Source organism: Pseudarthrobacter linnaei (genome assembly GCF_055412825.1).
Map to the genome: position 1 here is coordinate 1 of NZ_JBVAYX010000004.1, position 57,671 is coordinate 57,671.

General features: G+C 64.1%; 44 protein-coding genes (1 of these 44 running past the window's edge). 28 read left to right on the top strand and 16 right to left on the bottom strand.

Translation table 11 applies throughout. The features are described 5' to 3' along the window. Window positions 1-392: 392 nt before the first annotated feature. The 4 genes from ACZYZ3_RS05185 to ACZYZ3_RS05200 form a co-directional block, all read right to left on the bottom strand. Window positions 393-2,066, bottom strand: coding sequence for a heparinase II/III domain-containing protein (locus ACZYZ3_RS05185; protein WP_463962773.1), 1,674 nt, complete (start codon window positions 2,064-2,066; stop codon window positions 393-395). A gap of 57 nt (window positions 2,067-2,123) precedes the next feature. Then, window positions 2,124-4,151 carry a DUF6270 domain-containing protein gene (locus ACZYZ3_RS05190; protein WP_463962774.1) on the bottom strand — a complete coding sequence of 676 codons (2,028 nt, stop codon included), beginning with the start codon at window positions 4,149-4,151 and terminating at the stop codon, window positions 2,124-2,126. A gap of 67 nt (window positions 4,152-4,218) precedes the next feature. After that, entirely contained in the window at window positions 4,219-4,773 is a 555-nt protein-coding gene (locus tag ACZYZ3_RS05195) for a DUF1697 domain-containing protein (protein ID WP_463962775.1), read from the bottom strand. A 17-nt stretch (window positions 4,774-4,790) separates the two neighbouring features. Then, entirely contained in the window at window positions 4,791-5,510 is a 720-nt protein-coding gene (locus ACZYZ3_RS05200; protein WP_463962776.1) for an IclR family transcriptional regulator, read from the bottom strand. A gap of 124 nt (window positions 5,511-5,634) precedes the next feature. Here ACZYZ3_RS05200 and leuC point away from each other — a divergent pair, with 124 nt between their 5' ends. From leuC to ACZYZ3_RS05230, 6 genes are all read left to right on the top strand, one after another. Next, window positions 5,635-7,089: a 3-isopropylmalate dehydratase large subunit gene (leuC, locus tag ACZYZ3_RS05205; protein WP_463962777.1), complete on the top strand. Its 1,455-nt coding sequence runs from the start codon at window positions 5,635-5,637 to the stop codon at window positions 7,087-7,089. Window positions 7,090-7,098: 9 nt separating this feature from the next. Further along, window positions 7,099-7,701, top strand: coding sequence for a 3-isopropylmalate dehydratase small subunit (leuD, locus tag ACZYZ3_RS05210; RefSeq protein WP_463962778.1), 603 nt, complete (start codon window positions 7,099-7,101; stop codon window positions 7,699-7,701). 229 nt (window positions 7,702-7,930) lie between these two features. Next, window positions 7,931-9,256, top strand: a complete 1,326-nt coding sequence (gene murA / locus ACZYZ3_RS05215) for a UDP-N-acetylglucosamine 1-carboxyvinyltransferase (protein ID WP_463962779.1) — start codon at window positions 7,931-7,933, stop codon at window positions 9,254-9,256. A gap of 10 nt (window positions 9,257-9,266) precedes the next feature. Beyond that, a complete protein-coding gene (locus ACZYZ3_RS05220) occupies window positions 9,267-10,061 on the top strand; it encodes a lysophospholipid acyltransferase family protein (protein WP_463962780.1) in 795 nt (264 codons plus the stop codon). After that, window positions 10,058-11,110 carry an NAD(P)H-dependent glycerol-3-phosphate dehydrogenase gene (locus ACZYZ3_RS05225; RefSeq protein ID WP_463962781.1) on the top strand — a complete coding sequence of 351 codons (1,053 nt, stop codon included), beginning with the start codon at window positions 10,058-10,060 and terminating at the stop codon, window positions 11,108-11,110. Before ACZYZ3_RS05220 ends, ACZYZ3_RS05225 begins: the two co-directional genes overlap by 4 nt. A gap of 2 nt (window positions 11,111-11,112) precedes the next feature. Then, window positions 11,113-12,258 (top strand): D-alanine--D-alanine ligase family protein, encoded by a 1,146-nt coding sequence (locus ACZYZ3_RS05230; RefSeq protein ID WP_463962782.1) that lies wholly within the window; start codon window positions 11,113-11,115, stop codon window positions 12,256-12,258. 61 nt (window positions 12,259-12,319) lie between these two features. Here the strand turns inward: ACZYZ3_RS05230 and ACZYZ3_RS05235 are convergent, their stop codons facing one another. Beyond that, entirely contained in the window at window positions 12,320-12,823 is a 504-nt protein-coding gene (locus ACZYZ3_RS05235; RefSeq protein WP_463962783.1) for a DUF3515 family protein, read from the bottom strand. Between the two features lie 800 nt (window positions 12,824-13,623). Next, window positions 13,624-13,755, bottom strand: coding sequence for a hypothetical protein (locus ACZYZ3_RS05240; RefSeq protein WP_463962784.1), 132 nt, complete (start codon window positions 13,753-13,755; stop codon window positions 13,624-13,626). A 30-nt stretch (window positions 13,756-13,785) separates the two neighbouring features. Between ACZYZ3_RS05240 and ACZYZ3_RS05245 the strand changes: the two genes are divergently transcribed. The 8 genes from ACZYZ3_RS05245 (at window position 13,786) to ACZYZ3_RS05280 (ending at window position 28,630) form a co-directional block, all read left to right on the top strand. Further along, window positions 13,786-14,976, top strand: a complete 1,191-nt coding sequence (locus ACZYZ3_RS05245; protein ID WP_463962785.1) for a glycosyltransferase family 4 protein — start codon at window positions 13,786-13,788, stop codon at window positions 14,974-14,976. Further along, window positions 14,976-16,721 carry a glycosyltransferase family 4 protein gene (locus tag ACZYZ3_RS05250; protein WP_463962786.1) on the top strand — a complete coding sequence of 582 codons (1,746 nt, stop codon included), beginning with the start codon at window positions 14,976-14,978 and terminating at the stop codon, window positions 16,719-16,721. Before ACZYZ3_RS05245 ends, ACZYZ3_RS05250 begins: the two co-directional genes overlap by 1 nt. A 44-nt stretch (window positions 16,722-16,765) precedes the next feature. After that, window positions 16,766-17,614, top strand: a complete 849-nt coding sequence (locus ACZYZ3_RS05255) for an ABC transporter permease (RefSeq protein WP_463962787.1) — start codon at window positions 16,766-16,768, stop codon at window positions 17,612-17,614. Further along, window positions 17,598-18,488, top strand: a complete 891-nt coding sequence (locus ACZYZ3_RS05260; RefSeq protein ID WP_463962788.1) for an ABC transporter ATP-binding protein — start codon at window positions 17,598-17,600, stop codon at window positions 18,486-18,488. The genes ACZYZ3_RS05255 and ACZYZ3_RS05260 overlap by 17 nt, the downstream gene beginning before the upstream one ends. A gap of 233 nt (window positions 18,489-18,721) precedes the next feature. Next, the gene (locus ACZYZ3_RS05265) at window positions 18,722-20,401 is read left to right on the top strand and encodes a CgeB family protein (RefSeq protein WP_463962789.1); all 1,680 of its coding nucleotides are present in this window, start codon (window positions 18,722-18,724) and stop codon (window positions 20,399-20,401) included. A 13-nt stretch (window positions 20,402-20,414) separates the two neighbouring features. Next, window positions 20,415-21,662 (top strand): UDP-N-acetyl-D-mannosamine dehydrogenase, encoded by a 1,248-nt coding sequence (gene wecC, locus ACZYZ3_RS05270; protein WP_463962993.1) that lies wholly within the window; start codon window positions 20,415-20,417, stop codon window positions 21,660-21,662. Between the two features lie 34 nt (window positions 21,663-21,696). Continuing rightward, entirely contained in the window at window positions 21,697-26,118 is a 4,422-nt protein-coding gene (locus tag ACZYZ3_RS05275; protein WP_463962790.1) for a glycosyltransferase, read from the top strand. 214 nt (window positions 26,119-26,332) lie between these two features. Then, entirely contained in the window at window positions 26,333-28,630 is a 2,298-nt protein-coding gene (locus tag ACZYZ3_RS05280; protein WP_463962791.1) for a heparinase II/III domain-containing protein, read from the top strand. 18 nt (window positions 28,631-28,648) lie between these two features. Here the strand turns inward: ACZYZ3_RS05280 and ACZYZ3_RS05285 are convergent, their stop codons facing one another. The 4 genes from ACZYZ3_RS05285 to ACZYZ3_RS05300 form a co-directional block, all read right to left on the bottom strand. Continuing rightward, window positions 28,649-31,300, bottom strand: coding sequence for a heparinase II/III domain-containing protein (locus tag ACZYZ3_RS05285; protein WP_463962792.1), 2,652 nt, complete (start codon window positions 31,298-31,300; stop codon window positions 28,649-28,651). Window positions 31,301-31,394: 94 nt separating this feature from the next. Then, complete coding sequence (gene wecB / locus ACZYZ3_RS05290) at window positions 31,395-32,537, bottom strand: non-hydrolyzing UDP-N-acetylglucosamine 2-epimerase (protein ID WP_463962793.1); 1,143 nt, start codon at window positions 32,535-32,537, stop codon at window positions 31,395-31,397. 136 nt (window positions 32,538-32,673) lie between these two features. Next, window positions 32,674-32,949 (bottom strand): hypothetical protein, encoded by a 276-nt coding sequence (locus ACZYZ3_RS05295; RefSeq protein WP_463962794.1) that lies wholly within the window; start codon window positions 32,947-32,949, stop codon window positions 32,674-32,676. Window positions 32,950-33,041: 92 nt separating this feature from the next. After that, on the bottom strand, window positions 33,042-33,632 hold the full coding sequence (locus tag ACZYZ3_RS05300) for a YdcF family protein (RefSeq protein ID WP_463962795.1): 591 nt from the start codon (window positions 33,630-33,632) through the stop codon (window positions 33,042-33,044). Window positions 33,633-33,832: 200 nt separating this feature from the next. Between ACZYZ3_RS05300 and thiL the strand changes: the two genes are divergently transcribed. Genes thiL through rsmD form a run of 4 tightly spaced genes read left to right on the top strand, consistent with a single transcriptional unit; the run spans window position 33,833 to window position 38,835 of the window. After that, window positions 33,833-34,858 carry a thiamine-phosphate kinase gene (thiL, locus tag ACZYZ3_RS05305; RefSeq protein WP_463962994.1) on the top strand — a complete coding sequence of 342 codons (1,026 nt, stop codon included), beginning with the start codon at window positions 33,833-33,835 and terminating at the stop codon, window positions 34,856-34,858. A 22-nt stretch (window positions 34,859-34,880) separates the two neighbouring features. Beyond that, complete coding sequence (locus ACZYZ3_RS05310) at window positions 34,881-35,942, top strand: DAK2 domain-containing protein (RefSeq protein ID WP_463962995.1); 1,062 nt, start codon at window positions 34,881-34,883, stop codon at window positions 35,940-35,942. Continuing rightward, window positions 35,932-38,187 carry an ATP-dependent DNA helicase RecG gene (locus tag ACZYZ3_RS05315; RefSeq protein ID WP_463962796.1) on the top strand — a complete coding sequence of 752 codons (2,256 nt, stop codon included), beginning with the start codon at window positions 35,932-35,934 and terminating at the stop codon, window positions 38,185-38,187. The genes ACZYZ3_RS05310 and ACZYZ3_RS05315 overlap by 11 nt, the downstream gene beginning before the upstream one ends. 30 nt (window positions 38,188-38,217) lie before the next feature. After that, complete coding sequence (gene rsmD / locus ACZYZ3_RS05320) at window positions 38,218-38,835, top strand: 16S rRNA (guanine(966)-N(2))-methyltransferase RsmD (RefSeq protein WP_463962797.1); 618 nt, start codon at window positions 38,218-38,220, stop codon at window positions 38,833-38,835. Here the strand turns inward: rsmD and ACZYZ3_RS05325 are convergent. From ACZYZ3_RS05325 to ACZYZ3_RS05335, 3 genes are read right to left on the bottom strand one after another with little or no spacing between them, the layout of a single operon-like run. Beyond that, complete coding sequence (locus tag ACZYZ3_RS05325; RefSeq protein WP_463962798.1) at window positions 38,832-39,614, bottom strand: spermidine synthase; 783 nt, start codon at window positions 39,612-39,614, stop codon at window positions 38,832-38,834. The genes rsmD and ACZYZ3_RS05325 overlap by 4 nt on opposite strands. Continuing rightward, window positions 39,614-40,822: an aminotransferase class I/II-fold pyridoxal phosphate-dependent enzyme gene (locus ACZYZ3_RS05330; RefSeq protein WP_463962799.1), complete on the bottom strand. Its 1,209-nt coding sequence runs from the start codon at window positions 40,820-40,822 to the stop codon at window positions 39,614-39,616. The genes ACZYZ3_RS05325 and ACZYZ3_RS05330 overlap by 1 nt, the downstream gene beginning before the upstream one ends. Continuing rightward, window positions 40,819-41,676: an SDR family NAD(P)-dependent oxidoreductase gene (locus ACZYZ3_RS05335; protein ID WP_463962800.1), complete on the bottom strand. Its 858-nt coding sequence runs from the start codon at window positions 41,674-41,676 to the stop codon at window positions 40,819-40,821. The genes ACZYZ3_RS05330 and ACZYZ3_RS05335 overlap by 4 nt, the downstream gene beginning before the upstream one ends. Before the next feature lie 48 nt (window positions 41,677-41,724). Here ACZYZ3_RS05335 and coaD point away from each other — a divergent pair, with 48 nt between their 5' ends. The 7 genes from coaD to ftsY all read left to right on the top strand — a co-directional run bounded on the left by coaD (window position 41,725) and on the right by ftsY (window position 49,925). After that, entirely contained in the window at window positions 41,725-42,225 is a 501-nt protein-coding gene (coaD, locus tag ACZYZ3_RS05340) for a pantetheine-phosphate adenylyltransferase (protein ID WP_463962801.1), read from the top strand. 175 nt (window positions 42,226-42,400) lie between these two features. Beyond that, window positions 42,401-42,925, top strand: coding sequence for a YceD family protein (locus ACZYZ3_RS05345; protein WP_463962802.1), 525 nt, complete (start codon window positions 42,401-42,403; stop codon window positions 42,923-42,925). A gap of 36 nt (window positions 42,926-42,961) precedes the next feature. Then, complete coding sequence (gene rpmF, locus ACZYZ3_RS05350) at window positions 42,962-43,165, top strand: 50S ribosomal protein L32 (RefSeq protein WP_009356569.1); 204 nt, start codon at window positions 42,962-42,964, stop codon at window positions 43,163-43,165. Window positions 43,166-43,186: 21 nt separating this feature from the next. Continuing rightward, window positions 43,187-43,948: a ribonuclease III gene (gene rnc / locus ACZYZ3_RS05355; protein WP_463962803.1), complete on the top strand. Its 762-nt coding sequence runs from the start codon at window positions 43,187-43,189 to the stop codon at window positions 43,946-43,948. 9 nt (window positions 43,949-43,957) lie between these two features. After that, window positions 43,958-44,941, top strand: a complete 984-nt coding sequence (mutM, locus tag ACZYZ3_RS05360) for a bifunctional DNA-formamidopyrimidine glycosylase/DNA-(apurinic or apyrimidinic site) lyase (protein WP_463962804.1) — start codon at window positions 43,958-43,960, stop codon at window positions 44,939-44,941. Between the two features lie 100 nt (window positions 44,942-45,041). Continuing rightward, window positions 45,042-48,647 (top strand): chromosome segregation protein SMC, encoded by a 3,606-nt coding sequence (gene smc / locus ACZYZ3_RS05365; RefSeq protein ID WP_463962805.1) that lies wholly within the window; start codon window positions 45,042-45,044, stop codon window positions 48,645-48,647. Between the two features lie 63 nt (window positions 48,648-48,710). Beyond that, on the top strand, window positions 48,711-49,925 hold the full coding sequence (ftsY, locus tag ACZYZ3_RS05370) for a signal recognition particle-docking protein FtsY (RefSeq protein WP_463962806.1): 1,215 nt from the start codon (window positions 48,711-48,713) through the stop codon (window positions 49,923-49,925). 92 nt (window positions 49,926-50,017) lie between these two features. On the opposite strand, the gene ACZYZ3_RS05375 is transcribed toward ftsY, so the two are convergent. Next, complete coding sequence (locus ACZYZ3_RS05375) at window positions 50,018-51,709, bottom strand: hypothetical protein (protein WP_463962807.1); 1,692 nt, start codon at window positions 51,707-51,709, stop codon at window positions 50,018-50,020. Between the two features lie 77 nt (window positions 51,710-51,786). Continuing rightward, the gene (locus ACZYZ3_RS05380) at window positions 51,787-53,034 is read right to left on the bottom strand and encodes an MFS transporter (RefSeq protein ID WP_463962808.1); all 1,248 of its coding nucleotides are present in this window, start codon (window positions 53,032-53,034) and stop codon (window positions 51,787-51,789) included. 245 nt (window positions 53,035-53,279) lie between these two features. Here ACZYZ3_RS05380 and ACZYZ3_RS05385 point away from each other — a divergent pair, with 245 nt between their 5' ends. Next, window positions 53,280-54,653: an ammonium transporter gene (locus ACZYZ3_RS05385; protein WP_463962809.1), complete on the top strand. Its 1,374-nt coding sequence runs from the start codon at window positions 53,280-53,282 to the stop codon at window positions 54,651-54,653. Then, window positions 54,650-54,988: a P-II family nitrogen regulator gene (locus ACZYZ3_RS05390; protein ID WP_024366371.1), complete on the top strand. Its 339-nt coding sequence runs from the start codon at window positions 54,650-54,652 to the stop codon at window positions 54,986-54,988. The genes ACZYZ3_RS05385 and ACZYZ3_RS05390 overlap by 4 nt, the downstream gene beginning before the upstream one ends. Window positions 54,989-55,082: 94 nt before the next feature. Here the strand turns inward: ACZYZ3_RS05390 and ACZYZ3_RS05395 are convergent, their stop codons facing one another. Next, the gene (locus ACZYZ3_RS05395; RefSeq protein WP_463962810.1) at window positions 55,083-56,471 is read right to left on the bottom strand and encodes a glucose-6-phosphate dehydrogenase; all 1,389 of its coding nucleotides are present in this window, start codon (window positions 56,469-56,471) and stop codon (window positions 55,083-55,085) included. Between the two features lie 152 nt (window positions 56,472-56,623). Between ACZYZ3_RS05395 and ffh the strand changes: the two genes are divergently transcribed. Continuing rightward, window positions 56,624-57,671: the 5' portion of a signal recognition particle protein gene (ffh, locus tag ACZYZ3_RS05400; protein ID WP_463962811.1), read on the top strand. Its footprint extends 539 nt past the window's final position; the window shows 1,048 of its 1,587 coding nt (coding positions 1-1,048); it begins with the start codon at window positions 56,624-56,626; its stop codon lies off the right edge, out of view.

Here is a 57,671-nt window from a genome sequence, read left to right on the forward strand (position 1 = left end):
CTACAAATCAGTTATTCTCTTGAGAAGTGCCGCCCGGACGGCGGCATGACACTCATCCGGGAATCCATTTCCCCACGAACCTTGAAGAGCCCGTAAACGACGACCACCCACCTCAACAGGGCGTACTTAAGAGGTACTAGCCCGATAATCGGGCAGATTGAAGATGGCGGTGGCAGCGTCAGGGCACCGGCCCGGTCAAGGCTCATGTCTAAAGACACGAACCCGAATTCACCGCGAACCACGGAGAGCCGGCTAAATCGTCCCGAGCCTAGTTGGGGACCCGCCAAGGATTCAACGTCATTACCCCAGATGAATTGATGTATGAGCCTCCTTGGGATGACAGCCCGGAACGCATCAGCGAAATGAATTGCCCAGAGGCCGCAATGAGATCCCTAGGAAGATACTACCTGAAGCCCGGATATCGCGTCGAGAGAAATCAGATATGTGGAAGTTCCTGTGTGGGTGAAACGCCAACTCGAGCCTTGATCGGTGGCCTTAACGTCGACATTCGGGTTGGCTGAGATGAGCGTAACGAAGTCCGTGCCTTTTCCATGTGAAATGAAGTTAGCGACTGATGTTGGCTTTCGTGTGCCCTGACTGGTGGCAACCCATCCGGACAATGGATTCTTCAGCCCGCGCTGGGTCTGAACTGAATCAACAGGAAGCAGTTGAGTGATGCTGAGAGTGACGTCATGGAGCTTAGCCGAAAGCCGTTGTGGGGCCTCCTGTAGTACCTCCATATCACGTGCCAGATGCCATCGCTGGCGAAACTGCGTGACGTTCGCTGCCCAAAGACGGTCACGAACAACTAGAGCATCCAGTTCCTTAAGGAAAACGACAGTGCGTTCCCTTTTTATGCCGACATAAGGCCAACCGACAAGTTGGTGTCTGGCCCATTGAGGGGCCGTCGTATGAGACGTCAGAAGCGTTGGCCGGTCGGTTAGATATGAACCATAGCCCTCAACGGCCACTGTGTTGTGGGCTACGTCCGACCTTTCATAGTGATAGAACTCAAGATCACCGTATCCACCGAACCCTGCTTCAGTGATTAGCGGTTGGCGTTGCGAGAAAAAGGTAAGCGAGGTTCCATCAGCATGACCATGTACAGAAGCTCCTGGACCGAACCGGAGAGAGTAGAAACTCTCATCCTCAAAATCTCTCTGCGTTCCCCAACCACTTCGACCAAAGATCCAGCCATTGTCAAACATCCGTACGTCGTCTTGAGGTAGCGAACCGCTACGTCCCTGTGTGGAGGGGTACTCAGCATCAGTGCCAGCGAGCTCATAGGCTTTGCAAGTTGGGGTGTCCCCCAACACAACATATTCGCCGTTGGGTTGAGTTGCGTGCGCGAGAAACGTTGGAACCGCTTTACGGTTGAGAATAGAGGTTGGAATCGCGTGCCCACAAAGCACCAAGGCGTCGGAGATCTTTCCCAGCAGGGCGTACACGTAGTAGGTGTAGCCCACAGCTTGTTCGCTGGAGACACCTTGACTGTCTACCATCGCTGAGGCACTTTGTCCGGAACGGACTTTGGCTAGCTCGATCCATTCATCCACCCCGAGGACTCCGCCTATGGCCAGAAGGCCAAGGTCTTGGTCTAGCCCATGGTTGTGTCGCGCCTCATAGCGGTCTGCACGGGCCAATTCCTCGCCATGTCGAACCATCATGTCGACGTACCAATCGTCGGAGCAAAGTGGGTGCAGGTAGGCGATCACCTGGGCGCGGAGAGCCGTGGTGTGCCCTTTCCAGTTGTAGGTACTGTGCCCGTTTTCTGTTTCGACTCGCCACCAATCTTGCAGCAGCTTGACGCTTAGTTGCTGGAAGGAGGGGTCATTCTTGAGCTCGCCTACATGTACTGCGTCATAAAGAAATTGGAAGCTATGGAGTGCCCATTTCCACGTATTATCAAATGGATTTGCCTCCCAATCAACAGGAAACTCATATGGGACAGGGTCGTATCTGTAGAGCTTGAAAGATCCGCCCTGCAAGGCAAAAGCTATGTCGGTGTTAGCATGCCTGGCCGGCCGCTGACCATGAGGTCCCGGTTTCTTTATATTATCTGCCACAAGCGGTGCCTTGTCTATAAGTTGTAAGAATTTGTTGGTATCAATTAATTGAATTCTTCATGGCAACGTATTGAGAGCCACTAGGGTTTTTTGGTAGAAGCTATCCACAAAATGAAAAGGAGACAGTCCCCACTTATGCCCAGATTTTGCTCGTATGTCGCCTTTGTCATAGTCAATATAGCGAATACGTGAATCTTTCAGTACATAAGAATACAACCTGGTCAGAATTTCATTATTTTTATTAGCCAACGCTATATCACCGATATCCTGCTGCGACTCGTCTGAAGTCGCCCAGAAGACTTTATTCAGAATAATCTTCTCCGCGGGAACCACGGTGAGCAGCTTTTTCCATCCGGCTTCAAACGACGAAAAGTATTCTTCGGATCCGCTCGGTACAAGTTCATGAACCTTCGCATCAAAACCCGCACGACTCAATTCAGGGGAGTAGGTATCGTACCCTTTTGATGATCTAATGAGTTGGAGTCTTTCGTCGATGAAATCGACTAGAAGGTAATCAAAATATGTAGTCAATAATAATTCACCAAGATCTTTAGCCAAGTCGCTGGCCACCATCCGGCGCTGGAATGCACTGGGGTTCTGCGCTAAGTCGATTTCCGTCACGAGTCCAGTATCGGCGCCGAATGCACTACCGAGCCCGCTTCTGGCCCGATAGTCCGCGAGACAGGGTGCCCCTGGCGCTTCGAAGGCGTCCCGCGAGACGCAGCTTCCGTAGATGAAAATCCTAACGGGCTCATTGGTCGCGCTTTTTGCTCCAGTGTCATCCGCGGAGACTCCCGACGGGCTTGCATCGAATACAAGCCCGCTCGATTTCGATTTGTCATCGCATGTAATGGGCGCGGATACGGTGCCTAGCCGGTTTCCAAAGCCGTCCGCAAACTCCGCTTCTGCCCTAGTGACATCACTTTGGGAAACACTCAGATGGGGATCGCGGAGTGGCCCCGACTGTTGTATCCGGATAGACGTATTGTAAGTGCGGAGTGTCGCTGTGACGCCGCCAGTCCCTGGTCTGTAGCGTTTCCAATCAATGGATAGTTTGACTTCTCCGGTTGACTCCGAAATCTTTATACCAAACATGGGCTCCATGGAATTGGACCACTCTTCGCGCATGTCGCGGGGAAGAGCGTAGTAATTCTTTGGCAGTTTTCCTTCGGTGATCAGTTCATTGTATATTGACCGTGTGCTGCGGCCCGGCTTCAACATACTTCGAATGACGGTGTGAATTACTTCGGTGGGAGGCGCGGCATGTCCTTCTCCATACTCAGATATAACTACAGCATGATTTTTGGCATTAGAATAAAAACCATTTCCCCGAAGAATATAGTCATTATCAGACATATAAGGTAAGAGATGTTTAGTGACATGCCAGTCCGTTGCGTTCTGGAGATAAAATACACGGCCGGCCTTTGACTGGTGAAGTTTTTGTTCAATGAAACCTTGACTCAAGGCAGTATTAGCTTCTTGCTTCCAAAGTGCCTGTGAGTCAACTAATCCGTGATTCGGTATTGCCGTGTCCAGATACTTCATCACTGCGGTCGGCTCATAGTCGAGGATGGAAGTTTGGGGGTTCCAAACAAATGCCGAGGCCCGGGCGCCTACTCTGTCGGCGAACATCAACGATGCGAACCCTCCGCCCGAGCCGCCAATAAGGAGAAGGGGCCGCCCGCTGGTCTCGGAGAAACGTTCCAAAATCTCGGTAATTGAGTCCTGGAGTTGATCCTCTTGACTTCCCGCGTACCACCCTAGGGGCAAGCCTCCATTAAGGTTGAGGGCAGGGTCTGAGAAGGCAACGAAAGGAATGTCCAGAGCCTGTGCCACTCGGGCTCCCGAAAAGTACGGCCCAAGTTTTCCTGCGCGGTTCGTCAGCGCTCCTGAGAAGAACACGGCAGCGCAATCTTTTGTGCTGCGAGTCAGCGGATCGGATTGCAACAAGACATCTAAGTGGTTTCCGTTGGAAAGTCCTATGATATGGATGCCGTCTTCCCATCCGCCCTGTTCACAGAACATCCCGACACTTTCCCAGTTGTGAACCGGCTGCTTCCAGGCAGGATAGTTGGTGGCCTCCAAGCCGTGTCCCTTCATAGTGATTTGTTCAACGTCGTCTTGTCGACTTTAGGTCACCGCGCGGCGTTCGCTAAACCAAGGGGTTAGTCCGACTGAGTTTTGCGGCGCCGCGGACTTTGATCATGGTGCGCAGGTTCCTCGTCGTGGTCGACGCCTTGTACCGGGGCTTCGAGGCAAGTTTGCTGAACGGGCTGTCCAGCGTGCCCCCGGCGGGCGCCAGCCAGGCCAGAGCCTCGGGCCCCAACCTCGTCAGGTCCGTCCCGGCCTGGGCACTCCCGGCTTCGAAGAGCTGCGTGAGCGCGTCAGGGTTCGACGCGAGGGTGAGATAGGTGTGGGTGGCGGCGTCGTCTGCCGGGTAGGGGCACGCGGAGACCAGTTCTGAAACGCGGTCAGCCGTCAAAACCACCACCCACGCGTCATAGCCGAAGGACTCCCGGAGGCAGGCCTCGAATTCCTTCTTTACGCCGGAGGGGGACAGCTCGCTGGTCAGCACAACATTTCCACTGGCGAGGAGCGTCTTCACGTCGGAAAACGGACGGGACTTCAGGGCTGCTTTGAGATCGGTCATCCTGATCGTGATGCCGGCAACGTTAACCCCGCGCAGAAAGACCGCATAGCTGTTCATGCGGACAGCATATGCCGCTAGTCGCTGGTCTTGCGCAGCGCCTCGGTCAGCACCCGGGCAGCGTTGCAGACCACCTCGGCGTGCAGCCGGCCGGGCTGGCGGGTCAGGCGTTCAATCGGCCCGGAGATCGACACCGCGGCGATGACACGGCCGGACGGACCGCGCACCGGCGCCGACACGGAGGCGACCCCCGGCTCGCGTTCGCCCAGGCTCTGGCCCCAGCCCCGGCGCCGGACCCCGGCGAGGACTGTGGGGGTGAAGCGGGCGGCCTGCAGGCCTTCCAGGAGCCGGTCGTGGTCCTCCCAGGCGAGCAGCACCTGCGCGGCGGAGCCGGCCTTCATGGACAACTGGGTGCCGACCGGAATGGTGTCGCGCAGCCCGATGGGCCGCTCGGCGGAGGCCACACAGACGCGCCAGTCACCCTGCCGGCGGAAGATCTGGGCGCTTTCGCCCGTGGCGTCCCGCAGCTGCATCAGGACCGGCCCGGCCGAGGCGATCAGGCGGTCCTCGCCGGCCGCGGAGGCGAGTTCCACGAGGCGGCTGCCCAGGACAAAGCGGCCCTGGATGTCGCGGCTGACCAGCCGGTGGTGGACCAGCGCCAGCGCCAGCCGGTGCACGGTCGGCCTCGCCAGTCCGGTGGCCGCGACAAGCTGCGCCAGGGTGGTAGGGCCAGCCTCAAGTGCGTCAAGCACATGGGCCGCTTTATCGATGACACCGACTCCACTAGAATTGTCCATGTAATGATATTGCCGTCTCATTATCTGAGATGCAAGTCAACTCGCTGGCGCATTGCGCGGGAGTGCTGATTCAGTGGAGAGAACAAGCCGGCATGTACGGACACCGCAGTGAAGGGAGCAGGCCGTGGCAAAGACACTGGCCGAGAAAGTCTGGGACGCGCACGTGGTGCGCAAAGGCGACGGCGAAGGAGCCAACGCCCAGCCCGACCTTCTTTTCATCGACCTCCACCTCGTGCACGAGGTGACCTCGCCGCAGGCCTTTGAGGGCCTCCGGTTGGCCGGGCGCCCGCTGCGCCGGCCGGACCTCACTATTGCCACCGAGGACCACAACACTCCCACATTGGACATCGACAAGCCTATTGCCGATCTCACCAGCCGCACGCAGATCCAGACCCTGCGCAACAACTGCCAGGAATTCGGCGTCCGCCTGCATTCGCTCGGCGACGCCGAGCAGGGGATCGTCCACGTCGTGGGCCCGCAGCTGGGCCTCACCCAGCCCGGCATGACCGTGGTCTGCGGCGACTCGCACACCTCCACCCACGGCGCGTTCGGCGCCCTGGCGATGGGAATCGGCACCTCCGAGGTGGAGCACGTCATGGCCACCCAGACGCTGTCCCTGAAGCCCTTCAAGACCATGGCCATCAACGTCGAGGGCACCCTGCGCCCCGGCGTTTCCGCCAAGGACATCATCCTGGCCGTGATCGCCAAGATCGGCACCGGCGGAGGCCAGGGCTACGTGCTGGAGTACCGCGGCTCCGCGATCCGGGCGCTGTCCATGGAAGCCCGGATGACCATCTGCAACATGTCCATCGAAGCCGGCGCCCGCGCCGGACTCGTCGCCCCGGACCAGACCACCTACGACTACATGTTCGGCCGCCCGCACGCGCCGCAGGGCGCCGACTGGGACGCCGCCGTCGAGCACTGGAACACCCTGCGCACCGAGGACGACGCGACGTTCGACGTCCAGGTGGACCTCGACGCCGACACCCTGGAACCTTTCGTGACCTGGGGGACCAACCCCGGCCAGGGTGTGTCCCTGTCCGCCAGGGTGCCCTCACCCGAGGACTTCGGCGACGAGAACGCCAAGGCCGCGGCGGAACGCGCGCTGCAGTACATGGGCCTGGAAGCCGGCACCCCGATGAAGGACATCCGGGTGGACACGGTCTTCCTGGGCTCCTGCACGAACTCCCGGATGGAGGACCTCCGCGCCGCCGCGGACATCATCCGCGGCCGGACCAAGGACCCCAACATCCGGATGCTGGTGGTTCCCGGCTCCGCCCGGGTCCGCCTCGAGGCCGAGGCCGAGGGCCTGGACAAGGTCTTCAAGGACTTCGGCGCCGAATGGCGTTTCGCCGGCTGCTCCATGTGCCTGGGCATGAACCCGGACCAGCTGGAACCGGGGGAGCGCTGCGCGTCCACCTCGAACCGCAACTTTGAAGGCCGCCAGGGCAAGGGCGGGCGCACCCACCTGGTCTCCCCGGTGGTGGCGGCGGCGACGGCGGTACGCGGCACCCTGAGCTCGCCGTCGGACCTGGACTCCGCTCCCGAGTCCGCCGCCATCCGCACCGACGCCGCCTAGGAGATCACCATGGAAAAGTTCACCACCCACACCGGCATCGGCGTCCCGCTGCGCCAAAGCAACGTCGACACGGACCAGATCATCCCGGCCGTTTACCTCAAGCGCATCACGCGCACCGGTTTCGAGGACGCGCTCTTTGCGGCCTGGCGCAAGGACCCGGCATTCATCCTGAACCGGGAGCCGTTCAACGCGGGCTCCGTCCTGGTGGCCGGCCCTGACTTCGGCACCGGGTCCTCCCGCGAGCACGCCGTCTGGGCGCTCAAGGACTACGGCTTCAAAACCGTGCTGTCCTCACGCTTCGCCGACATCTTCCGGGGAAACTCCGGCAAACAGGGCCTGCTCGCCGCGGAACTGGCCCAGGATGACATCGAACTCATCTGGAAGGAACTGGAGAACTCCCCGGGCACCGCGGTCACCGTGGACCTCCTCTCCAAGACGGCCCAGTGCGGCAACATCGTGGCGCCCTTCGAGATCGACGACTACACCCGCTGGCGCCTGCTTGAGGGTCTGGACGACATTGGCCTGACCCTCAAGCACGAGGAAGACATCACCGCCTTCGAGGCCACCCGGCCGGCGTTTATGCCCAAGACCCTGCCGGCCAAGCTGTCCTGACCGTCCCGCTCCACCGCACCTTCACTGCAACGCGGGGTCACTTCCGGCCCATCCCGCCCGCCGGGACCGGCGGTAAGTGACCCCGCGTTGCTTTGTTTTCGACGGTGGCCACGGCGGCGGCGGCGACGACCCGGCGCGCCCCGTATTTCAGATCGGTAACGCAAGCTCCTATGCTTAGCAGGTGCCTTTGTAAGGATTTGGGGGCGAGTAGTCGTAAGGAAACCGGTATATGAGTAGTGTTCTGACAATCCGCGGAGGCGTCCCGCTGACTGGCCGCGTCACCGTGCGGGGGGCCAAAAATCTGGTCCCGAAGGCCATGGTGGCCGCCCTGCTGGGCAACGAGCCATCCGTGCTGCGCAACGTCCCCGAAATCAAGGACGTCGAGGTTGTCACCAGCCTGCTCCAGCTCCACGGCGTCACCGTCGAAAAGGACCCCGTCACCGGGGATCTGACGCTCGACCCGACCAACGCGAAGACGGCCTCCCATACGGCGATCGACGCGCACGCCGGCGACTCCCGCATCCCGATCCTGCTCTGCGGTCCGTTGATCCACGCGATCGGCGAGGCCTTCATCCCGGACCTGGGCGGCTGCAAGATCGGTGACCGCCCGATCGACTACCACCTGGACGTGCTGCGGCAGTTCGGCGCCGTGGTGGAAAAGCGGCCCGGCGGCATCCACATCTCCGCGCCCGGCGGCCTCAAGGGCGCCAAGATATCCCTTCCGTATCCCTCCGTCGGCGCCACCGAGCAGGTGCTGCTGAGTGCCACGAGGGCCGAAGGAATCACCGAGCTCGCCGGCGCCGCCACCGAGCCGGAGATTGTCGACCTCATCGCGGTGCTGCAGAAAATGGGTGCGATCATCAGTGTCCAGACGGACCGCACCATCCGGATCGAGGGTGTCCCGGACCTCGGCGGCTACAACCACCGCGCCCTCTCGGACCGCAACGAGTCGGCGTCGTGGGCGTCCGCGGCGCTGGTGACGCGCGGCGACATCTTCGTCGAGGGCGCCACCCAGCGCGACATGATGACCTTCCTCAATACCTACCGCAAGGTTGGCGGCGGGATGGACATCGGCGACGACGGCATCCGCTTCTATCACAAGGGCGGCAAGCTCAACCCGCTGGTCCTCGAAACGGACGTGCACCCCGGCTTCATGACGGACTGGCAGCAGCCGCTCATCGTTGCCCTGACGCAGGCCGAGGGCGTGTCGATCGTCCACGAAACCGTGTATGAGAACCGCTTCGGGTTCACTGAGGCGCTGATCCGGATGGGCGCCAACATCCAGGTCCACCGCGAATGCCTCGGCAGTGTCCCCTGCCGGTTCGGCCAGCGCAACTTTCTGCATTCCGCCGTAATTTCCGGGCCCACCCAGTTGACCGGCACCGACATCGACGTGCCCGATCTGCGTGGCGGATTCAGCCACCTGATCGCGGCGCTGGCTGCCAACGGCACCTCCCGGGTCACCGGCATCGACATCATCAACCGCGGCTACGAGCGCTTCACCGAGAAGCTCGCGGGCCTGGGCGCCGACTTCGACATCACCTCGTCCGAGTAGCGGGTACCACGTGAAGGAATCGGCCAAGAGCCACATCACCTTTGTTGTTGTGGCCGGGATTGTCCGTCCGGTCATGAACCTTCTGATGCGGAAGGAATGGATCGGGCTGGAGAAGCTGCCCGCCGGCGGCTTCATCGCAGCACCCAATCACTGCACCGAAATAGATCCCCTGGTGGTGGCGCACATGCTCTACAACCAGCAGCGGATGCCGCGTTTCCTCGCCAAGGCCGGACTCTTCAAGGTGCCCGTGCTGGGATTCGTGCTGCGCGCCACCAAACAGATCCCGGTGGAACGCTCGACGGCGGGCGCCAACCGCTCGCTGCAGATCGCCAAGGAAGTGGTGGACGAGGGCGGAGCCATCATCATCTACCCCGAGGGCACTCTCACCAGGGACCCCGAGCTGTGGCCGATGAAAGGCCACACCGGTGCCGCGCGGATGGCGCTCGAAAGTGGAATCCCCGTGGTGCCGATGGCCCACTGGGGCGCGCACGAGGTCTTGCCGCGCTATGCCAAACGGCTCCACCTCTTTCCGCGGAAGACCTCGCGCCTGGTGGTCGGCGATCCAGTGGACCTCAGCGCCTTCGCCGGGCGGCCACTGGACAAGGCCACCCTGACCGAGGCCACCAACGTGATCATGGCGGCCATCACCGAACTCCTGGCCACCCTCCGCGGCGGACAGCCTCCGCTGGTCCGCTGGGACCCTTCGGCCCACAACCAGTCCACCCACGGCCGCTTCGTTGAGCAAGGCGGAAAAACTGGCGGTTCTGCGACACCAGAAGAGAAACCCGGGGATAGCGACGCATGACATCCGATCAAACGCGAGGACTGTCGGCCACGAGAGTTGCCGTACTTGGCGCCGGCTCCTGGGGGACCACGTTTGCGAAGATCCTCGCTGACGCTGCCACTGCTTCCGGCGTCGAACGCGACATCCGGCTCTGGGGCCGTCGCAGTGAAGTAGTCGACCAGATCAACCTGAAGCACCGGAACGAGCAATACCTCAAAGATATTGCCCTTCCGCCCAGCATCACCGCTTCCGCGGACGTCGCTGAGGTCCTCGCCGGCGCCGAGCTGGTGATCCTGGCCGTTCCGGCCCAGACCCTGCGGCCGCAACTGCGACAGTGGAAGAACCTCCTGGCGCCCGGCGCCCTGGTGGTTTCCCTGATGAAGGGACTCGAACTGCACTCCGACGCACGGATGAGCGAAGTGATCTCCGAGGAGCTCGGCATTCCGGCCAACCGGATCGCGGTGGTGTCCGGACCCAACCTGGCGATGGAGATCGCCCGGGAGGAACCCACCGCCTCCGTCGTGGCCTGCTCCGACGCGGTTGCGGCCGGCTGGATCGCCCGCAGCTGCACCGCCCCGTACTTCCGCCCGTACACCACGGGCGACGTTGTCGGCGTCGAAATCGGCGGGATCGTCAAGAACATCATTGCCCTGGCCGTCGGCATCTGCGAAGGCAAGCAGATGGGTGACAACACCAAGGCCTCGGTCATCACCCGCGGCCTCGCGGAGACCTCCCGGCTCTCCCTCGCCCTGGGCGGCGAGGCGCAGACGATGGCCGGGCTCGCCGGGCTCGGCGATCTCGTGGCGACCTGTTCCTCACCGCTGTCCCGGAACCACACGGCCGGACGGCTGCTGGGCAAAGGGCTGACCCTGGACGAGGTCGCGGCCGAAATGACGCAGACGGCCGAGGGGATCAAATCCGCCCAGGCCGTTCAGGAGCTGGCCGGCAAGCTCGGCGTCGAGATGCCCATTACCGCGGCGGTCGTAGCCGTGCTGGCAGGAAAACTGTCTGTCGACCAACTGGGGCCGCTCCTGCTGTCCCGGGACCTGAAACCTGAAGGCGATAACTAAGCGTGTCTGAAGAAAACGTGAGCACAACGGGTCCAACCGCCCAGGCACGGCCCCGGGTGGCGGTGCTGTTCGGCGGCCGCTCCAGCGAACACGCGGTGAGCTGCGTGACCGCTGCCGGGGTCCTCGGCGCCATCGACCAGACCAAGTACGAGGTCATCCCGATCGGGATCGCCAAAACCGGCCAGTGGGTGCTGGCCTCCGGGGACACCCATGACTGGTCGCTCTCCGCCTCATCCCTGCCCGAGGTGGCGTCCTCTGCCCGGACCGTGGCGCTGACCGAAATCGGCGGCGAACACCAGCTGATCGTGGCCTCCCCGAACGAGATCCCGCAGGAACTGGGCGCCGTGGACGTGGTGTTCCCGCTGCTCCATGGTCCGTTCGGCGAGGACGGCACCGTCCAGGGCTTCCTGGAACTTTCCGACACCCGATACGTGGGCGCCGGTGTGCTGGCGTCGGCCGTGGGCATGGACAAGCACTTCATGAAGGTGGTCTTTGAGTCCGCCGGGCTCCGCGTGGGCCCTTACATCGCCGTGACAGACCGGCAGTGGCGCAACGACCCCGAGACCGTCCGCAAGCGCGTGGACCAGCTCGGCTTCCCGGTCTTCGTCAAGCCCGCCCGGGCGGGGTCCTCCATGGGTATTTCCAAGGTGGACTCGCTCGAAGGCCTGGACGCCGCGATCGAGGCAGCCCGCGAACACGATCCGAAACTTGTCATCGAGGCGGGCATCACGGGCCGCGAAATCGAATGCGCCGTTCTGGAAGGCCGGGGGACCGACGCTCCCCGGACGTCCATGCCCGGAGAGATTTCCGTGGCAGGCGGCGGGCACGAGTTCTACGACTTCAACGCCAAGTACGTGGACGACGCCGCGGCGCTCAGCTGCCCCGCCGATCTCCCCGACGAAGCCATCGCCCGGGTCCGCGAGCTGGCCGCCGTCGCCTTCGACGCCGTCGGAGCCGAGGGCCTGAGTCGGGTCGACTTCTTCTACACCCCCGAGAATGAGCTCATCATCAACGAGATCAACACCATGCCCGGGTTCACGCCAAAGAGCATGTACCCGCAGATGTGGAAAGCCTCCGGCCTGGGCTACGCGGAGCTGATCGACGAACTGATCTACCTGGCGCTGCACCGCAAGACCGGCCTGCGGTAGGGCCCTACTGGCTTGGCGGCAGGTTCTGCATGTCCGCCTGGCCTACGCACTGCTAAAGGCCCTACTGGCTCGGCGGCAGGTTCTGCAGGTCCGCCTGGCCTACGCACTTCCGCGCCGCCGGTACCTTCGCGGCGGCGGCGGCGAGGTCTGCGAGCACAGTGGCGGAACTGATCTTGTCCGGGTCCATCAGGATCTCAGTGGCGGGCTCGCGCCCGTACGTGGTCAGTGTCCACACCGGGTCACCCTCCTTGATGACCCAGTCAACGCCGTTGACGCTGACGCAGCTGTCCGTCGTCGGCCCCGGAACATTGACCCCGCAGCGCAGGATGACCAGGGACGGGTCGCCCCAGGCTGCGGTTCCCTGGCTGTTGGTCTTCCGCAGTTTGGCCTCGCCGATCGCATCCGGCAGTGCCACCATCATGGGGGCGCAGGCGGCGTTCGCAGCGTCTTTGGCGGGTGCGACGTCGACAACCGGGGAGCAGGCGCTCAGCAGTATCGCCGCGGCTGCCGCCGTGGCCAGCAGGCGGAACGGACGTGCGGAAGCCAGGAAGCGTAGACACTGCATGGTTTAAGCCTATCCCTGCCGAACAGCACATTCCGCCAGGCCCGTAACCCGGGAAATGCCCCCTTTACCATCCGGAGGCCCGCCTTCGAGTAGACTTGGCCGGACCGTGCAAGGCTGGAGCGCTGCCGACAATGACGTTAGTTATGGCCAGAACCGCGCACATTTGTTTCAATCTCGCACATTGGGGGGACCTGTCGATGATGTCGTGCAGCCGGAAAATAAGTACAGCACGCGCAGTGTTGGGTGCAGTCCTGCTTGCACTATGCGTAAGCGCAGCGGTCCCCGCGGCACACGCTGATGATTTTGTCCTTCCGGACCCTTTGCTGACTACGGTGACTCCTGCGCCCGTACCCCCAGCCCCGGCTGAGCCTCCGAGTGACCCGGCGCCGGTTGAGCCGCCCGTCGAGCCAGCGCCTGAGCAACCGGCCGAGCCCACCCCGACGCTGAAGGACACGACGCCCCCTGTGATCACGCCCGCGCCAGTTTCAGAGCAGCCCGCCGGTCCTGTCCCGGCCCCGGCCCCGGCTTCAGTGGCTCCACGTGCCGAGTTTGTGGCGCAGCCCTTGCCCGGGCAGTCCATCCGGCCCGCTCCGGCCGAACCGGTCAATGAAGAATCGGCTCCAGCCGGCGCCGGGTCCACGTCGTCTCCTTCTTCGTCCCCGGCCCCGGAGACGGCGGCCTCCACAGCGCCTGCGGCGGTCGTGCCTGCTGCAGATTCTCCTGTTGCCGTAACCGCGGAAATCCAGGCTGCAGTGGCCACCGTGACGGGCAGCCCTCTCGCAGTGCAGGTCATCACCGTCCTAATCCTGCTTGGCCTCGGCCTTGCCTACTTGAAGTTTCTTGGTGGCAAGAGCCGCGGATTCGCCGCCAAGGCAGGAAAGTAACTGATCTTGGTTCACGATGAAGTAGTTGGTGGAGCTAGTGCTAGCCAACCGAGGCCAAACGGTTTGCGGATCACCCTGTTGACGCACTCCTATTGGCCGGAGCACAGCCCTCCGCAACGCCGGTGGATCGCCATGATCAAGGAATTTACTCGGTCGGGCTGGGAAATCGATGTCGTGACTCCCGTGGCGCACTACCCTTTCGGCCGGAGGGCCCTCCCGCGCCGGATGGCTGGCAGGCCCTTCCGGCTGCAAAAGGGCCAGTTCGCCGAAAATATACTCCGCGTGCCTTATTTGCGGCACGGCAACTCCCGTGCGGCGCGCTTTCTGGATCAATGCTTTTCCGCAGCTCTGTCCATTCCTGCCGGCCTCTTTGTCCGCAAACCCGACGTCGTCATTGTCACTGCACCTAGTCTTCCGACGCTCGCCGCCGGCTACGCCGTGGCCAAGCTGCGGGGCGTCCCACTGATCGTTGAGATGCGGGACGCGTGGCCGGACCTGGCCCGTGACGCCCGGTTGGTCCAGGGGAGCGTGAAGAGTCTCGCGGAGCGAGCGGTGGACTTCGTGCAGCATCGAGCAGACCTCGTGGTTACGGTGACTGAGGGATTCGCGGAGACTCTGCGTTCGCGCGGCGTCCGCAACGTGGCGACCGTGAGTAACGGTCTGCATCTGGACGCCATCCCCGTCCTCGGTGCCCCGGACCTGGAACGGCCCGTCTTTGAAGCTCTGTACCTGGGCAACCACGGCGAGAGCCAAAGGCTGGACGTGGCCATCCGGGCCAGTGCGCTGGTGGGCGACTCGATGCATCTGCACATGGTGGGTCACGGCACTCAGAGGCTTGGGCTGGAGAAGCTCGCTCTCGAACTGAAAGCGCCGGTCACCTTTCACGCACCTCTCCACGGCGAAGCCATGTTGGAGCGCTACGCTTCTGCGGACACCTGCCTCGTGTCCCTGCGCGATGACTGGAAGTCCTTCGAGACGACAGTCCCGTCCAAGACCTATGAGGTGCTGGCAGTGGGCCGGCATGTTACGGCGATCGTCCGTGGCGAAGCCGCGAGGATCATTAGTGACGCTGAAGCCGGAGACATCGTGGCAAGCGATCCGGATGAACTGGCCGCCCTCTGGCGTGAACTTGCCGCCGACCGCGCAAGGCTCGTCCGTAATGGGGACAGCAGGCAGTGGGTAAAGACCCACGCCGAATACGAACGGTTGGCGGGCGACTATATGGATCTCATCACACTACTTCTCGGCAAAGGATCCACGACCAACTGATGGTGCAGCTTTTGAAGAACCTGCTGCTCGCCGCGACGACAGCGTGGCAGCACCTCACCGATGATCCGGTAGTGCTTTTCCTCCAGGTCTCGCGGCGGCTGCCGGCAGCCGCCGTCCTGCCGCTTGCCCGACTGACCTGCGTAGCGGCGCCGCATGGCTCTGCGGCAGTGCCGGTGATCCTCGCCTCGCTCAGTCTTGGAGATCGCGGCGACGTCGAGAGACGTCTCCGCCTTGCCCTGGATCGAAACTCGACAGGAGCCCGCGCGCGGCGCCTGGCGGACATTGCCCTCGTCGCAAACCAGCCTGACCTATCAGACCGCTTGTTGGACGCAGCAGAGAATGGCTCCGGCCTCCAGTCCGCTAAGGCGCGCAAATTCTGGCACCAAGGCGCGGTGAGTGCTGCCGTCGCCGTCCTTGAAGGAGCTGGTCCGGGAGCACGGAGGCAGTGGGCCCGGCTGTCTGGCGAACTTCGGGTGATGCAGGGCCACACGCCGGCACTGCCCGACCAGTCCAGGTACCTTCCTGTGCCTGGGCGCGTCCTGCATCTCCTCACCAATTCCCTTCCGCACACGAGCAGTGGCTACACGCAGCGTTCCCATTCGATGCTACTGGCCCAGCAGGAGGCTGGCTGGAACGTTTTGGCGGTTACAAGGCTGGGATATCCCGTCCAAGTGGGAAAGCTGCTGGCGCGTACCTGCGATGTTGTCGATGGAGTCCGCTACCGTCGGCTGCTGCCAGCCGTCTTGGCGCCAACCATGGACGCGCGGTTGCAGCAGCAGGCAGAGGAATTACTCCGAATAGCGTTGGAATTCAAACCGGCGGTGCTCCACACCACCACGCACTACGTCAACGGCATTGTCGTCCGTGCTGTAGCCAAGGCCTTGGGAGTCCCATGGGTGTACGAGGTCCGGGGACAGCTCGCGGACACTTGGGCGTCCGCGAGGGGGCCGAAAGCTCGAAATAGCGAACGCTACCTGTTGTTTCGCGAGCGCGAAGCCGATGTTATGCGGGACGCGGACCTTGTGGTCACGCTCGGGCGTGCGATGAAGACGAACATTGTTTCCTCTGGTGTTCCGGAGGGCAAGGTAATTTTGGCCCCCAATGCCGTCGGTGGGGATTTCCTAGATGAGCCGGGGGATGTAGCTACTGCTCGCCGCCAGCTGGGTCTTCCCGCAGACGGTCACTACATCGGCACCGTCAGCAGCCTTGTTCCCTACGAAGGTATCGAGGATCTCATCGGAGCCTTCGAGCTGCTGGCCCCAGGAAACCCGGGGCTACGCCTGTTGATAGTCGGGGACGGTGAATCGCTGCCGGCGCTGAAGGAACAGGCCAAGCTCGGCGGGTTTTCGGACCGCATTATCTTCACGGGCCGCGTGCCTCGAAGCCGCGCGCCCCTCTACCACCGGGCTCTTGATGTGTTTGTTGTTCCGCGACGAGACTTGGACGTCACTCGCTCGGTGACGCCGTTGAAGCCTGTAGAGGCGCTGGCTTCCGGCAGGCCTGTCGTTTCCAGCCGCCTGGACGCACTCGAGGAGATCGTGATCGACGGTTTCAATGGGCTTCTCGCCGTTGCGGAGGATCGCCAGGACTTCGCGACTAAACTGGAACGGTTACTCGGCTCCCCGGAGCTCAGGGTCGGCCTGGGGGAGGCAGGAAGACGGGACGTGCTTGACCGTCGCACATGGCAAGCAAATGCCGAGACCCTCAACGTCGCATACCAGCAACTGATGGAGGCTCCTCGTTGAGCACAAATACTACGGAGGCCCCCCGAGGGCCACAATCCACCGCGGTGGCAACGTCCGTAAACCTGCGCGGACTGCGGCGGGTGGGTGCTAGACCACCGTTGCTCGACTACCTTGTGTCTCTCTGGGACTACCGGCACTTCATCTTCTACGATGCTCAGGCCCGCGTTCAGACAGGCAACGAGCAGGATCGTCTTGGCCGGGCCTGGCTGGTGCTGGGACCGCTACTGAACGGGTTGATGTTCTACCTGATCATGGGCGTCATCTTGAAGTCCGGAACTGGCATCGACAACTTCGTCGCATTTCTGATTATTGGCGTTTTCCTCTTCCAGATGTCTACTCGCGCTATTACCTCGTCATCCCGCGTTATCACTGCGAACAAAAACGTCATCCACGCGTTCCAGTTTCCGCGCGCCAGCTTGGTTTTGGCGGCCAACCTGCGTGAATTGCTGTCCAACATCCCGGTCCTGATCACCATGCTCATCCTGATCATAGTGTTGCCGCCGGCGGAAGAGATTTCCTGGCGATGGCTGCTATTGATCCCGATCGTGGTGCTGCAGTTCATTTTCAACCTAGGGATTGGACTAATCCTCGCAAGGGTAGTCTCCGTCTTCAACGACGCCAGCCAGTTGATTTCCTACGCGATGCGGTTGTGGATGTACGCCTCCTGCATGTTCTACTCAATCGAGAGATTCAACGATATGCCCGTGGTTAAGACGATCATGGAATACAACCCCTTGTATAATGTCCTCGACCTGGCCAGAGAGGCGCTGCTGTACGGCAGCACCGGAGAGTGGCGTTCCTGGGTCATCCTTGCGCTCTGGTCAATCTTGGCACTGGCCGTCGGGACCCTTGTTTTCTGGCGGGGGGAGGAGTCCTATGGTCGAGAGCTCTGAGCTGAATTTCGTGGAGGGCACGCCTTCTGTCGTCATTGACAAAGTCAGCATGATCTACAAAACAACATCCCGTTCCCGGGATGAGGCGGCGCCCGCAGGATCTACTTGGCAAATGCTGAAACAGGGCGTTGGCAGGACGACGGCTGTGAACGTCACCGCACTGAAGGAGCTGTCCCTGGTTGTGCAGCACGGGGAGTCGGTCGGCATTATCGGCAGGAACGGTTCCGGCAAGAGCACGCTGCTGAAACTCGTGGGTGGGCAGATCCCGCCGACCTCGGGAGCGGTGTATGCGACGTCAACGCCAGTGATGCTTGGTGTGAATGCAGCGCTGATTCCAGGGCTTTCCGGGGACCAGAACATCATCTTGGGTTGCCTTGCCATGGGCATGACCAGCCGGCAGATCGACGAAAAATATGCCGCGGTTGTCGAATTGTCCGGGTTGGGGGAGGCGATCCATATGCCGATGAAGTCGTACTCGGCGGGCATGGGCTCCAGGCTTCGCTTTGCAATTGCCGCGGCCATCGATCCGGAAATTCTCATAATCGACGAAGCATTGAATACCGGCGATGCCCAGTTCAAGGACAGAACGCGCAAACGCATGCTGGAGCTGCTTGGCCAGGCCGGCACCGTTTTCCTGGTCAGCCACAGCATGTCGACGGTCCTGGATTTATGCAATAGGGCAATCTGGATTGATGAGGGTGAACTGCTGGCGGATGGCGCTCCGGCTGACGTGGTCAAGTGGTACCGGTTATTTACCCAGCGGCTAGCCGAAGGCGACCGAGTGGGGGCCTTGAAACTCCGCCGAAGGATGATTCACGACCTCCAAGTAGCAGACGTCAGCGATCGTAATTCACTGCGGCGGTCCAAGGTATGAGGCGCCGTATCGGGGACTTGCGCCGACTTCTTTGGCACCTCCGGGCAGGCGGTCCGCAGCAGGTCCGGACTTGGCTGGCGCGTCAAGCTTTTGAAGCCGGTCACCGAAAACTGGAGACGGTTCGCGGTGCTGAGGGCGTCTGGGTGGGCCGGGGGAAGAAACAGCGGCTGAGATTTCGTCCCTCGGCTGTTCAGCCAGCGCTGAACACGGCCGAATGTGCTGCCCGTGTTGGTGTGGTGCTCGATGACTTTTCTTCACTCGCTTTCGGGCTCGAGTGGGACTGCGTGCAGCTTTCACCAAAATCCTGGCAGGATCAACTTACAGAACGACCTATTGATTTCTTGTTCGTTGAGTCTGCTTGGAATGGCCATCGAGGCCAGTGGGCCGGGAAAATTGCCCGTCAGGACCACACGCGGTCGTCAGCGTTGGGCCAGCTGACGGCGTGGTGCAGAGAACAGGGGATTCCGACCGTCTTCTGGAACAAAGAAGACCCGCCACACTACGATGACTTCCTATCGGCAGCCAAATTGTTTGACCTTGTCTTCACTAGCGACTCCAACAAGCTGGAGGCCTATAAGAAGGACCTTGGTCACGACCGCGTGGACGTGCTGCCATTCGCAGCCAGTCCAGTTTTCAACAATCCGGTCCGGCCGAAGTACGGATGGCACGAACGTGACGTGGCCTTCGGCGGCATGTACTTCACTGAGAAGTACCCCGAGCGCCGCGAGCAGTTGGATCTCCTGCTGAACGCGGCCGGGGCTGCCTCAGCCTCCATGGGCACTGGTCTGGAGATCTTCTCGCGAGAGGTGGGCGGAGACCCGAAATATCAGTTCCCGGAGCCGTTTGCCGGCAGAGTTGTGGGCTCACTCGACTATCCCGAGATGCTCACGGCCTACAAGGCGTTCAAGACATTCCTCAACGTGAACTCTGTGGTTGATTCGCCCACCATGTGCTCACGGCGGGTCTTCGAAATCATTGCCTCTGGGTCCAACGTGGTAACCACTCCCAGTGCGGCCATCGGCACCCACTTCCGTCCGGACGAAATCTTCACCGTCACCACCCAGACGGAGGCGGAGCACCTTCTCCGCGCATTGCACCGGAATCCTGAGCTGGGAGAGCGCCAATTGCACCGCGGACAGCGGAGGATTTGGCGTGAACATACCTACCGGGCGCGAAGCAACCAGATACTGGCCGCCGTCGCTCCGGAGCTATCCCGTCACGCCCGGCGCCCTACTATAAGCGTCCTGGTTTCCACCATTAGGCCCTGGCAGCTAGAGCACGTTTTCCAAACCGTTGGAAGCCAGCGTGACGGGGACGCAGAGCTGGTGTTATTGACGCACGGCTTTGCGGCAAACGCTGCGACCATCCGTCAGCTCAAAGAACAATATGGTGTTTCAGCTGTGACATTGCTGACAGCAGACGCTCGCGTTTCCTTGGGGGAGTGCCTGAATATGTGTGTGTCGGCGGCCTCCGGGCAGGTTCTGACCAAGATGGACGACGACGACTTCTACGCCGCAGATTACCTCAGTGACCAGCTTTTCGCACTGGAGTATTCCGGGGCGGACGTGGTGGGCAAGCATGCGCACTACATGTACCTCGCGGACCAGAATGCAACCTTGCTTCGTTTCCCAGAGTGGGAGCACCGGTATACTCGGACGGTCATGGGGCCCACAATCATGGGCTCGGCTGATGTTTTCCGCAGCAGCCCTTTTGCCGCAGTGGGCACCGGAGAAGACACACGATTCCTTCGTGATGTCGTTGCTGGCGGGGGTGCGATCTATGCGTCCGACAGGTTCAACTACTGTCAGCAGCGTGCCGCTGAAGGCCACACTTGGAAGATTAGCGACGCAGAGTTGCTAGCCAGCGGTGCATTGAAATTTTTTGGAAATTACAGAGATCAAGTCTCTGTCTGAGTGGGGGTTCTCCTTGAATAAAATTGAAACAGTAGCTGTCATCGGATTGGGTTACATCGGCCTGCCGACCGCGGCGATTCTGGCGGGCAACGGCATCCGTGTCATTGGTGTGGACGTAAACCCGGACACCGTAGAGTCCGTCAACCGTGGTGAAGTTCCGTTCGTCGAGCCAGACTTAGCATCCTACGTAGCCGGCGCCGTGAGCCAGCACAAGCTCAGCGCCTCCACTGAGACTCCTGCTGCCCAGGCCTATATCGTTGCCGTCCCCACCCCCTTTAACGCCGACCACACAGCGGACGTTACCTACATCAAGGCCGCAGCGCGGGGCATCGCACCCCAGCTTGTGGGCGGAGAACTCGTAATTCTTGAATCCACATCACCTCCCGGAACGACGCAGCTCCTCGGAGACTACCTCGTCAGCCTGCGGCCGGACCTGAGTCTCGACGGAGCTGGTGGCAAGCCGTCCATCCATGTGGCGCACTGCCCCGAGCGAGTGCTGCCCGGCCGTATCATGATTGAGCTTGTCACCAATGACCGCATCGTCGGAGGCTTAACCACGGAGGCAGCGCAGATCGCGAAAGCACTGTACGCAGTCTTCTGCCAGGGGGAGATTCTCGTCACCGATGCAGCAACGGCGGAAATGGCCAAGCTCGTTGAGAATTCCTACCGGGACGTCAACATTGCCTTCGCGAATGAGCTGTCGGTGATTAGCGACAAGCTCGGCATCAACGTTTGGGAACTGATCAAACTCGCCAACCACCACCCCCGCGTTAACATCTTGCAGCCGGGCCCCGGCGTGGGTGGCCACTGCATCGCCGTCGATCCCTGGTTCATTGTCGCCGCCGCCCCGGAGGAAGCCCAGCTGATCCGGCAGGCACGCGAGACCAACGACTCGAAGCCCGACTGGGTCGTAAAGAAAGTACAGGAAGCCGTTGGTGAGACCGTATCGCCCAAGATCGCTGTCTTGGGACTGGCATTCAAGGCAAACATTGATGACCTCCGGGAGTCACCCGCCGTTGCAATCGTCGAAAAACTTAGCGCCAAGCTGGACGGCGCAGAGCTGCTGGTAGTTGAACCGCATGTGGACCGGCTGCCGCGGCAGCTTGGAGGTCTCAGTAACGTGGTGCTGCAGGAATTGGAGGTGGCCGTCGCCGCCGCTGACGCAGTGCTGCTCCTCGTGGATCACGACGACTTTGTCGAAATGGACCAGCAGCTCATGGCAGGGAAGCCTGTGTTGGATACACGCGGAATCTGGCAGTAATTCGCAAAACCCGACGCGGACACGGAGCAAAGCCTTGAAGCATGCAGATGAAGTTGCCCAGGTGGCGACAGTCAAATTGGCCAAACGCAAAAGGTATCTCCAGGATATCGACGCTGTCATTCAGGATTATGAGCGGCTGCTGGCCCATGAAGCCAAGAGCGGGCAGCGTATGGAGGTTTTGGAGAAGGATCTCCGTGCCATGCGACGGGCCCGGGACAATGCAAAAGCTGAGCTGAAAACTGCGAACGAAGATCGCAACAAGCTGAAATCAACACTCAAGGCCCTCCGATCCTCCAAGAGTCTCCGTGTCGGGCAGGCAGTTCTCGCCCCCGCACGGAGTCTCGCCCGGGTCTTCGGCGACACCGGGAGTCCGGCCCGGAGCATCCCGAAATCGCCAGTGCCCGCTTCCCCCGGAGGACCAGCCCGATCGTCATCGAAGCAGCCCGGCGGTTCCACCATGGACCGGCCGGCCGCCCCCGAACGGGTCAAGGCCGCAATGCTCACGTTAGTCGGGCGCGAAGACCTCCTCGTTGAGTTTGAGACGCAGCCATCCAAGGCCGCCGCCCTCAAGCTAATCTCCCACGATTACTTCGTCAGAGGTGCGATCCTCGAGCCCGCAGAGTTCATTCGGCAGAATTCCGTACTCCTAGGCGACCTGGCCGGATCTGAACTCCAAATTGTGGAAAATATCCTTGGGCAGCGCGATCTATTGACCAGGGAGCAGTTCCTCGCCCCCCGGCAACCCAACGCCGGATACTTGGCGGAGCGCAACCGGATCATGTACTGCGCACACAGCACCGGCTATTTCAACAGCAACGGCTATTCGACGCGGACCGATGGCGTCGTCGCAGGACTCAAGGCCAGCGGTGAAGACGTTCTCGTCGTGGCGCGTCCCGGATACCCCTGGGATTCGAAAGTCGACGTCGAAGTTTCCTCGCACGAACGGTTCGAACGTGACATTAGCGGCGTCACCCATATCTTCAACCCTGGATCAAGCTGGACTGCTGACCGCCTCGACTGCTATCTGGCCGAAGCTGTTGACGTCTATGTTCGCGAGGCTCAGCGTAACCGGGTGTCACTTATCCAGGCTGCCTCGAACTACGTGACAGCTTTGCCGGCGCTCATGGCAGCCCGCCGGCTCGGCATCCCCTTCGCCTATGAAGTTCGCGGACTCTGGGAGATCACTCAGCTGTCGGATAAGCCCCATTGGGGGCAGACAGACCGTTTCAAGCTTGCTGTCGGTCTCGAGACTCTGGTGGCGACAGAGGCCGATCTCGTCCTGGCAATAACGAGCCAGGTCCGGGACGAATTGACACGGCGCGGGGTCGACTCATCCTCAATCAGCCTGATGCCGAACTCGGTGGACACCGATACTTTCGCTCCCATGCCTCCCCTTGAATCCCTGAGCAGAAAACTTGGACTGGCGGATACCACAACCGTGGTCGGCTACGCCGGAAGCCTCGTCGCGTATGAGGGCCTGGAGGACCTCTTGGACGCAACGAAAATAGTCCTCGACGAGGGACTGGACGTCACGGTGGTGATCGTTGGCGACGGCGTTCAGTTGCCCGAGCTGAAACGCCAGGCCGTTGAGCTCGGAATCGCTGAAAGCGTCAAATTCACAGGTCGTGTGCCTGCTGGAGAGATCCCGGACTACGTCAGTCTCTTTGACATCATGCCCTGTCCCCGGCGGCGGCTGCCGGTAACAGAAATGGTTTCGCCGCTCAAGCCTCTCGAGGCAATGGCAAGCGGCAAGGCTTTGATACTCAGCGATCTCGCCCCCTTGCGCGATCTTGCGGGCCCCGGACAGGCCCGAGCCTTGCTTGCCGAAGCTGGAAACCCGCGTTCCCTTGCTGAGACGATCACCGTCCTGGCTCACGACTCCGAGCTGCGCGCCTCGATGGGGAGACGGGCCCGCCTGTGGGCGATTGACGAACGCACCTGGCGGTCGACCGGCAGCAAAGCCGTGGAAGCGCACGGCCGGGCCGGCAAGCTGGCAGCACCTGCTGACGGACAGAGACTCTCGGAAATGACCATCGGTATCATTGCCGACGAATTCACCCTTGAGGGTATGCGTAGCGAATCGACGCTGGTTGAGCTCCGGCCCGAATCGTGGCGCCAGCAGGTCCATGCGCAGCCGCTGGACGCTCTGCTGGTGGAATCCGCCTGGGAAGGGGTGGACGGCTTGTGGAAGCAAAAGATTGGCTACTACGACGATGAAAACTTCTCGACGTTGAAGGCCGTTCTGGAACACTGCAACACCCGCGGTATCCCGACAATCTTCTGGAACAAGGAAGATCCGGTGCACTTCAACAGATTCAGCCGGACGGCTGCTCTTTTTGACCATGTATTCACGACGGACTCTGACTGCATTCGCCGGTACAAAGCGGACGCCGGCCCCCGGCAGCAAACCGTTGCTTCGCTATCCTTTTATGCGCAACCGCGGCTCCACAACATTCTTCCTTCCGACCGCGCTTATGATCACTCCGTCGCCTACGCCGGTTCCTACTACGGCGACCGCTACAAGGCCCGGTCCGAGGAATTGACCAAGATCCTTGACGTTGCCAAGAACCACGGGTTGGCGATCTACGACCGGCAGCATCTAAATCCTGAGAGTCCCTACCGCTTCCCGGCACATTTGGCCCGGTTCGTGCGGGGAGGACTGAGCTATGTGGAAATGGTTGACGCCTACAAAGCCCATCCGGTGCACGTAAATGTCAACTCTGTCGACGATTCGCCCACAATGTTCTCCCGGCGCGTCATGGAGGTCGCCGCATCCGGCTCGGCTGTCCTGAGCGGCAGAGGCGTCGGCGTGCAACAGGTCATGAATGGCCTTGTGCCGGTCGTCGAGCGGTCAGAAGAAGTGGATCTGTTAGTTACGGAATGGATGAATAACGAGCCCGCGCGCATTAGGGACGCATGGCTCGCCTACAGGCACGTCCACAGGGGTCACACTGCGGCTCACCGTCTGGCCTACGTTCTTCGCACTGCGGGGCTAATCGTGGAAGCACCTGAGATGCCGAGTTATGCAGTCTTCGTTCAAAATCTGACTCCAGAAATCGCCTCGGTGCTTACGATGCAGACCGTTCGACCCGTTCGGATATATTCCACTCACGGTGGGACAACCACCGACTTTCCTATTGAGATCGTCGCGGACATGGCCGACGCATCCAAGCGGGCGGAAGCGGACGGGCTCGCGTTCATCGGTGTTCCTGGAACGGGGCATTGCGATCGAACGGTGTTTGAGGACATGCTCACTGCCACCAGCTTCGGAGCATGGAGTTCCATCGCGATATCGAGTGACGACCTGGACATCCCAGGACTCGGCCTCGCCCGTCGTGGCTCGACAATAGAGGGAAGCCCGCTGCTTAGCGCACTCGCCGGCACTCAGGGCGATGGGCAACTCTCGCTCCGGCGGGAACTTGTGTCCGTGAAACAGGCATCCGTGGAGCAGCCCCTCAGCAGGCCAAAGAGCGTACTGATTGCGGGGCATGACCTCAAGTTTGCCGCCGGCATCATTTCAGAATTTGAAGCCTTGGGTCACAGCGTCACTATTGACAAATGGTTGGATCACAACAAGCACGATGAATTGCAGAGCCGGCGTCTGCTCGCGGAGGCGGATGTCATTTTCTGCGAATGGACGCTCGGTAACGCGGTTTGGTATTCGAAGAACAAATCTTCGCACCAGCGTATGGTTACCCGGCTTCATCTCCAGGAAATCTTCCGCCCCTTCGTGAACGAAGTTTCGTACGAGGCTGTGGACGAGGTGATCTTTGTTGGCACTCACATCCAGGAGGTGGCGATTCGCGATCATGGGGTTCCACGAGGCATTAGCCGCGTCGTTCCGAATGCTGTGGACACGAAGGGCCTGCAGCGAAGCAAGGTGAGGGACGCCAGATTCAATCTAGGGTTTGTCGGCATAGTGCCTGCTCGAAAACGTTTGGACAAGGCCTTGGACGTCCTGCGGATTCTCCGGATGCAGGACGACCGCTATCGACTCTTCATCAAGGGCCGGCGGCCAGAAGAATTCGCGTGGATGGCCAATCGTCCCGAAGAAATGTCATTCTACGAAGAGCAGTACCGGCGAATCGAAACTGATCCGTTGCTTGTTGGCGCCGTGTCATTTGATGCCCAAGGCGACGACATGGCCTCGTGGTACCAGAAGATCGGAGTGGTGCTTTCGCTCAGCGACTTTGAATCATTTCACCTTACATTGCCCGACGGTGCCGCCTCTGGCGCGTTACCTGCAAGCCTCGCATGGGCGGGCGCGGATCAGATCTATCCGACGAGCTGGCTGCATGCCGATGCGGGCGAGATGGCCAAGTTCATTGGTTCACTGGATGATGCTTCCTGGGATCAGGCTACTGTTCTGGCACAGGAGTACGTACTATCCCAGTTCGATTCCCGAATGGTGCTCTCATCGCTTGCAGCCGTCATTTTGGGGGAAGGCTCCGACTGATTCGTTCGGTCTGAAAGACAGTGCCAGCAAGCTACTGCCAATCCTTCGCCAAAACTGCGCCACGGCGGCGAATTGGGCTGGTGCTCGGCGAATAGACTGGTCCGGCGCTAGTGTGCTGCTCAGCTGCGCGAGTGAATCCACGGAGTGCCTTTCAGCATTGTATTCCTCTGTGGGCCAGATGCCAGTCAGTTTAATAGAATCATGGAGCCAGCCCGTGAAGTCGCCGTTGCATTCTGTAGATTCCCTTGACCGCAGGGCCAAATCAGCGGGACGGTACAGCCGGTGGCTCTGTTCCACCGCCGCTGGGCTTGCCATTTGTGTCTTTACCGCTGTGACGGTGGCAGGTCCGGCATCGGCTGCAACCCTGAGCGAACAGCGGGCCACCCTGCGCCAGATCTCTTATGCTGCTGGTCAGGATTACGTCAAAGCTCGCCCGTACGTGGCAGGGCTGGCTCGGGCGCATGCACTCATCGTGAAGAATTCAATAGCGGGCGGAACCGCTTCTCTTCAGGAGGCTGGCGGTGCATTGACCGCGGCGACGACCCAATCGGCAATGGACGCCGTCGCAGTGCGGATGGGCGAAGAAGCAACCAAAGCGGCCACAATCCGAAAAGTTGCTGAGCAGCTGACCATTTTGGTGGACCTTCGGACTGCCCAGCAGAAGGTCGCAACCACGGCACTAAGCGACCTCACTGCTGGCCACATGACCCTGTCGACTTACGGAGCGTCCAAAGAGCGCGCGAGTGCATTCACCACGCAATTGGCGGCCGATACAGCCACCCAGTTGGGCATAATCGGTAAACCGGTTCAGGCGCCGAACCTGAAGTCCCAGGCTTGGCTGGCAACGCTCCAAAGCGGGTCCGGTTCAATTCCAGCGGTCCCTGGTTGGGTCGGATTTCCCGGAGGATGCGCATTGCCTTCGGCCAGCAGTGCATTCAAACCCGTGCTGCCCACAGTAGGTCCCGGTGTTGGCACCTCGAGCAAATTGCTGACTGACGCGAAGGCGAGGCAGGCCGCCGATGCCGTCCTTGGGTCGGTGCATGCCCAAATGCTTCGAGCAGCAACCGCTGAAGTAGCAAGCGATTTGCCTTTGGCGGAGCTACGGGAGGCCTATGTTCCGAGGGTGGCACGATTGGGATACGGCTGGTTGTCGGGCTCAGATGCGGCATCCCGCAGTGTACTGGCCGTGGAAGCCAAAGAAATTCTGGCAGCGGGACCCGAGGGCATGGACACGCTGGCGTCGTCGCACCTATTGCTGGCAGCGTCGACGGCGACCGACTGGTCAAGGTCAACCGGTATGGAGGAGACTGTCCTGGTTCGATGGCTCGGACCTCAGACGTGCTTGCAGGCAGACAGTGATAATTTTGTCGACGCAGCGACGAACATAGCCGCGATCCACAACTCGGCGAACTTTGTAGCGGCCGCTGTCTTCCTTAAAAAGACTCCAGCGCGGGCAGCCGCGCTGGCCAAGGAGTCCCTCGTTTCCATCCAGGCGGCTCTTCGCTTGATAACAGCGGACGGAGGTACCCAGGAGGGCCCAGGCTACTGGACGTATCAGAGTCGAGCTATTGCTGTTCTTTACTCAACGTTGCCCAATACTTACGCAACCAACCCGGTGGGGATGCCTTCGCTGTCAAAGGTTTCGGGCTACGCAATGAACAGCACAGGACCTGACAACTTGCCGACGCCTTTCGCTGACGCAAAGCCAGCGGAGCTCAGCCCGCTAATGCCAGCTTGGGATGCGCACACTAGAAACGCCCCCGAAGTCGCGGCTTGGGTTGCCGAAAGATTCAAACAGAAGCCGGATGCATACCTCATGTGGTGGGGGACCAAGGCTGGCGTGTTGCCTCCTAAGAAGTCGTCCCTTTATCCGCAGACCGGCCTAGCGGCCCTTCACCTGCCAGCGAGCACGGCGACACTCAAGGGCGGGCTGAATAGCGCCAACCACGCGCACCTTGATCTAGGAGCGGTCTCCTTCTTTCGCCGGGGGGTCCAGTGGTCGGTAGACCCAGGGGCCCCAGACGGGGCGCCGCCTGGTTATTGGTCGGAACCGACCCGCTGGACCTATTGGAAGCCGGGTACTTCCGCCCACTCGACGCTGATGGTTCAGGGTCAGAACCAGCCCCTCAGCGCAAGCGCCCCGATCACTGCACCAACCACGTCCAGTGCAGTGGTCGATCTCCGTCAAGCCTTCCCTGGCTCGGTTGCAGCAACCCGTTCCACATCCCATGGAACGACATCGATGGTGATCAAAGATGCTATTCGTTCGGACAAGCCCTTGGACCTCGTTTGGCAGTGGGTTACCGACGCATCCGTGAGCTTAGGCTCTGACCGGGCCGTGCTGCGCCGCAGCGGCCAGACTCTGGTTCTCCGGTTTACGGGTGTCCCGGCCGGCTCCTCCCTTTCGGTTGCCCCCGCGCCTGAGAAAGGACCCAGCGGCCAGCCATTGACTATCATCAAACTGTCGATGCCACAGGTTCGGAGCTTGGCCCTGAGCACATCAGCCTACTAGCTGCCTCAGGTCAGCGGATTAGGGTAACGTCACCCAGGAAGTCGTGAACGGAAGGACGGAATCACCTTCCGGGTTTCTCACGAACACTCTAGCCCTGTACCGGCCGGCGGGAAGCGCGCTCCACTGCACGTTGTCCTCCGGTTCGTAAGACGTTCGCTCCACCGGCTCGGATCCACAAAAGAGGCGGGAGGCTAGCTCCCAGCCGGCCGGCATTCTCACCTCCAGTCTAAGGGTTGCCGGATTTTCGCTGGAGCGCCGGAAGCTGTAACGCACAACATCTTCGCCCGTCTCCGAAATCTCTTGCTGAATGCTGTCTGTCAGAAAATCCCGATAGACGGCGCCGATTTCGGCGTGCGGAAGGCCAGGTAGAACCGTCAGGTCCAACACCTTTTGCTTTGATTCGGCATGGGACTTGAGAGGGAGGACATGATTCTTAAAGTGGTGGTCGGCCTCGCCTACCAGAATCGACAGGCGGGTCGTATCGAGCATGCCGTCGATGGCGTTGAAGACCACCGCATCGAGGGCGCTCACTGACTCCTCGCTGTTGTCTCCCATCATGAAGCGCACCATGTTAGGGTGCGGGGCGCTGAGGAATGAGCCGATCTTGACTTGCGGGGCACCAACAATGATGCGCCCGGCTCCGGCTGCGATGCCGTGGAGTATTGCGGCGCTCCCCCCCTTGGAGGATCCTGCCGTGATGAGGTCCTTGCCCGTCAAGCCCAAGCTTGCGAGTTCCTGTGCAATAAGCGCCTGCGTGGCGGCAAAGATCGACTTGTCTCCGTGATCGGACAAATAATACGACCCCTGATCCCCAAAATCGTCGAGGATATACAAGGCATGCACGCCAGCCGCATCTACAGTTTTCTTGTAGTTGAACGTGAAGTCGCCTGGCTGGTGTATCGCCGTAAATACGACAGCAAGTTTCCCGGCGCCTGAATCGGAGCTGGCCGGTATTGAGAGATAGTTCAGGCCGACGCTTCCGCTGCTGCGTCGCCAAGAAGCCGATTTGTCGTTTAGTCCCCGGTCGAGATAACTGAAATCAGTCAGGCGAATCCGGGTGGCAAGCTTTGCGAAACTGCCTTTGAATGAGATTTTGACGACCGGAGCCGGCACAGCTTCGCCGAAGCGCGGAAAGCGCCAGCCGAGCGGCTTGGGCCGCATTTCGCCCTTATGAAGCGAGACACTGGTGGGGACATTCGCCTCAAATTGGAGATCCATGACCTTGCGGCCATCGTGGAACAGCTCAAAGCCCTGTCCGTGAACGACTGCTTCAACGTCCGGGCCGAGATTCCAGAGCAGTTCGTAGCTGTGTTCGTCTTGGCTTTCGATCGTGTCGAACACGTCGATGTAGGGAATGCCGTCTCGCTCCTGGATGTCAACGGTTCTGGAATGAGTTGTATCCGTCAACCGCTGTGTGCGACCGGTAACTTTGTAGCCGTCGGCGCGGACCTCGTGAGCCTCGAGGGTGGTGAGGTGTGCTGACCCGTCGGTCCGCGGTAGGGAGATGCCGTCCACGACGATGCAGTTGTGCGCATAGGACGAATATCCGTACTTGGTCAGCGGGTCCTTGTAGTCGTATCCGTAGGCGCCTGCCTCTGACAGCAGGTCGACTCCGTCGCTGCGCAAAAACAGACTTAGATCATCGGAGTGTTTGTGGTAGTTCGCGTTGTAAGCCGCGCTGAAGAATGCGAAAGTAGCGCTGGGATTCCCCCAGGAGCTTCGATAGATCGCATATCCGGAGTCGGGCAGAACTAGCGTTCTCCGTTGGGGTTTCGAGCCTATTTTTCCTGCAGAAGCAGCATAAGCGAATTCAGCACTTTCGAAGATGTTTTGCCGCGCCGCTCGAGTCTCCACCTGCTGGGTCGTGTCGCTGATTGGCGGATACATGCCGTTCGGCATGAGCGCATGAGCCGCGTACTCCGCAGCGTTCCGGAGCAGCGAGCTGTAATAAACAGAATCCGGGTGCCCCGTTTTAGAGAGGATTTTCAACACGCCGTGGACATGCTTGGACACCATCAGGTGATAGGTCGGTGTGTTTTCGATGTGGACACCGTCGGCAGTAAACGACGTCGAAAAATACGAATACAACCGCGTCGTGGCGATCGCAAAGAAGTCCTCGCGCTCATTGGGCGGGACGAAGTCGCACATAACCGAAAAATAGAGCAGTGAGATGTCCTGGAACATTCCGTGGTTATTGCCGGTCGCATGAAACTTGTCCGTCGCGAGGAGGCGGGCGGTGTTCAACGCCAGCTCGGCAAGCCAACTGTAGTCATCGTCGGGTACGAGGTCTTTCACCCGCATGAGCAGGGCCGTGAGCTGGATTAGCCGTTGGGCCGTGGTCTCGTCGTGGTGGGACACTTCAGGGATCCGTGTGCCGTCACCGTAGTTCGCCGCCCAATTACGGGCCACGCGTAGGGCGAAGGCCGCGTACTCGGGGGCCGAGCCCTGATCACTGAGCGCCGTTCCGTGCCAGTCAGCGAAGAATAAGAAGCCGTGAACAAACCGCGCTTGCGAGCGTTTGGTTGTGTCCGCCCAAATTTCGCCGCCGTTGAAGGCGAGGTTTCCGAATCTTGCGGTGACAATTTCGCCGTCTCGGAAGAACTTTTCCGCACGCAACCGGGCCGATTCATCTGCTGCCTGTGGTAGCTGGCGCGCGACAGCTTCCCTCATGGGGTCAAAATTAGTCGGCACCAAGGGTTCTCCAGTCCTTACCGCGGTCAAGTTGCATGAGTCCCGGCATAAGTCTTCCCGCACTTCGGCTATGTCACAGACCGAATTCTTCGATCCTGCTACCGAGCTTTAGCAGATGCGCCACAGCGGCGACGGTGCGTTCGGAGGCCTTTCCATCGCCATAGGGATTCACCGCGTTGGCCATCGAATCGAAGTGATCCTGGTCGTGCAGGAGCCGGTCAACTTCCTTCACGATACGCTCTTCGTCGGTGCCGATCAGAGTGACCGTTCCGGCATCGACTGCCTCCGGGCGTTCGGTGTTGTCCCGCATCACCAGGACAGGTTTGCCAAGGCTGGGGGCCTCTTCCTGGACTCCGCCGGAGTCCGTCAGGACGATGTGCGCCAGCGAGAGCATGCGGGTGAATTCCCCGTAGGCCAGGGGCTCCGTGACAATAACGTTCGGCTTGCCCTCGAGGGCGGGCAGTACGGCCTCGCGCACCACCGGGTTCTTGTGCGCCGGCAAAACGATCATCATGTCTGGCTCGGCGTCCGCAATTCTGGCCAGGGCCCTGCCCACTCCGCGCATAGCGTCGCCCTGGTTCTCGCGCCGGTGGGTGGTCACCAACAGGATCTTGCGGCCGCTCGCTGCGAGGTCCTCAAGCTGAGGGTCGGTGAAGGGGATCTTCTTGCCAACCGTTGTTAGCAGGGCATCGATCACGGAGTTGCCGGTGACCACGATGTCACTGGCATTAATGCCCTCTGCCAGGAGGTTGGCACGGCTGACACTGGTGGGCGCAAGGTGAAGGCTGGCGATTTGGCTCGTGATCTTGCGGTTGGCCTCTTCTGGGAACGGAGAGAAGAGATCCCCACTGCGGAGTCCGGCTTCGACATGAACAACCGGGATTCCGTGATAAAAAGCCGCGATGGCACCGGCAGTCGAAGTGGTCGTGTCGCCTTGTACAATAACGGCGTCAGGTTTCTTCTCGGCGAAGAGCTTGTCCAGCCCGTCAATGGTCCGGGTCATGATGGCGGAAAGTGACTGCCGCTGCTGCAGGATATTGAGGTCATGGTCCGGCACAATGCCGAAAAGCTCGTTGACCTGGTCCAGCATCTCGCGGTGCTGTCCGGTGACCGTCACAACGCATTCAAAAAGCTCAGACTCGTGTAGCGCGGCAACGATCGGGGCCATCTTGATTGCCTCGGGTCGGGTGCCGAAAATAGGCATGATGATGGGCATGGAGGTTCCCCCGAAAGATTTGTGGACGACGTCGGCACCGATGCTACGCGAACTGGCATCGAATCACTGAATCCGTGCCCGCCACATCACGCGATTTGGCCCACGGTCAGCGGTAACGGGAGACCTTAGAGATTTTTCAACCCGCAAGAATCAGGGCGAATATAAGAGCGGGAATGCTGATCGAGACAATTATCACGGCCAATAGGGCAACGGCGCGTTTGCGTCCAAAAGCGTGGACCCGGTCCGACGCGTTCCAAGCCTGTCGCTTGGCGCCGTGACTGGGGATGGCTTCCAACGGCAACGCGTCCACGCCCGGTACGAGGAGCTCGTCGGCTATCTCCTCATGGAAAAAACGCCTGCGCATATGGCGCGGAGCTGCGACCAGCGGGGGAGTGTCTTTGGAATCGTCCACGGTGCGCTCCTCCTCATCTGATCGGGCTAGTCGGTTGGACTGGGCTTAGCCAAGTTGGAGAAACGTCAACGGCCTCCCCATCAATTCTTGCATCACTGCCCCTTGGGCGTGCATTCCGGCCGCAGGGACGCATCGATGAGCCCCCCGGTCTCAATGACAAACCGCCGCAGCCACTGCCCCGGACTCAGCACGGGGTGGGAGGCAACCATTTGCACGTCCGCCGTCGTGCACTGCTCGATCAGCCGTCCCGCCCGGGTGACGTGGTAGCTGGACGTCACCACGGTGACGGACGTCCATCCGTTGGCGTCGGCCAGGTCCGCAATGATCTCCGCCTCACTCCGGGTGTCCATGCCGCCGGGGCGGAAACACACCAGGCCCGGACGGGGGAACGCGGCCGACTTGCAGAGATCGTCGGCCGCCGCATTGCCCAGGGTGTCCGTGTGGGACAACACGAGCACCGGAATGTGCAGCTCACCCTGGAGCTTTTGCGCCACCGGCATCCGTTCGGACGCGGCCCCGCCCAGCATGATCACGGCGTCCGTGCGGTGCACGCTCAAGGGATCCACATTGACGAACAACTGGACTGCCACCACCAGCCACAGCATCACGGCGCCGGAAACGGCGCCCAGAACCCAGCGGACACGCCGGGGTACGGCGTTCAGCGCAGGCAGAGGCGGAGGCATGCCTACGAGTCTCGCATGGCCTTGAGGGAGCGGGGAAAACGTTGCCAGCGCGGCGTCCCAGGGCAGCTTTGCCGGGAAACCCCGCAACAACGGACCGCCGCCGTTGTCGTCCCCCGCGGTAGCGTAGGGCTGTGCCTGAACACAAGACTGTCCCCCCGGTTAAAGCGACCGCGCCGGAAACGGCCGTGCCTGGCACGACCCTGCCCAAAGCCCCCCTGACCGTCGCGGAGCTCTCCGAATCCCAGCTCCTGGAACGCATCTTCCCGCGCCTGCATTACGGCCAGGAACACAACCCGTCCCTGATCCTGGGCCCGGGCGACGACGCCGCCATCGTGGCGGCCCCGGACGGACGGGCAGTTCTCAGCATCGACACCCAGGTGGCCGGCCAGGACTTCCGGTTCGAATGGAACAACGGCTACCGGACCACGGGCTATGACGTCGGCTGGAAGGCCGCCGCGCAAAACCTCAGTGACATCAACGCCATGGGCGCCCGCGCCACCTCCCTGGTTGTCAGCCTCACGATGCCCCCGGACACCCGGGTCGCCTGGGTCGAGGACTTCGCCGACGGGCTCAGTGCCGGCATCCGGGAACTGGGCGCCCCGGACTGCGCCGTGGCCGGCGGCGACCTCGGCCGAGGCAGGGAACTGGCTGTCAGTGTGGCGATTCTCGGCACCCTCGACGGCGGCTCACCCGTACTGCGCTCCGGCGCCCGCGCGGGGGACATTCTGGCGCTGGCGGGCACCGTGGGGCGCGCCGCGGCGGGCCTGGCACTGCTGGAATCGGCGATCCCCGTCGAGGCACTGACCACGGACCAGCGCGCCCTGATGGACACCCAGTGCCGGCCCCTGCCGCCACTTGCGGGGGGACCGCTGGCCCGGGATTCCGGCGCCACCGCCATGATGGACATTTCCGACGGGCTGGTCCGCGACGGCAACCGGATGGCTTCCGCCAGCCGCACCGTCCTGAACCTGGACGCGTCGGTACTGGAACAACTTGCGGTTCCGCTCCTGCCCGCCGCCGCACTGCTCGGCACCGATCCGATGGCCTGGATCCTGGGCGGCGGGGAGGACCACGGACTGCTGGCCACATTCCCCCCAAGTCTTCAGCTGCCTCCCGGTTTCACTGCGATAGGCTCGGTAGAAGCCCCTGCATCAACGGACAGCACGGGCGTCAAGATAGCGGGCAGGCCCGCTGACACTGTGGGATGGGATCACTTTGCAGACTAAAATTGCCGCCAACGCGCAAGCGATGAAGCGGTGGTTGAGCAAGGCAGAAACGACGCTTGGAAACCACAGCGACCGCCTGAACGCCATCAACATATTCCCCGTCGCCGATGGCGACACCGGCACCAACCTCTACCTCACGGTCCGCGCCGCCGCCCAGGCCCTCCACAGCCTGGACACCGCCGCGATACCGCAGATCGGCGCCGATCCGTCCGTCCAGGCCTTCGGACCGCCGGATCCTGCCCTGAACGACGTCGGCGCCGTCCTCGCCCGGGCCGGCATGGCCGCGATGGAAAAGGCCCGCGGCAACTCCGGCACGCTGTTCGCCGTTTTCCTGTGCGCCGCCGCGGAACCCCTCGCCGGCCATCCCCGGCTCAGCGCCCCGCTGCTGGCTGCTGCGCTGAACCGGGCCCAGCTCCGGGCATGGTCCGCATTGAGCGACCCGGTGCCCGGCACCATGCTCTCCGTGATGGAGGCCGCCGCCCGCGCCGCGGCCGCCGTGGATTCGGCGCATGAAGGCGACGACAGCAGGCACACCCTGGGCCTGGCCCTCGATGCCGCCGTGGAAGCCGCCCTCGCGGCTGTGGTGCGCACCGAGGACCAGCTGGAGGCGCTGCACGCCGCCCATGTGGTGGACGCAGGCGGTGTCGGGATGCTGCTGATCCTCGACTGCCTCCGCTCCGCCGTCCTCGGGGAGGAACTCCAGGACCAGCTGCTGGACGGCCTGCACGGCTACGACGTTCAGGACCCGCATATCCACGCCGGCATGCCGAGGGACGAGGGCGTGGAAGTCATGTGCACCATCACCCTGTCACCGCTGGACGCCGCCATGATGCGCCAGCGGCTCGACGAACTGGGCGACTCCGTCATCATGAGCCAGGTCGGCGGGGCAGCCGACGCCTCCGGCGCCTACCGCTGGCGCGTCCACGTCCACGTACCGCACGCCGGGCCCGCCGTGGCCCTGATCCGGTCCGCCGGCGAACCTTCGGACATCAGCATCAGCGAGCTGGCCGTCCCGGACGCCGAACCCCGCGACGCCGGTGACCGCGAACCCGCAGGACAGGTCCCCGACGGACATGAACGCTGACCTGGCCAACGCCGAACTGGGGCTGGACCTTGACCGCCGGATCGGCAAGCGCTCCGCAGCGGTCATCGAAAAACACCTCGGCATCACCACCGTCGGCGGGCTGCTGAACTACTTCCCCCGCCGCTACATGAACCGCGGCGAACTCACACCCATCAGCGAGGTTCCGCTCGACGAGGACGTCACCCTGATTGCCCGGGTAGTCTCCAGCAGCACCCGGTTCATGAAGACCCGCTCCGGCTCGCTGACCGACGTCGTGATCACCGACGACGCCGAGGCCCCGGGCACCGGGATGGGCGCCGGCACCCTGAAGGTGAGCTTCTTCAACGGTCGCCGGGCCAAGGCCGAGCTGCAGCCGGGCCGCCGCGCCCTGTTCTCCGGAAAGATCACCCGCTACGGCGGCGCCCTCGGGCTGACCAACCCCGACTTCCAGCTGCTGGACAAGGACCCGGACACCCCGGGGATGGACCCGGAGAAGCTCGCCGCCATGCCCATCCCGGTGTACCCGGCCACCGCCAAGCTGACCAGCTGGTCCATCCAGAAGGTCATCGAAACGCTGCTGGACACCGCGGACCTGGACGACCTGCCTGACCCGCTGCCGGCAAAGATCACGGCCCGGGAGATGTTCGTGCCGGTCGCCGACGCCTACCGGCTCATCCACGCCCCGCACGGCCCCGCGGACTGGCAGCGCGCCCGGGACCGGTTCCGCTACCAGGAAGCCCTGGTGCTCCAGTCCGCCCTCGCCCGGCGCCGTGCCCAGCTCGCCGCCGAGGAGGCCACCGCCCGCCGCCCCGCCGCAGAGGGGCTGCTGACCGCCTTTGACCGGCAGCTGCCGTTCACCCTGACCGCCGGCCAGGCAGCCGTGGGCAAGACACTCGCCGCGGAACTCGCCCAGGACTCGCCGATGAACCGCCTGCTCCAGGGCGAGGTCGGCTCCGGCAAGACCATCGTGGCCCTGCGCGCCATGCTGCAGGTGGTGGACGCCGGGGGACAGGCCGCCCTGCTGGCCCCCACCGAGGTCCTCGCCGCGCAGCACTTCGAATCGATCCGCCGCACCCTCGGCCCGCTGTCCCGCGACGGCATGCTGGGCGGATTCGGCCCCGACGCGGTCCAGGTCACGCTGCTCACCGGATCCATGCCCACCGCGGCCCGGAAACAGGCGATGCTCGACGCCGCCTCCGGAACCGCCGGGATCATCATCGGCACCCACGCCCTGCTCAGCGACGACGTCTCCTTCTACGACTTGGGCCTGATCGTGGTCGACGAGCAGCACCGGTTCGGCGTCGAACAGCGCGACGTGCTCCGGTCCAAGGCCAGCAAACCCCCGCACCTGCTGGTCATGACCGCCACCCCCATCCCCAGGACCGTGGCCATGACCGTGTTCGGCGACCTCGAAACGTCCGTCCTCGACGAACTGCCGGCCGGCCGCGCACCGATCACCACCCATGTCGTCGGGCTCGCGGAGCACCCGGCCTGGGCCACCCGCATCTGGAGCCGCGCCCGGGAAGAGATCGACGCCGGCCACCAGGTGTACATCGTCTGTCCCAAGATCGGCTCGGACGATGACGGCGACTTCACTCCCGGCGAGGCCGAACCGTCCGCCGCGGACCTCGACGGCGACAGCGGGGCCCGCGAACTGGCCTCCGTGGCCGGCGTCGTCGAACTCCTGCGGGACGAACCGGCCCTGGCCGGTGTGCCCTTGGCGGCGCTGCACGGCCGGCTGGACCCGGTGCTGAAATCCGAAACCATGGCCTCCTTCACCGCCAACCAGACCAAGCTCCTGGTCTCCACCACCGTGATCGAAGTGGGCGTGGACGTCCACAACGCCACCCTCATGGTGATCCTGGATGCGGACCGCTTCGGCATCTCGCAGCTCCACCAGCTCCGCGGCCGGGTGGGACGCGGCGGGCTGCCGGGCACCTGCCTGCTCGTCACCGCCCTGGAACCCGGCCACCCGAGCCGCCGCCGGCTCGACGCGGTCGCGGCCACCACCGACGGCTTCGCGCTCTCCCAGGAGGACCTCAAACTGCGCCGCGAAGGTGACATCCTGGGCGCCTCCCAGTCCGGCGGCCGGTCCACGCTGAAGCTCTTGCGTGTCCTGGAACACGAGGACGTGATCGCCCGTGCCCGGCAGGACGCGCAGGCGATCGTCGGCGCCGACCCGTCACTGGGCGCCCACCCCGTCCTCGCCGCGGCGATCGACGAATACCTCAACCCGGAAAAGGAGGCGTTCCTTGAACGCGGTTAACACCATCGATGCACCCGGGGCGGCCCGGCCATGAGCCGTATCATTGCCGGGGCCGCAGGCGGAACCACCCTGGTCAGCGTCCCGGGGTCCCTGACCCGGCCCACCACGGACCGGGTCAAGGAAGCGCTCTTCTCCCGGCTGGACGCCTTCGAGGTGATCGCGGACGCCCGGGTGCTGGACCTCTACGCGGGGTCCGGTTCACTCGGCGTGGAAAGCGCCAGCCGCGCTGCGCAGAGTGTGGACCTGGTGGAATCCGACGGCAAGGCCAGCGAGGTCTGCCAGCGCAACGCGGACCTGGTCAACACCGTCGCGCGGCGCAAGGTCGTCACCGTGCACCGCTCCAAGGTCGACTCCTTCCTTGACCGGACCCAGGCCGCTGTCCGCTGGGACCTCGTGTTCCTCGATCCGCCCTACCCGCTCGACGAACCGGCGCTGGCCGGGGTGCTCGCCAAGCTGCTCCCGCACCTGGCCGAGGGCGCCGTCGTCGTCGTGGAGCGCTCATCCCGGAGCCCCGAGCCCTCCTGGCCCGACGGAATGGAACGGTTCGCGGAGCGCAAGTACGGGGAAACGAAGCTCTGGTTCGCCGAGCCCGGCGCGGAAGAATCCCCGGAGGACGCCGCTGAGGCAGAATCGGACGGAGTCAGCTAGTCCGAGAGGACGTCGAGGCCGACGCCGGAGAGCACCTTCGCGGGGTGCGGCCCGCGGGCGGTGAGCGCCGCTGTCCACGCCTCCGGCCAAGGCCCCTGCGTCCCGGTCAGGATGATGTTGCCGGGATAGCGGCCGCTGAACATCCCGGCCTCGGCAAAAGCGGCCACGTCCGCCATCGCACGGCGCAGCGCTGCCACCTGGCTGCGGACGAGCGTGAGTCCGGGTTCGTCGCCCACGTTGACGATCAGCACGCCGCGGGGACTGAGCTTCGCCGCGGCTTCGCGGTAGAACCCGGTGCAGGCGATGTGTTCCGGCGCGTCAGGGCCGGAGAAGATGTCCAGGATCACGACGTCGAAGCGCAGTTCCGGGGGCAGCTCGGCGAGGGCGTCCCGGGCGTCGCCGATCAGCGGGTGCAGCTTCGTGCCTTCGGGCAGGGGGAGTTGCTGCAGCACAAAGTCCAACAGTTCCCGTTCCAGCTCCACCGCATACTGCACCGAGCCCGGGCGGGTGGCCTGGACGTAGCGTGCCAGCGTCAGCGCCCCGGCGCCGAGATGGAGGGCCGTGATCGGTTCGCCCCACGGTGCCGCGAGATCCACCACGTGGCCGATCCGGCGCAGGTACTCGTAGAAGATGTCCGAGGGGTCCGCCACGTTGACGTGCGACTGTTCCGCCCCGCCGATGCTGAGCACAAAGCCGCCCTCGGTGAAGGCGTCGGGCTCGATCGTGGCGTGCTGGCCGGTGGTGCGCAGGAAGCGCGCGGCGGCGGGCGTGTCCGCCATCAGAGCCTGTCGCGGAGCGTCGCCAGCCGTTCGGCGGCTTCCTGCAGCACATCAATCCGTTTGCAGAACGCGAAGCGCAGCAGGCTCCGGGTGCGTTCGGCGCCCTCCGGGTGGCAGAACACCGGCACCGGAATCGCCGCGACGCCCACCAGGGCGGGCAGCCGGCGGGCCAGGTCGACGGCGTCGGAGATGCCCAGCGGCGCGGTGTCCACGTTGACGAAGTACGTGCCCTGCGGCGTAAAGACGTCCAGGCCCGCGGCCCGCAGGCCCTCGCTGAGGATGTCGCGTTTGAGCTGGAGGGTATCGGCGATACCGGCATAGAACTCGTCCGGCAGGCCCAGACCGGCCGCGATGGCGCTCTGGAACGGGGTACCGGAGCTGTAGCTCAGGAACTGCTTGACCGTGCGGGCGGCGGAGACCAGGTGCTCGGGCCCGCTGAGCCAGCCGATCTTCCAGCCGGTGAAGGAAAAGGTCTTCCCCGCGGAGGAAATGGTCAGGGTGCGGTCAGCGGCGCCCGGCAGGGTGGCCACCGGGATGTGCCGGACCCCGAAGGTGAGGTGTTCGTAGACCTCGTCGGTGATGATGATGGCGTCGTGCCGGACGGCGAGTTCGACGACGCGTTCGAGCACCTCGCGGGGGAACACCGCACCGGTCGGGTTGTGCGGGTTGTTGACCAGTACGACCTTGGTGCGGCTGCTGAACGCCGCTTCGAGGGCATCCAGGTCCGGCATGAAGTCAGGGGCCAGCAGCGGGGCGGTGACGTGGCGGGCGCCGGAGAGGCCGATGATGGCGCCGTAGGAGTCGTAGAACGGCTCGAAGGTGAGGACCTCATCGCCCGGCCCGACGAGCGCGAGCAGCGAGGCGGCGATGGCCTCGGTGGCGCCGGTGGTGACGATGATCTCGGTCTGCGGGTCCGGTTCCAGGCCGTAGAAGCGCTCCTGGTGGAGGGAGATCGCCTCGCGCAGCTCAAGGATGCCCTTGCCCGGGGCGTACTGGTTGGCGCCGGCGGCGATGGCCGCCTGCGCGGCGGCCTTGATCTCCACCGGGCCGTCCTCGTCCGGGAAGCCCTGGCCAAGGTTAATGGCACCGGTCTGCAGTGCGAGGGTGGTCATTTCCTCGAAGATCGTGACGCCGAGTGTGCCGTCGGCCGAGAGCAGGTTGGCGCCGGTCGCGGTCCGCTGCCACGGGGACTGCAGCGGGGAGCTCATCGGGTGCCCGCCTTCTCGCCGCGGCCGGTGAACTTGTCCATGGTGGTATAGATCCCGAAGACCTTGCCGCCCACGAAGTCCCAGGCCCGCACCGGCAGCAGCCCGCGCAGGACCTTGCCGAGCAGCGCCGTGGCGGGGGCGATCAGCTGGGGCCGTCCGGCGGCGGTGGCCCGCCAGGCCCGGTCCACGGCGTCCTCCGGCGTCATCAGCGGTGTCAGCAGCGGGCCGCGGGCGCCGTCGAACATCCCGGTGGAGATGTAGCTGGGGCAGAACGTCGTCACGGCGAGGTGGCTGTAGCCCTGCTGTTCGAGTTCGAGCCGCAGCGAGTCGCTCCAGCCGATCACGGCCCATTTCGACGCCGCATAGACGCTCATCCTGGGGTTGGACACGGTGCCCGCTGCCGAGGCGATGTTGAGGATCCGGCGCGGCCGGCCGGCGTCGCCCATCATGCCTGGCAGGAACGCGTGCGTGACGTACATTGGCGCCAGCGCGTTGATCTCCATGGTCAGGGCAATGTCCTGCTCGGGGCGGTGTTCCCAGAAAAGTGCGCCGCGGACAATGCCGGCGTTGTTGACCAGCAGGGTCAGCGGGCCTTCCTCCCGGCACGCCTCAGCGGCGTCGGCAACGGCCGTGCGGTCCGCGAGATCCACCTGGCGGACGACCGCGCGTGCGCCGAGCGCGGCCACTTCGGCGGCGGTCCTCGCCAGGCCGTCGGCGTCGACGTCCCACAGAATCACGACGCCGGCGCCCTCGCGGGCCGCCCGCAGGGCGTAAAGACGGCCCATGCCCATGGCGGCTCCCGTCACGAGAACCACGCCTCCGGACACGGTGAAAGGAATGCTGGTTGCTGACATTCAGCCATGCTATCCCGGCCCGCGGCCGCCATGCGGTAGGTTCGGAGCATGAGACGCGCCGTATGCCCTGGCTCCTTTGACCCCATCCACAACGGCCACCTGGAAGTCATTGCCAGGGCCGCAGGCCTCTTTGACGAGGTCATTGTGGGCGTCTCCACGAACTACACCAAGAAATACCGCTTCACGCTTGAGGAACGCATCGACATGGCCCGGGAAACCCTGGCCTCCCTGCGCGGCATCGTGGTGGAGCCGGTGGGGGAGGGGCTCCTCGCCGAGTACTGCCGCCAGCGGGGCGTGGACGCCATCGTCAAGGGGCTCCGGTCCTCCTCCGACTTTGACTACGAACTGCCGATGGCGACGATGAACCGCCAGCTCACCGGCGTGGAGACGGTCTTCCTGCCCGCCGAGAGCCACTACCTCCACCTGTCCTCCACCCTGATCAAGGAAGTGTTCACCCTGGGCGGCAATGTGTCCGAGTTCGTGCCCCGCTCGGTGCTGAAACGGCTGACCTCCGGCGAGCCGGTCCGGGACCAGCCGCACAAAGGGTAAGCTTGATCGGTACTCGGCGGCCTGCTGCCGGTTGCGCGGCCCGAATCCGAAGCCGCTTGCGGTGTGAACCGCAGGTGTGCCGTCCGGTTTGAGTCCGCCCGGAAGATCAGGCTAAGATAGTACGTCGGTCATATGTTCAACAGGAGTTCTCATTAAACGAGATGCTAGTTCGCCCTTGGCGTTCGACGTCAAGGACCTCGGACGCAGTCCGGGAAGCATGCGGACGCTGACGGAACATGTACCCGCACCGAGTGATCTCGGTGTGGCACTCATTGGCGTGCAGGAAGGCTCGGATGTCGAGCTGGATCTGCGGCTCGAGGCCGTACACGAAGGAATTTTGGTATCAGGAACCGCACACGTCGAAGTAACTGGCGAATGCGGCCGGTGCCTGGATCCCCTTGCGTATGACCAAGAGGTCGAGGTGCAAGAACTTTTCTTCTACGGGGACGCTGTGTTCTCGGATGAAGAAGACGAAGAAGAGCAACGTCGAATCGAGCACGATCTGATCGATCTTGAGCCGGTGTTGCGGGACGCAGTTGTAACCATACTGCCGTTCCAGCCGGTGTGCCGGGAAGACTGCCAGGGCCTTTGCTCCGAATGTGGAGTTCGCCTGGAAGACGAGCCGGGGCATCACCACGAGGTGGTAGATCCTCGCTGGGCTGCCCTAGCTGACTTGGCTAAGCCTGACCGGCAAAACTGATTTGTAAGTGTTGGACTAGAGAGAAATGAGTTAGCCGTGGCTGTCCCGAAGCGGAAAATGTCTCGCTCGAATACCCGCGCCCGCCGCTCCCAGTGGAAGGCAACCGCCCCCCACCTGGTGAAGACTGTCGAGAACGGCCAGGTCACGTACAGCCTGCCGCACCAGGCAAAGGTCGTTACCGACTCGGCTGGCACCGCGCTGTTCCTTGAATACAAGGGCCGCAAGGTCGCAGACGTCTAATCCGCCAACTGGCTGAATAAGATGTCTTCAACTGAAGAGCTTCTGAAGCGTCTCGGTGTCACTATTGACGCCGGGACGCTTCGTCTTGCGCTCACACACCGTTCCTACGCCTACGAAAACGGCGGCATCCCCACCAACGAACGGCTCGAGTTCCTGGGCGACTCCATCCTGGGGTTCTCGGTAACCGACGCGCTGTACCGTGACAACCCCACTTTGCCCGAGGGGGACCTGGCCAAGCGCCGCTCCGCCGTCGTCAGTACCCGGGCCCTCGCGGGCCTCGGCCGCAGCATCGGTCTTGGTGACTACATTTACCTCGGGCAGGGCGAAAAGCTCACCGAGGGCAAAAACAAGGCATCCATCCTTGCGGACACGATGGAGGCGCTGATCGGCGCCACCTATGTGTCCAATGACATCGAGACGGCGCGCCAGCTGGTTATGCGCCTGGTCGGGCCGCTGCTCAAGGACGCGGCCGCGCTCGGCGCCGGCACCGACTGGAAGACAAGCATCCAGGAGCTGGCGGCGAGCCGGCAGCTCGGGACGATCAACTACGCCGTGGAAGGCTCCGGGCCGGACCACGCCCGGATGTTTGAGGCCATTCTGCGGATCGGCGGCAAGGACTACGGCAACGGCTCGGGCAACTCCAAAAAGGAAGCCGAGCAGGAAGCTGCCGCGGACGCCTGGCGCAGGCTTTCGGCGCCGTCGGCTGCCGCACCGGAAGCAGTGGCGCCTGTCGGAGCCACTGAGCCCGGAGCGCAGCAATTGCAGTCCCAGACCGGCACCTAGGCACGCACCGTGCCTGAACTGCCCGAGGTCGAAGTGGTCCGCCGCGGCCTGGTGAGCTGGGTCCGGGGCCGGACCATCACCGCTGTTGAGGTGGTGGATCAGCGCTCCGTCCGCCGGCACGCGCTCGGCCCGGAGGACTTCGCCGGCAACCTCGAGGGTGCCCGCGTTTTGGACGTGGTCCGCCGGGGTAAGTTCCTCTGGCTTCCGCTGGCGGACACTCCCGCCGCCGATCCCGGCGGCGGCCCCAGCGGGCCCGCCGTTCGAACTCCTGTGCCCGGTGTGGCGCTGATGGCGCACCTGGGCATGTCCGGGCAGCTGCTGATGCAGGACTCCTCGGTTGCGGACGAGAAGCATTTGAAGGTGCGGCTGCAGCTCAGCCCCGCTGACGGCATGCCGGAGCAGCTCCGTTTCGTGGACCAGCGCATCTTCGGCGGGCTCTTCCTCACTTCCCTGATCCCCACGGCCGACGGCGGTCCCGGCGGACTCGCGGAAACGCCGCTGCCGCTGATCGCCGCGGAAGCCGCCCACATCGCGCGCGATCCGCTGGACCCGTACTTTTCCTTCGACGAGTTTTACCGGCGGCTGCGGGCCCGCAAAACAGGCCTCAAACGCGCACTGCTGGACCAGGGCCTGGTCTCGGGAATCGGCAACATCTACGCCGACGAGGCACTTTGGAAGGCTAGGCTGCACTTCGCCCGGCCCACCGACACGCTCCGGCGGGCGGAGGCCGGGCGTGTCCTGGACGCCGCGCGCGAGGTCATGACCGAGGCCCTGGCGGCCGGCGGCACCAGCTTCGACTCGCTCTATGTCAACGTCAACGGCGCCTCCGGCTACTTCGACCGCTCACTCAACGCCTACGGCCGCGAGGGCAGGGAATGCACACGCTGCGCCGCCGCCGGCCTGGCCAGCGTGATGCGGCGCGACCAGTTCATGAACCGTTCGTCCTACTCGTGCCCGGTCTGCCAGCCCCGGCCGCGCAACGGGCGCTGGTAGCCGGCGGGAAGCAGTCCGGGGACCACCGCAAATCCGCGAATCCGTGCGGCCGACGCGGTAGATTCAGCACAGCAGCCACACAAGGAGATCCGAAACCACCGTGCACCTCAAGAGCCTGACCGTCCGGGGATTCAAGTCCTTCGCTTCGGCGACGACTTTCGAATTCGAACCAGGCGTCACCGCCGTGGTCGGCCCCAACGGTTCGGGCAAGTCCAACGTCGTGGACGCCCTGGCCTGGGTGATGGGCGAACAGGGCGCCAAGACCCTGCGCGGCGGCAAAATGGAGGACGTGATCTTCGCCGGCACGTCCGGGCGCCCGCCGCTGGGCCGCGCCCACGTCTCACTCACCATTGACAACAGCGACGGCGCACTGCCGATCGAGTACAGCGAAGTCACAATTTCCCGCACGCTGTTCCGCACCGGCGGCTCGGAGTACGCCATCAACGGCGCCGGCTGCCGGCTCCTGGACATCCAGGAACTCCTCTCCGATTCCGGACTGGGCCGCGAAATGCACGTGATCGTCGGGCAGGGGCAACTGGATAAGGTCCTCCATGCCACCCCGGAGGACCGGCGCGGTTTCATCGAGGAAGCGGCCGGCATCCTCAAACACCGCCGCCGCAAGGAAAAGACGGTCCGCAAACTCGAAGCCATGCAGGCCAACCTCGCCCGGCTCAGCGACCTCACCGGCGAAATCCGCCGGCAGCTCACCCCGCTGGGCAAACAGGCCGAAGTGGCACGCCGGGCCCAGACCGTCCAGTTCGAGGTCCGTGACGCGCGTTCCCGCCTCCTCGCGGACGACCTGGTCCAGCTGCAGCAGGCCCTCGCGCAGGATGTTGCGGACGAGAGTGCCCTCAAGGCCCGTCGCGGCGTCGTCGGGCAGGAACTCGACCTCGGCAGGCAGCGGCAGGCCCGCCTCGAGCAACTCGGCGCCGAAGCCACGCCCAGGCTCAACGCCGCCCGCGACGCCTGGTACCAGCTCTCCGCCGGACGGGAACGGCTGCGCTCGCTGGGTTCGCTGGCCGAGGAACGCCGTCGGCTGCTCGGCGCCTCCGAGAACGTCCCCGATTCCGGCCGCGACCCGGAGCATCTCGACCGGCAGGCAGCCCGCGTCCGGGAGGAACAAGCCGGGCTGGAGCGCCAGATCGTGGACCGCCGCAGCGCCCTGGAGGCCGCCACCTCCGCCAAAGAGGACGCCGAAAACGCTGCCGCCGCCGAAGACAAGCGGCTCGCGACACTGCTCCGCGCCGCCGCGGACCGCCGCGAAGGCCTGGCCAAACTGGCCGGACAGGTGGGTGCCGCACGCTCCCGGGTCGAATCCGCCCAGGCGGAACTCGGCCGGCTCCGGGAATCCCTCAAAGCAGGGGAGGAACGCCGCAGGCAGGCCCACAGCGAGTTCACCGCCCTCGAATCCCAGGTGGCCGGCGTCGAGGACGGCGAGGAGACCCTCGACGCCGACTACGAGGACGCCAGCGCCGCCCTTGACGGCATCGTCGCCGAGATCGACGCGCTCACGGCGGCAGAACGCGACGGCGAACGGGAACGCGGCGCCCTCCTGGCCCGCCGCGACGCCCTCCAGCTCGGGCTGAACCGCAAGGACGGCTCGGACCATGTCCTCGGCGCCGGAATCCCCGGAGTGCTCGGCGCCCTCGCCTCCATGATCACGGTGGAACCCGGTTACGAAGCCGCCGTCGCGGCGGCCCTGGGCGCCTCCTCCGACGCCATCGTGGTGCAGGACAGCGGGGCTGCGGCGACCGCCGTGCAGCGGCTGAAGGACGACGACGCCGGCCGGGCTGCCCTGCTGCTCGCCGCCGCAGTTGCCACCCAAACCACTGCCGGACCCGCTGCCGGCGGGGAGCTCCCCGCAGGCGCCCGGTGGGCCTCGCAGCTCGTCACCGCATCCGGCACCGGGGACACCGCCTCCCGGCTGCCGCTGTCCGGGCTGCTGGCGGGCACCGCCGTCGTCGAGGGCCTCGACGCTGCGGCCGAACTGGTGGCGGCGCGCCCTGACCTGACAGCCGTGACCCGGGCCGGCGACGTCCTGACCGCGCTGACAGTCAGTGGAGGCTCCGCGAAGGCGCCCTCGCTGATCGAGGTGCAGGCCGCCGTCGACGACGCCACGGCCCGCCTGGCCGCGGTGACCGCCGGACTGGAACGGCAGCGTTTCGCCCTCGCCGCCGCCCGGGCCCGGCGCGCCGCAGCGCAGGACCGTGCCGATGCTGCCCTGGAGAAACTCCACGATTCGGACGCCCGGCTGGCGGCCGTCGCCGAACGCCTGGGACACCTGAACTCCGTGCTGCGCAGCGCCATCGGCGAGAGCGAGCGGCTCGCCGCGTCCCTGGCCAAAGCCGAGGCCAACATCGAGCTCGAACAGGAATTGCTGGAGGCTGTGGCGGCACGGCTCGCCGCCGCCCAGGAACTGCCGGCGGAGGAGGAACCCTCCCCGGAACACCGGGATGCCCTCGCGCTGGCCGCATCGCTGGCCCGCAGCGCCGAAATGGAAGCCCGGCTCGGCCTGCGCAGCGCCGAGGAACAGCTCTCGGCCACCCGCAACCGGGCGTCGTCGCTGGAACGGGCCGCCGCCACCGAGCGGCGCGCCCGCGAGGACGCGGCCGAACGCGCCCGCCGCCGCATGGTCCAGGCCAAACGCGCCGCTGCCGTCTCCACCGCCGTCGCCCAGGTAATCGGCTTCCTCGACGCCTCCGTAGAACTCGCCCGGCAGGAGCGGGACAGCGCCGAGGAACGCAAAGAACGAATGGACGGCGAACTGGCCGTCCTGCGCAGCAGCAATGATGCCCTTGCCCGCGAACTGGCCGAACTGACCGACTCCGTCCACCGCGACGAACTGGCCCGCGCCCAGCAGCGCCTCCGGATCGAAGCCCTGGAGCTCAGAAGCATCGAGGAGCTGGGACTGACCGCTGGCCAGCTGGTCGCAGATTTCGGCCCGGACCAGCCTGTTCCCGTGCCCGCCGCGGAATCGGCGGACAAATGGGCCGCCCTGCGAGCCCCGGTGGACGAGGACGGCCGCGAGATCGTGCCCGGCAAAGCCTTCGTCCGCGAGGAGCAGGAGAAACGGCTCAAGCGGGCCGAACGGGACCTCACCGCCCTGGGCCGGGTCAACCCCCTGGCACTGGAGGAATTCGCAGCCCTCGAGGAACGCCACCAGTTCCTCAGCACCCAGCTCGAAGACCTCAAATCCAGCCGCAAGGACCTGCTGGACATCATCAAGGAAGTCGACGAACGCGTCCAAAAGGTCTTCGCCGAAGCGTTCGAGGACACCTCCGCGCAGTTCGTCCGGATCTTCGCCCGGCTCTTCCCGGGCGGTGAGGGACGGCTGGTCCTCACCGACCCCTCGGACCTGCTCACCACCGGCATCGAGGTCGAGGCACGCCCGGCCGGCAAGAAGATCAAGCGGCTCTCGCTGCTCTCGGGCGGAGAGCGTTCGCTGACCGCGGTGGCCCTGCTCGTCGCGATCTTCAAGGCCCGGCCCTCACCGTTCTATGTGATGGATGAGGTCGAAGCAGCCCTGGACGACACCAACCTGGGCCGGCTCATCACCATCTTCGAGGAATTGCGTGAATCCAGCCAGCTCATCATCATCACCCACCAGAAGCGCACGATGGAAGTTGCCGACGCCCTGTACGGGGTCACCATGCGCGGCGACGGCGTCTCCACTGTCATCAGCCAGCGTCTCGGCACCCAGGTCTGAGGGCCGTCGGTACGCCTTTTGGGCCTCCCGCGCCGGCTTTCCCGTTTGTGAGAAGCTAGGGGAGTGAACGACATCCTCCCCATTCTTCTGCCCATTCTCGCCGCCCTGGTGGTCCTCGGTGCACTCATTCCGGTCCTGATGAAGACCCGGAAGAACATCACCAACTACCCCGGAAAGCGTGACGAGAACGATCCAGTGGCTCCCGGTGCCGGCGGGGGAACACTCCTCGAGGACCGCCCGGCGCCGGCGCGTGACCGCAAGGCACCGGAGCCGGCCGGCCTTGAAGGACCGGAAACAACAGCCGAAGTCCCGGATGACGTGGCCGGACTGGAAACCGTTCCGGTTGAAACGCCGCTGCCGGTGGCCGGCCGGCTGATCCGCCTGCGCGAACGCCTCGTCAGGTCCAACAACATCCTCGGCAAGGGCCTGCTGGCGCTGCTGTCCGCGGACAAGATCGACGAAAACGTCTGGGACGAAGTGGAGGAAACCCTCCTGCTCGCCGACCTCGGCACCGAGCCGACCCTGCAGCTCGTGGACGCGCTCCGCGAACGCGTCAAGGTGCTCGGCACCCGCTCCCCGGAGCAGGTCAAAGCCCTGCTGCGCGAGGAACTCATCAAGCTGGTCGACCCGACGATGGACCGCAGCCTGCGGGTCGCACGGCACGCCGACAAGCCCGCCGTCGTGCTGGTGGTGGGCGTCAACGGCGTCGGCAAAACCACCACGGTGGGCAAGCTCGCCCGTGTGCTCGTCGCCGAGGACAAGGACGTGCTGCTGGGCGCGGCGGATACCTTCCGTGCCGCCGCCGCCGAGCAGCTGGCCACCTGGGGTCAGCGCGTCGGCGTCGCCACGGTGAAGTCCGACGTCGACGGTGCGGACCCGGCGTCGGTCGCCTACGAAGCGGTCAAGGCCGGCATCGACCAGGAAGTCGACGTCGTGATGATCGACACTGCCGGGCGCCTGCAGAACAAGGTGGGCCTGATGGACGAGCTCGGCAAGGTCAAGCGTGTCATTGAGAAGCTCGCCGAGGTGGACGAGGTGCTTCTGGTCCTCGACGCCACGACGGGACAGAACGGCCTGAACCAGGCCCGGGTCTTCGCCGAGGTCGTGAACATCACCGGCATCGTCCTGACCAAGCTGGACGGCACCGCCAAGGGCGGCATCGTGGTGGCCATCCAGAAGTCGCTCGGCGTCCCGGTCAAGCTGATCGGCCTCGGCGAAGGCGCGGACGACCTCGCCCCGTTCGACGCCGAGACCTTCGTGGACGCCATCCTGAACTAGCTTTCCGAAACAACTGTTAGACACGGCTGGCTCCCAGTTGTTGTCCCCCGGACGTCCGGAAACAACAACTGGGAGCCAGCCGTATGTGGTGTTTAGTAGGTGAAATTCAGGACGGTGGCCGTGCCGGCCGTGAGCTGGAATTTCTGGGTTTCGGACCCGTAGGCGAAGCCCGGGACGGTGGGGCGCTCAGCGACGGGGCGGGCCGGGGCCTTGGCGCCATCGATGAGCGTGCCGTCCTGGGCCGAGTAGCCGGGTCCGGTCATCTGGGTCATGGTCCCGGTCAGGGGCCGGCCGGGCAGATTGAGGCTGACCTCGGTCTGGGCGCTCTTTTCCGGGTCATTTTCGTTGACAATCACGACGCTGGTGCTTCCGTCAGGCTGCTGCAGGGCGTAGGCGTAAACCAGGCCGCCGCCGCTCTGGTCCAGTTTGAGGAAGCTGCCGCTGCTGAGGCCTGCGGCCAGGGAGAGGCCGAAATAGGGGGCCTCCTCGAAGAGCGTGCCGTCGGGCTTCAGATAGGCGCCGCCAGAGCAGATTGGAGACATGGGCGGGCCTCCCTTGCAGGTGATCAGCGAGCTGTGGAACCCCAGCCGCTGGATGCCCTGCTGGGCGGCGCTGAGGACATAGTCGGTGCTCCACAGAGCCGATGCGTGGGTGGTGGTGGTGGGATTGGCGCCGTCACAGGCACTGACTCCGGTCTCGGGAATCCAGACGTCGAGTCCGGCCTTCCTGCCAACGCTCAGCGCGGCCTGCTGGTACTCGATGGTGCGGTCATGCATGCGGGCACTCATCAGGTTCGCCATCGTGGGGGAACTCTGCGGATCTTTGAGGTCGCAGCTTGAGAGCGGGTAGTGGTGAAGCGAAAGAATCTTTGGCTGGGGAAGCTTCGCCGTGGCGAATGGCTCCCACCAGGACTCCGTGTAGGCTCCAGGGCCCAGGAGCGGGAGCTCCGGGGCGACGGCGTGGATCGCGCCGGCATAGTCCTTCAGTTCCTCCAGGAAATTCTCGAGATTCCAGGACTTGGCCCGGACCGAGCTCGTGGGGAAACCGTTCGGTTCATTGCCCACGGTGATGCTAACCAGCCGTGCGCCGAAAATCCGCGTCGCATGCTGGGCCAGGTCGGCGGCCCTGGCGGTGTTGTAGTGGCCGAGGTCCACCGTGAGGCTGATCGTGGCATCGGCGGCCGTCAGGAGGCCATTGATCCGCTCCAAATCAGCGGGAGAGACGACTTTGACCGGGCGGGGCTTGTCACCCTTGTAGCCAGCCGGCACGGGCTCGCCAGTCGAGGTCCAGAACATCCTGCGGTCAACCGAGCTGCCGCCGAAGCGGAGCAGCGGCTTGCCGAGTCCCTTGAGGACCGAAACGATCTCGGGGTTGTCACCCCGGAGGCTGGCGTCCGCCAGGTCTGTTGATTCGAGGGACAAACCGACGATCCCGTCGGGCAGGGAGGTTCCGGTTTTCTCGGCCGAAACGTTGACCTGGAGGGGAACGACTGCCTCGAGGGGGGAACCCGCCGGCGGGCCCTGCTGTTCGTAGTACGTGACCGCCGGAGCCGGCGGCAACGCCGCTGCCGAGGAGGGTTCGGAGCTGGCCGCCGTTGCGGACGCCGCGGGCGCGTCGCTGGCGGTATTCGGCTGCAGGAAAAACACCAGCAACGCGATCACGACGACGATCGCGACTGACGAGACCACGACGAGCGGACGGAGCTTCCTGCTCTTCGTCCCCGCCACGCCCCCTGGACTGCGGCCGTCGCGGGCGTGTTCGGGCAATTGATCTTCGGGTGGCATAATCTACTCTCTCCAGCTCTTGGGCGGCATCTCCTCCAGCCTAGCGAGATCCTTGGCACGGATTGACCGGGGCGTCCTCAGGCGCCGCGGGTCGCCGGCCGGCGGAATGTCTCCCGGGCCAGCAGCCAGCCCGCGGCGGCCGCTACCAGGACGCCGCCGGTGACGCCGAACGCCCAGCCATAGCCCAGCCGGTCTGCGAGAAGCCCGGCAAGGACCGGTCCGATGATCGCCCCGCTGTCGGCGGTCATCTGGAAGATGGCCAGGACGCGCCCGCCGGAGCGCTCGTTGCCAATCACGTCGGCCATGGCTGCCTGCTGCGCGGGACCGAGCAGCCCCGAACCGATGCCGGCAACAGCGGTCGCCACCAGGAACCAGAGCAGCTCGTGCGTGAAGCCGATGGCTGCCGTTGCGGTTCCGGTGACCAGCAGTCCGGAGACCATCATGGGTTTCCGGCCCAGGCTGTCCGCGAGTTTGCCGGAGAACGTCAGCGCCACCGCGTTGGCCGCGGCGAACATGGCCAGGGCCCAACCCGCCGATTCGGGCCCGGCGTTCAGGGCGGCGACGGCGAAGAGCGGCACCGTGGCCATCCGCACCCCGAAGGTCGCCCAGCCGTTGGCGAAGCTGGAGAACAGCCCCGCCCGGTATGCGCTGTCCCGCAGTGCCTCGCGCAGCTCCATCGCCGGCGCCGTGCTCCCGTCCGGGCGGGAGGCCGCCGGCACGTGGCTGAGCTGGGTCTGCACCACGAGCGCCGCCAGGACCAGGGCGGCCGCGTAGACGAGGAACGGCACCCGCAGGCCGAAGCCGGCCAGCAGCCCGCCCACGACCGGACCGCACACATTGCCGATGAGGAACGCCGAGGCATAGGCCCCGGAGACCCGTCCGCGGCTCTCCGGGGGGGCCAGCCGGACCACCAGGGCCATCGACGCCACCGTGAACATCACCGAGCCGGCCCCGCCGAGGCCGCGGAAGACCAGCAGCTGCCAGTAGTCCTGGGCGAAGGCACACGCCGCCGTCGACGCCGCAACAATCAACAGCCCGGCCACGTAGACCGGCCGTTCCCCGAGCCGCACAATCAGCGCGCCTCCCGCGGGAGCGAACACGAGCCGCATGAACGCGAAGATGCTCACGATCACGGCAGCCGCCGTCGCGCCGACGTCGAAAGTGGTGGCGAACTGGGGGAGGACCGGCGCCACGAGACCGAAGCCGAGGGCGATGAGGAAGGCAGCCACCAACATCACCTTGATGTCCCGGGGCAGCACCGCCTTGCCGCGGGTCCGGGTACCGGCCTGCGGCGGGGATCCCGCGGGGCGGGGGGTCTTACTCATGGCAGTGGCTTCCTGGTGATACGGGCGGGGCAGGGCGGATGTTGGAACGCGTGAAACATAACCGTAACAAGAAGGATTTGCACCATTTACTTCCGGGAGGTTCTTGTAACAACCCGGCAATCTAAATCCTCCGCCGGCGAAACACGCCGCCGACAAACTCTTCTTAGAACGCAAACCGCGTTGAGGCACGCGGAGAACTCCGCAGCAACTCTTAAATCGCATCCAAGCAAGGGAGGACGTGCACCATGGAACTTACCGCAGGTCACGTATGGCTGATGGTGGCAGCAGCGCTCGTGCTGTTCATGACACCAGGACTCGCATTTTTCTACGGCGGCATGACGCGCGCCAAGGCCGCACTGAACATGATGATGATGAGTTTCATCTCCATCGGCATGGTCGGTGTGGTCTGGGTGCTCTGGGGCGCTTCGATGAGCTCCGGCGAGGGCTTCATGCAGATGGTCGGAAACCCGTTCGCCACCTTCGGGCTGGAGGGCATCGACACCCCTGACGGACTCATCAAGGTCGGCTACGCCGCCACCTTCGCCATCATCACCGTCGCCCTGATCAGCGGCGCGATCGCTGACCGCGCCAAGTTCGGCGCCTGGACCGTGTTCGTCCCGGTCTGGGTCACCCTGGTGTACTGCCCGCTGGCCTACATGGTCTGGGGCGGCGGGCTGTTCGGCCCCGAAGGCGCCATCGGCCAGGCCCTCGGCCCGGCCATTGACTTCGCCGGCGGAACGGTCGTCCACATCAACGCCGGTGTTGCCGCGCTGATCCTTGTGCTGATCATCGGCAACCGCAAGGGCTTCGGCAAGGACCCCAACCACCGCCCGCACAACATCCCGTTCGTCATGCTCGGTGCCGCGATCCTGTGGTTCGGCTGGTTCGGCTTCAACGGCGGCGCAGCGACAACGGCAGAACAGGGCGGCCTGATCTGGGTCAACACCCTGGCAGCCCCGGCCGCGGCAATGCTCGGCTGGCTCATCACGGAGCGTATCCGCGACGGTCACCCGACCTCGCTCGGTGCAGCCTCCGGTGTGGTGGCCGGCCTGGTCGCCATCACCCCGGCCTGCGCCAACGTGAGCCCGATCGGCGCCCTGGGCCTCGGCCTGATCGCCGGTGCGGCTTCCGCCCTGGCCGTCGGCCTGAAGTTCCGTTGGGGCTTTGACGACTCGCTCGACGTCGTCGGTGTCCACCTCGTCTCGGGCATCATCGGCACCGTGGCGCTGGGCTTCATCGCCCTCCCGGCCGATGGTGTTGGCGGCGGACTGTTCTACGGCGGCGGACTCACCCAGCTGTGGGCCCAGCTCGCGGCGGCCGGTATCGCCATCGCCTACTCGGCGGTGATGACCGCACTCATCGCCTTCGCCATCCACAAGACCATGGGATTCCGGGTTTCCCAGGAGCAGGAAGTCGTGGGCGTGGACCTCAGCCTGCACGCCGAAACCGCCTACGAATTCGGCGTCGGCGGCCACGGTGGAAGCTTCACCCCGCTGCACGAACTCATCACCGGCAAGGCCCGGGGCGAAACCGGGGCAGCCCCGGCCGCCGGGACCGTGGACGCGACGTCCAACGGCAAGAAGACCGCAGCAGCAGGTAAGGAAAGTGTGGAGGCATGAAACTGATCACAGCAATCGTCCGGCCCGAAAAGCTCGATACCATCCGCGAGGGCCTTGAAGCCTACGGAGTACAGGGCCTCACCGTCAGCGCGGCCAGCGGCTACGGCCGGCAGCGCGGCTACACCGAGGTGTACCGCGGCGCCGAGTACAACGTGGACCTGCTGCCCAAGATCCGGGTAGAGGTCCTGGCCACCGACGAACAGGCGGACGACATCCTCGATGTCATCATCGCCAGCTCGAACACCGGCCGGGCCGGTGACGGCAAGGTCTGGACGATGGATGTGTTCGAAGCAGTGCGGGTCCGCACCGGAGAACGCGGTTCGGCCGCCATCTAGCCGACAGTTTCAATGAACAACAAAGCGGGCCGGGTACCTGACATGGTTCCCGGCCCGCTTTTGTGCGTCTGACCGGCTCAGCCGACGGCGGCGCTCAGGCCTGCCAGGTTTCCGGCCCGGCGCTTCCGGCAGCGTACTCCTCCAGCGGTGCGCTGTCCCGGGCCCAGGCCTTGAGGACGGGCTCCAGGATCCGCCAGCAGTCCTCCGCGGTGTCGGCGCGGACGGAGAGCAGGGGATCGCCGGTCAGGACACCCTCCAGAACCTCCCCGTACGGCAGCAACTCGGACGCGCTGAGCTCGGCCTCGAGCGTGGCACGGTCCAGGCTGAGGACATCGCCGGGGCCGTTCACATCGACGTCGAACTGCAGGGTGTCCGGACCGAAGCCGATCCGCAGCTGGTTGGGGGAGTCCACCCCGGTGAAGCCCTTGGGCAGGTGCGGCACCGGTCGGAAGGTCACCACGGCCTCCTTGCGCTTGACGCCCAGGGCCTTGCCGGAGCGCAGGATGAAGGGGACGCCCTGCCAGCGCCAGTTGTCGATCTGCACTTCCACCTCGGCGAGCGTCTCGGTGCCCCGGGCCGGGTCGACGCCGTCTTCGCTGGCATAGTCCGGGACCTTCCGGCCGTCGAGCGATCCCGCCGTGTACCGGGCGCGGCGGCTGCTCCTGGCGTAGGGTGCCTTGATGCTGCTGGCCCGCAGCACCGTGGCCACGGCGTCGCGGAGGTCCCGCTCGTCCACCGAAGCGGGCGGTTCAAGCGCCATCAGGGCCATGATCTGCAACAGGTGGCTCTGGATCATGTCGCGGAGGGCCCCGGCGCCGTCGTAGTAACGGGCGCGCCCCTCCAGTGCGAGGTCCTCGTCAAAGACAATCTCGACCTTCGCGATGTGCTCGCGGTTCCACACCGGCTCCAGGAAGGTGTTGGCGAAGCGCAGCCCTAAAATGTTCAGCACCGTCGCCTTGCCCAGGAAATGGTCCACCCGGTGGATATGGTCCTCCGGGACCAGGGCCGACAGGGTTTCATTCAGGTGCCGGGCGGACTCCTCGCCGGAACCGAACGGCTTCTCCATGACCAGCCGCGTCCCGGCCGGCACCTGCCCAGGGGCCAGCGCCTCGCAGGCCAGCTGGCTGACGCGCGGCGGAAGCGCGAAATAGATGGCCACCGGCCCCTCCAGCCGGGCCAGCAGGCCCGCCAGCTGCCCGTCGGCCGTGACGTCGAGCTGGTGGTAGCCGGAGGTGTCGCGGATCCGTTTCAGCTCCCGCCGGCCGTAAGCCTCGGCCTGGGAGTTGGCATCGGCGAAGGACTCCTCGATGCGCCCCAGCCACTGCCCGGGAGTCCAGGCATCCGAGCCGGCACCCACCAGGGTCAGGCCGTCGGCGCGCCCCCGGGACACGAGCCGGGCCAGGCCAGGCAGCAGGAGCCTGCCGGTGAGGTCGCCCGAGGCGCCGAGGATGAGCAGGGTTTTTACGGTCGTTTGGCTGGTCACCTAAGTCAGCATGCCATCTTGGAGGCGCGTCTTGGTACCCTAGATAGTCGAGTCCCGTTGTCGAGGCAGTTCGTTCCGGCGAACATCAGTCGCGACGCTGGCGTGCCGGACCGGCCGCCATCTGTAGATCCACTGAAAGAAGTGCACGGCGCGTGTTCAATTCACTCTCTGACCGGTTGACAGCAACCTTCAAGAATCTTCGTGGCAAGGGCCGCCTGACCGAGGCGGACGTTGACGCCACGGTCCGCGAAATCCGGCGCGCCCTCCTGGACGCCGACGTTGCCGTGCCCGTGGTCCGCGAATTCACCGGCCGTGTGCGCGAACGTGCCCTCGGCGTCGAGGTATCGGCCGCCCTGAACCCCGGCCAGCAGATCGTGAAGATCGTCAACGAGGAGCTCGTCGAGATCCTCGGTGGCGAGACCCGGCGGATCCGCCTCGCGAAGACCGGGCCCACCATCATCATGCTCGCCGGCCTCCAGGGTGCCGGCAAGACCACCCTGGCCGGCAAGCTGTCCAAGTACCTCAAGGCACAGGGCCACAGCCCCCTCCTGGTGGCCTGCGACCTGCAGCGTCCCAACGCCGTGACCCAGCTCCAGGTGGTCGGCAAGCGCGCCGGCGTGCCCGTCTTCGCCCCGCACCCGGGAGCCACCTCCACCGAACTTGACCACCCGGCCGGCGACCCGGTCTCGGTCGCCCGTGCCGGTGTCGAGGAAGCCCGCCGCACCCTGCACGACGTCGTGATCGTTGACACCGCGGGCCGGACCGGCGTGGATGCCGAGATGATGGAACAGGCGCGCCAGATCCGCCGGGCCATCGTTCCGAACGAAGTGCTGTTCGTGGTGGACGCGATGATCGGCCAGGACGCCGTCAACACGGCCATGGCCTTCGACGAGGGCGTGAACTTCACCGGCATCGTGCTCTCCAAGCTCGACGGCGACGCCCGCGGCGGCGCCGCGCTCTCCGTCTCCTCGGTCACCGGCAAGCCGGTGATGTTCGCGTCCACCGGCGAGGGCCTGGACGACTTCGAGCTCTTCCACCCGGACCGGATGGCCTCGCGCATCCTCGACCTCGGTGACGTGCTCACCCTGATCGAGCAGGCGGAGAAATCCTGGGACAAGGACGAAGCTGCCCGGATGGCGCAGAAGTTCGCCGACCAGGAAGACTTCACGCTGGAGGACTTCCTCGCCCAGATGCAGCAGA

Coding starts and splice junctions, on each gene's coding strand:
- ACZYZ3_RS05235 (WP_463962783.1), bottom strand. CDS start 12,823: ATGCAGTGTCTACGCTTCCTGGCTTCCGCACGTCCGTTCCGCCTGCTG.
- ACZYZ3_RS05310 (WP_463962995.1), top strand. CDS start 34,881: ATGAAGCGGTGGTTGAGCAAGGCAGAAACGACGCTTGGAAACCACAGC.
- murA (WP_463962779.1), top strand. CDS start 7,931: ATGAGTAGTGTTCTGACAATCCGCGGAGGCGTCCCGCTGACTGGCCGC.
- ACZYZ3_RS05325 (WP_463962798.1), bottom strand. CDS start 39,614: ATGGCGGACACGCCCGCCGCCGCGCGCTTCCTGCGCACCACCGGCCAG.
- ACZYZ3_RS05375 (WP_463962807.1), bottom strand. CDS start 51,709: ATGCCACCCGAAGATCAATTGCCCGAACACGCCCGCGACGGCCGCAGT.
- rnc (WP_463962803.1), top strand. CDS start 43,187: ATGTCTTCAACTGAAGAGCTTCTGAAGCGTCTCGGTGTCACTATTGAC.
- ACZYZ3_RS05380 (WP_463962808.1), bottom strand. CDS start 53,034: ATGAGTAAGACCCCCCGCCCCGCGGGATCCCCGCCGCAGGCCGGTACC.
- wecB (WP_463962793.1), bottom strand. CDS start 32,537: ATGCCCATCATCATGCCTATTTTCGGCACCCGACCCGAGGCAATCAAG.
- ACZYZ3_RS05250 (WP_463962786.1), top strand. CDS start 14,976: ATGGTGCAGCTTTTGAAGAACCTGCTGCTCGCCGCGACGACAGCGTGG.
- ACZYZ3_RS05225 (WP_463962781.1), top strand. CDS start 10,058: ATGACATCCGATCAAACGCGAGGACTGTCGGCCACGAGAGTTGCCGTA.
- ACZYZ3_RS05285 (WP_463962792.1), bottom strand. CDS start 31,300: ATGAGGGAAGCTGTCGCGCGCCAGCTACCACAGGCAGCAGATGAATCG.
- ACZYZ3_RS05390 (WP_024366371.1), top strand. CDS start 54,650: ATGAAACTGATCACAGCAATCGTCCGGCCCGAAAAGCTCGATACCATC.
- ACZYZ3_RS05200 (WP_463962776.1), bottom strand. CDS start 5,510: ATGGACAATTCTAGTGGAGTCGGTGTCATCGATAAAGCGGCCCATGTG.
- ACZYZ3_RS05315 (WP_463962796.1), top strand. CDS start 35,932: ATGAACGCTGACCTGGCCAACGCCGAACTGGGGCTGGACCTTGACCGC.
- rsmD (WP_463962797.1), top strand. CDS start 38,218: ATGAGCCGTATCATTGCCGGGGCCGCAGGCGGAACCACCCTGGTCAGC.
- ACZYZ3_RS05260 (WP_463962788.1), top strand. CDS start 17,598: ATGGTCGAGAGCTCTGAGCTGAATTTCGTGGAGGGCACGCCTTCTGTC.
- coaD (WP_463962801.1), top strand. CDS start 41,725: ATGAGACGCGCCGTATGCCCTGGCTCCTTTGACCCCATCCACAACGGC.
- ACZYZ3_RS05300 (WP_463962795.1), bottom strand. CDS start 33,632: ATGCCTCCGCCTCTGCCTGCGCTGAACGCCGTACCCCGGCGTGTCCGC.
- ACZYZ3_RS05330 (WP_463962799.1), bottom strand. CDS start 40,822: ATGAGCTCCCCGCTGCAGTCCCCGTGGCAGCGGACCGCGACCGGCGCC.
- ACZYZ3_RS05195 (WP_463962775.1), bottom strand. CDS start 4,773: ATGAACAGCTATGCGGTCTTTCTGCGCGGGGTTAACGTTGCCGGCATC.
- ACZYZ3_RS05335 (WP_463962800.1), bottom strand. CDS start 41,676: ATGTCAGCAACCAGCATTCCTTTCACCGTGTCCGGAGGCGTGGTTCTC.
- ACZYZ3_RS05385 (WP_463962809.1), top strand. CDS start 53,280: ATGGAACTTACCGCAGGTCACGTATGGCTGATGGTGGCAGCAGCGCTC.
- leuD (WP_463962778.1), top strand. CDS start 7,099: ATGGAAAAGTTCACCACCCACACCGGCATCGGCGTCCCGCTGCGCCAA.